At 71.9% G+C, this 57,671-nt stretch carries 36 protein-coding genes (1 of these 36 only partly in view); 20 read left to right on the top strand and 16 right to left on the bottom strand.

What is annotated here, in order from left to right:
• Nucleotides 1-226, bottom strand: partial view of a hypothetical protein gene (locus CAP_RS09585; protein ID WP_044238831.1) — the 5' portion only. It extends 413 nt beyond the left edge of the window; only the first 226 of its 639 coding nucleotides appear in the window; it begins with the start codon at nucleotides 224-226; its stop codon lies off the left edge, out of view.
• Nucleotides 227-314: 88 nt separating this feature from the next.
• Here CAP_RS09585 and CAP_RS54915 point away from each other — a divergent pair, with 88 nt between their 5' ends.
• Complete coding sequence (locus CAP_RS54915; RefSeq protein ID WP_052374631.1) at nucleotides 315-5,321, top strand: serine/threonine-protein kinase; 5,007 nt, start codon at nucleotides 315-317, stop codon at nucleotides 5,319-5,321.
• A gap of 6 nt (nucleotides 5,322-5,327) precedes the next feature.
• Here CAP_RS54915 and CAP_RS09575 read toward each other — a convergent pair whose 3' ends face one another.
• A complete protein-coding gene (locus tag CAP_RS09575) occupies nucleotides 5,328-5,891 on the bottom strand; it encodes a hypothetical protein (protein ID WP_156040642.1) in 564 nt (187 codons plus the stop codon).
• 339 nt (nucleotides 5,892-6,230) lie between these two features.
• Here CAP_RS09575 and CAP_RS44120 point away from each other — a divergent pair, with 339 nt between their 5' ends.
• Nucleotides 6,231-7,676 carry a lamin tail domain-containing protein gene (locus tag CAP_RS44120; protein ID WP_052374629.1) on the top strand — a complete coding sequence of 482 codons (1,446 nt, stop codon included), beginning with the start codon at nucleotides 6,231-6,233 and terminating at the stop codon, nucleotides 7,674-7,676.
• Nucleotides 7,677-7,822: 146 nt separating this feature from the next.
• Nucleotides 7,823-8,557, top strand: a complete 735-nt coding sequence (locus tag CAP_RS09565; protein ID WP_044238825.1) for a ferredoxin--NADP reductase — start codon at nucleotides 7,823-7,825, stop codon at nucleotides 8,555-8,557.
• Between the two features lie 46 nt (nucleotides 8,558-8,603).
• Here the strand turns inward: CAP_RS09565 and CAP_RS09560 are convergent, their stop codons facing one another.
• The 3 genes from CAP_RS09560 to CAP_RS44115 all read right to left on the bottom strand — a co-directional run bounded on the left by CAP_RS09560 (nucleotide 8,604) and on the right by CAP_RS44115 (nucleotide 19,697).
• Entirely contained in the window at nucleotides 8,604-12,881 is a 4,278-nt protein-coding gene (locus tag CAP_RS09560) for a VWA domain-containing protein (protein WP_044238820.1), read from the bottom strand.
• Nucleotides 12,878-17,467: a VIT domain-containing protein gene (locus CAP_RS09555; protein ID WP_044238817.1), complete on the bottom strand. Its 4,590-nt coding sequence runs from the start codon at nucleotides 17,465-17,467 to the stop codon at nucleotides 12,878-12,880. Before CAP_RS09555 ends, CAP_RS09560 begins: the two co-directional genes overlap by 4 nt.
• Before the next feature lie 199 nt (nucleotides 17,468-17,666).
• Entirely contained in the window at nucleotides 17,667-19,697 is a 2,031-nt protein-coding gene (locus tag CAP_RS44115; protein ID WP_052374621.1) for an OmpA family protein, read from the bottom strand.
• Between the two features lie 984 nt (nucleotides 19,698-20,681).
• On the opposite strand from CAP_RS44115, the gene CAP_RS09545 reads away from it, so the two are divergent.
• The 3 genes from CAP_RS09545 to alaS all read left to right on the top strand — a co-directional run bounded on the left by CAP_RS09545 (nucleotide 20,682) and on the right by alaS (nucleotide 26,317).
• A complete protein-coding gene (locus tag CAP_RS09545; RefSeq protein WP_231511258.1) occupies nucleotides 20,682-22,550 on the top strand; it encodes a TIGR04551 family protein in 1,869 nt (622 codons plus the stop codon).
• A gap of 58 nt (nucleotides 22,551-22,608) precedes the next feature.
• A complete protein-coding gene (locus CAP_RS09540; RefSeq protein ID WP_044238811.1) occupies nucleotides 22,609-23,427 on the top strand; it encodes a HEAT repeat domain-containing protein in 819 nt (272 codons plus the stop codon).
• A gap of 121 nt (nucleotides 23,428-23,548) precedes the next feature.
• Complete coding sequence (gene alaS / locus CAP_RS09535; RefSeq protein ID WP_044238808.1) at nucleotides 23,549-26,317, top strand: alanine--tRNA ligase; 2,769 nt, start codon at nucleotides 23,549-23,551, stop codon at nucleotides 26,315-26,317.
• Nucleotides 26,318-26,321: 4 nt separating this feature from the next.
• Here alaS and CAP_RS09530 read toward each other — a convergent pair whose 3' ends face one another.
• A complete protein-coding gene (locus tag CAP_RS09530) occupies nucleotides 26,322-26,729 on the bottom strand; it encodes a hypothetical protein (protein ID WP_231511256.1) in 408 nt (135 codons plus the stop codon).
• A gap of 323 nt (nucleotides 26,730-27,052) precedes the next feature.
• Here CAP_RS09530 and CAP_RS09525 point away from each other — a divergent pair, with 323 nt between their 5' ends.
• Both CAP_RS09525 and CAP_RS09520 read left to right on the top strand, forming a co-directional pair.
• Nucleotides 27,053-29,059 (top strand): HTH domain-containing protein, encoded by a 2,007-nt coding sequence (locus tag CAP_RS09525; RefSeq protein ID WP_044238806.1) that lies wholly within the window; start codon nucleotides 27,053-27,055, stop codon nucleotides 29,057-29,059.
• Nucleotides 29,060-29,221: 162 nt separating this feature from the next.
• Nucleotides 29,222-30,112 carry a LolA family protein gene (locus tag CAP_RS09520; RefSeq protein ID WP_044238804.1) on the top strand — a complete coding sequence of 297 codons (891 nt, stop codon included), beginning with the start codon at nucleotides 29,222-29,224 and terminating at the stop codon, nucleotides 30,110-30,112.
• Here CAP_RS09520 and CAP_RS09515 read toward each other — a convergent pair whose 3' ends face one another.
• Nucleotides 30,113-31,252, bottom strand: a complete 1,140-nt coding sequence (locus CAP_RS09515; protein WP_044239013.1) for a CgeB family protein — start codon at nucleotides 31,250-31,252, stop codon at nucleotides 30,113-30,115. It abuts the gene before it with no gap.
• 615 nt (nucleotides 31,253-31,867) lie between these two features.
• Between CAP_RS09515 and mazG the strand changes: the two genes are divergently transcribed.
• On the top strand, nucleotides 31,868-32,791 hold the full coding sequence (gene mazG, locus CAP_RS09510) for a nucleoside triphosphate pyrophosphohydrolase (RefSeq protein ID WP_081864726.1): 924 nt from the start codon (nucleotides 31,868-31,870) through the stop codon (nucleotides 32,789-32,791).
• Nucleotides 32,792-32,820: 29 nt separating this feature from the next.
• On the top strand, nucleotides 32,821-33,609 hold the full coding sequence (locus CAP_RS09505; RefSeq protein ID WP_044239009.1) for an enoyl-CoA hydratase: 789 nt from the start codon (nucleotides 32,821-32,823) through the stop codon (nucleotides 33,607-33,609).
• A gap of 47 nt (nucleotides 33,610-33,656) precedes the next feature.
• Here CAP_RS09505 and CAP_RS09500 read toward each other — a convergent pair whose 3' ends face one another.
• A complete protein-coding gene (locus CAP_RS09500; RefSeq protein WP_044239007.1) occupies nucleotides 33,657-34,505 on the bottom strand; it encodes an endonuclease/exonuclease/phosphatase family protein in 849 nt (282 codons plus the stop codon).
• 76 nt (nucleotides 34,506-34,581) lie between these two features.
• Between CAP_RS09500 and CAP_RS09495 the strand changes: the two genes are divergently transcribed.
• From CAP_RS09495 to CAP_RS09485, 3 genes are read left to right on the top strand one after another with little or no spacing between them, the layout of a single operon-like run.
• Nucleotides 34,582-34,983 (top strand): hypothetical protein, encoded by a 402-nt coding sequence (locus CAP_RS09495; protein ID WP_044238801.1) that lies wholly within the window; start codon nucleotides 34,582-34,584, stop codon nucleotides 34,981-34,983.
• A 40-nt stretch (nucleotides 34,984-35,023) separates the two neighbouring features.
• Nucleotides 35,024-36,022: a GDP-mannose 4,6-dehydratase gene (locus CAP_RS09490; protein ID WP_044239005.1), complete on the top strand. Its 999-nt coding sequence runs from the start codon at nucleotides 35,024-35,026 to the stop codon at nucleotides 36,020-36,022.
• Between the two features lie 16 nt (nucleotides 36,023-36,038).
• Nucleotides 36,039-37,202, top strand: coding sequence for a DegT/DnrJ/EryC1/StrS family aminotransferase (locus CAP_RS09485; RefSeq protein ID WP_044239001.1), 1,164 nt, complete (start codon nucleotides 36,039-36,041; stop codon nucleotides 37,200-37,202).
• 163 nt (nucleotides 37,203-37,365) lie between these two features.
• Here the strand turns inward: CAP_RS09485 and CAP_RS09480 are convergent, their stop codons facing one another.
• On the bottom strand, nucleotides 37,366-38,076 hold the full coding sequence (locus CAP_RS09480) for a nucleotidyltransferase family protein (protein WP_044238798.1): 711 nt from the start codon (nucleotides 38,074-38,076) through the stop codon (nucleotides 37,366-37,368).
• 263 nt (nucleotides 38,077-38,339) lie between these two features.
• Between CAP_RS09480 and CAP_RS09475 the strand changes: the two genes are divergently transcribed.
• Both CAP_RS09475 and CAP_RS09470 read left to right on the top strand, forming a co-directional pair.
• A complete protein-coding gene (locus CAP_RS09475) occupies nucleotides 38,340-38,654 on the top strand; it encodes a hypothetical protein (protein ID WP_063748662.1) in 315 nt (104 codons plus the stop codon).
• Between the two features lie 321 nt (nucleotides 38,655-38,975).
• Nucleotides 38,976-39,347 carry a hypothetical protein gene (locus CAP_RS09470; RefSeq protein ID WP_231511253.1) on the top strand — a complete coding sequence of 124 codons (372 nt, stop codon included), beginning with the start codon at nucleotides 38,976-38,978 and terminating at the stop codon, nucleotides 39,345-39,347.
• Nucleotides 39,348-39,455: 108 nt separating this feature from the next.
• Here the strand turns inward: CAP_RS09470 and modA are convergent, their stop codons facing one another.
• Nucleotides 39,456-40,256, bottom strand: a complete 801-nt coding sequence (gene modA / locus CAP_RS09465; protein ID WP_081864716.1) for a molybdate ABC transporter substrate-binding protein — start codon at nucleotides 40,254-40,256, stop codon at nucleotides 39,456-39,458.
• A 101-nt stretch (nucleotides 40,257-40,357) separates the two neighbouring features.
• Complete coding sequence (locus CAP_RS09460) at nucleotides 40,358-40,978, bottom strand: tetratricopeptide repeat protein (protein ID WP_052374614.1); 621 nt, start codon at nucleotides 40,976-40,978, stop codon at nucleotides 40,358-40,360.
• Nucleotides 40,979-41,158: 180 nt separating this feature from the next.
• Here CAP_RS09460 and CAP_RS09455 point away from each other — a divergent pair, with 180 nt between their 5' ends.
• Nucleotides 41,159-41,596 carry a tellurite resistance TerB family protein gene (locus CAP_RS09455; protein WP_197041095.1) on the top strand — a complete coding sequence of 146 codons (438 nt, stop codon included), beginning with the start codon at nucleotides 41,159-41,161 and terminating at the stop codon, nucleotides 41,594-41,596.
• 219 nt (nucleotides 41,597-41,815) lie between these two features.
• Entirely contained in the window at nucleotides 41,816-42,673 is an 858-nt protein-coding gene (locus CAP_RS09450) for a serine/threonine-protein kinase (RefSeq protein ID WP_044238794.1), read from the top strand.
• Nucleotides 42,674-42,782: 109 nt separating this feature from the next.
• On the opposite strand, the gene CAP_RS44110 is transcribed toward CAP_RS09450, so the two are convergent.
• Entirely contained in the window at nucleotides 42,783-43,343 is a 561-nt protein-coding gene (locus CAP_RS44110) for an FKBP-type peptidyl-prolyl cis-trans isomerase (RefSeq protein ID WP_052374612.1), read from the bottom strand.
• Between the two features lie 73 nt (nucleotides 43,344-43,416).
• On the opposite strand from CAP_RS44110, the gene CAP_RS09440 reads away from it, so the two are divergent.
• Nucleotides 43,417-45,201, top strand: a complete 1,785-nt coding sequence (locus CAP_RS09440; protein ID WP_044238792.1) for a hypothetical protein — start codon at nucleotides 43,417-43,419, stop codon at nucleotides 45,199-45,201.
• Nucleotides 45,202-45,974: 773 nt separating this feature from the next.
• Here CAP_RS09440 and CAP_RS09435 read toward each other — a convergent pair.
• A complete protein-coding gene (locus CAP_RS09435) occupies nucleotides 45,975-46,676 on the bottom strand; it encodes a hypothetical protein (protein ID WP_044238789.1) in 702 nt (233 codons plus the stop codon).
• A 204-nt stretch (nucleotides 46,677-46,880) separates the two neighbouring features.
• Nucleotides 46,881-48,332 carry a GAF domain-containing sensor histidine kinase gene (locus tag CAP_RS44105; RefSeq protein WP_052374609.1) on the bottom strand — a complete coding sequence of 484 codons (1,452 nt, stop codon included), beginning with the start codon at nucleotides 48,330-48,332 and terminating at the stop codon, nucleotides 46,881-46,883.
• A 196-nt stretch (nucleotides 48,333-48,528) separates the two neighbouring features.
• On the opposite strand from CAP_RS44105, the gene CAP_RS09425 reads away from it, so the two are divergent.
• A complete protein-coding gene (locus CAP_RS09425; RefSeq protein WP_156040640.1) occupies nucleotides 48,529-49,485 on the top strand; it encodes a hypothetical protein in 957 nt (318 codons plus the stop codon).
• A gap of 7 nt (nucleotides 49,486-49,492) precedes the next feature.
• Nucleotides 49,493-50,485 carry a hypothetical protein gene (locus tag CAP_RS09420; protein ID WP_044238785.1) on the top strand — a complete coding sequence of 331 codons (993 nt, stop codon included), beginning with the start codon at nucleotides 49,493-49,495 and terminating at the stop codon, nucleotides 50,483-50,485.
• 71 nt (nucleotides 50,486-50,556) lie between these two features.
• On the opposite strand, the gene CAP_RS52135 is transcribed toward CAP_RS09420, so the two are convergent.
• Entirely contained in the window at nucleotides 50,557-50,694 is a 138-nt protein-coding gene (locus CAP_RS52135) for a hypothetical protein (RefSeq protein ID WP_197041094.1), read from the bottom strand.
• 106 nt (nucleotides 50,695-50,800) lie between these two features.
• On the bottom strand, nucleotides 50,801-57,622 hold the full coding sequence (locus tag CAP_RS53475) for a DUF4215 domain-containing protein (protein ID WP_231511251.1): 6,822 nt from the start codon (nucleotides 57,620-57,622) through the stop codon (nucleotides 50,801-50,803).
• Between the last annotated feature and the right edge of the window lie 49 nt (nucleotides 57,623-57,671).

The following is a 57,671-nucleotide window of genomic DNA, read 5'->3' as shown; positions in this document are numbered from 1 at the left end:
GAGGGTGCCCCGAGGTGCCGGCGATGTCGTACGTCTTGCCAACGCAGGCCTGGACGTCGGCAGGGCTGACCACGAAGACGTGGCCATGGTTGTTGCCGACGCGGGCGACGACGCGCTCCACGGTATCCTTGGGGGGCTCGCAAACATCCTGGGCGAGGGCGATGCGCGGGAGCAGGGGGACGGCAGCGAGGGAAGCCCCGAGGTGCAAGAGGGTGCGGCGGTGCATGACGCGCCGATGCTAGCGGAGTTGGGTGGGGTGAGGACGAGGTAGCAAACCCGGAGACGGGGCGCCGATGCTAGCGTGGCGCCTTCCCATGGGGCTCCCCCAGGATCCCACCCTCGACGACCCGCTCCAGGACCCGACGCTTGTCGATCCTTCAGGCGGTGGGGCCGCCGCTGCCGCGTCAGGTAACGCGCTGCGTGAGCACGCGGCAGGAGACGTGCTCGACAGGCGTTACCGGCTCTGTGCGCGGCTCGGTCGGGGGGGCTTCGGGGACGTGTGGCGCGCAGAGGAGCTGCTGCCGGACGGGGCGCCCTTCCGCGAGGTGGCGCTGAAGCTGCTCGTCGCAGAGCTGACCGATGCGGCGCACTGGATGAAGGAGGCAAAGCTGCTCGCCTCGTTCAGGCATCCGTCGCTGGTGACGGTCTACGCGGCAGGGATCCTCCAGGACCAGACGGTCAGCGCCGCAGGGAGCACCACGGCGAGCACGGCGGGGAGCGGGGCCGGGAGCGCCGCGAGAGGGGAGGGAGGGGGGAGAGGTGGGGCCGTGGGCGTCGCGGGAGGCTCGCCGTCGCAAGCGCCGCCCGCGCCGGGGAAGCCGCTGCCGTTCGTGGCGATGGAGCTGCTCGAAGGCTGCACGCTGGCCGAGGAGCTGAGGCAGCGCCGGAGCATTCCGTGGCGGCGGGTCCTGGGGTGGGCGCGGGAGGTGGCGGCGGCGCTGGACGTCATCCACGCGCGGGGGGTGGTGCACCTGGATCTGAAGCCGGCGAACCTGTTCCTGGGGCGGGACGGGATGGTGAAGGTGCTCGACTTCGGGATCTCGCGGCAGGCAGGGGCGCCCCCGGTGCGGCCGCTGGCGCGTCCCGCGTCGGCCGAGGCTTCCCCGCCCGATCCCGAGGACAGCATGCCCACGGCCGCGCTGGCGCCGGGGCGCACGGCGTTCGCGGCGACGCACCCTGCGAACCTGGGCGTGCTCCGCGCGTCGCTCGGGGGGCGGGCTTCCGGAGCCCACGCAGGGGGGAGGACGGTGCGCGCGGTGGTGGGCACGCCGGGCTTCATCGCTCCGGAGGTGATCGCCCTCGCCGATCCGAGCGCGGCGACGGACGCGTACGCGCTCGCGGTGTGCGTGGTGCAGCTCGCGACGGGGGGGTTGCCGTACGCGGTGCCGGAGGAGCCCCTCGACTGGTCCGATCCGTCGAGCGTGAGCGCGTGGTGGTCGGCGCTGCGCGAGGCGACGCTGCGAGGGACGCTGCGCGATCTGGCGGCCGATCCGGCGCGCTTGCCGCAGGGGCTGCTCCAGCTCCTGACGCGGCTCCTCGGGCCGGATCCGGCGGCGCGCGGGGTGACGCCAGGGAAGCTGTGCGCGCTGCTCGACGAGGTGTGGGAGCGGCCCTACGGGGTGACCGATCCGCCCTATCCAGGCCTGGCGCCGCTCGGGACCACGGCCGAGGGGATGCTGTTCGGGCGCGAGGACGATCTCGGGCGGCTCGGGCGGGAGCTGGCGTTCGAGCCGGCGGTGGTGCTGGTGGGGGCGCGCGGGGTGGGCAAGACGTCCCTGGCCTGCGCGGGGCTCGCGCCGTCGCTGGGGCGGCAGCACGCGGACCAGAAGGACGACTGGGCAGCGGCGGTGGTGCACCCCGGTGAGGATCCGGATGGGGCGCTCGCGGCGGCGCTGGGGGCGGTGTCGCCGGAGCTCGCGGTGATGGACGACGAGGGGCTGCTGCAGTGGTGCGCGCTCTCGCCGGTGGGCGTGGCGCTGGTGGTGGATCCGCTCGACGATCTGGCCCGCTCTTCTTCGCCGGGGGGCGCGCACACCGGGCGGCTCGCGGCGCTGTGCGCGCGCCTGGGGGGCGGGGAGCGGATGCCAGGGTTGCGGCTGGTGGGCACGCTCGGGGAGGACCGCGCCCCCGCGCTGCTGGAGGGGCCGCTCGGGGAGCCGCTGCGCGGGGCGCTGCGCTACGTGGGGCCGCCTGCCGCGTCGGCCGTGCGTGAGCTGGTGGAGATGCCAGCGCGCCTGTCGGGGTCGGAGCTGCGCGGGGTGGAGCCCGTGGTGGGGGAGGTGCAGCGCGAGCTGCGGGGCAGCGCGGGGGCGATGCCGTTCGTGGCGCTGGCGCTGTCGGCGTTCTGGGGGGCGCGGCGGACGGCAGGGGCGCAGGTGGTGCTGGGCGGCGAGGCGTGGAAGCGGCTCGGTGGGGTGCGGGGGGCGCTGGCGCGGCACGCGGACCGGACGTTCGCGTCGCTCGCGGAGCCTGCTCGGGTCGTGGCCGAGGAAGTGCTGCTCCGCCTCGGCGCGGCCGATGGGTCGCCGCTGCGCTGGATGGAGCAGGAGCTGGTCGAGGCGGTGTCCGAGGAAGTGGGGGCGGGGAGCGTCCGCGGCCATGGAGCAGGCGGCTCCCGTGAGGGCGGGGGGAGCGGTGAGGGCAGCGTCGGGGCGGGCAGCGGGAGTGACGCTGGCGGCGGTGGCGGGGCAGGGGAGGGCACGGCGCGGGTCTTGAGCGTGCTCGATGCGCTGGAGGAGGCGCTGCTCCTGCGGCGTCGGGGTGGCGCCGTGGAGGTGACACACCCGGGCTTGCTCACCGACTGGCCCGCGCTGCGCGCGCTGCGCGATCGGCACATGCAGCGGCTCCTCATGCTGGAGCGGCTGCGCGAGGCGGCCGAGGCGTGGGAGCGGTCGGGCCACAGCCGTGATCTGCTGCTGCGCGGCGATGTGCTGCGCCAGGTGCCCGCGCGCGGGATCTCGGGGACCGTGGGGCAGCTCGTGCGGGCGAGCCGGCGTAGCTTCCGGCTCCGGACGGCGCGGCGGATCGGGCTCGCGGTGGTGGTCGCGGTGCTGCTCGCAGGCGCGGTGGGCGCGGAAGGGGTGGTCGCCGAGCGGCAGGCCGAGGCGGACGCGGCGCGGCGTGCGGCCGAGGCGCGCGCGGATCTGGCCGAGATCCTGGACCGGTCGCGGCGCACGGACGATCCCTATGCGCGGGTGGCCTACGCGGCCGAGGCGGTGTCGCGCGGGGCGACCGATCCGATGCTGCCCCTGGAGGTGGCGAGCGCCGCCGGGCGGCTGCCGCGGGCGCAGTTCCTGACGTCCGATCCGGTCAGCGGGCCGGCGCTGCCCTGGGACGATCGGTGGGTGGTCGGAGCCGGTCCCTCCGGGACGCTGTTCGTGGGCGATCTGCAGCCACCCGGCCCGGTGCCGGTGGAGGAGGCGGCGGTCGACGAGGTGCTGGAGGGCGTGGCGTCGGAGCTGCTGCCGGCGCCCCGGGTGTACTCGCTGCGGGTGCACGAGGCGCCCATCGTGGAGCGCGTCCCGTTCGCGTTCGACACGGCGGTGGTGACGCGCGACGCGTCGGGGGAGGTGCGGGTGATCCGGCTGCGGGCGAGCCACGCCCCTGCACTCGCGGCGATCGCGCCAGTGCGATGCAGCGGGGCGCTGCGCGCGGCAGAGATGGCGCCCGTCATCGCCTGCTCGACCGAGGAGGGGATCGCGCGGTGGGATCTGCGGCGGGGCACGGGCGAGCCGGCCGTGGATCGGCATCCGTTCCGGGGGGTGGTGCTCGATGTGTCGCCCGACGGGTCGCGGGTGGCGGCGGCGATCGGGAGGCGGGTGCTGCTCTGGGAGCCGCGGCGCGCGGGCGGGGTAGGGCCTCTGGGCAACGCGATGGAGCTCGCGCTGGGCGGTCCGGTGATGCTGGGGCGATGGAGCCCGCGGGACGCGGTGGTGGCGCTGGTGGAGCCCGGGCAGGTGGGGGTGTACGCCTTCCAGCCCGGAGGCGAAGGGCGGTTGATCGTGCGGGCCACCGGTATCCAGCCGGTGTCGGGGCGCTGGGATGAGGGAGGTCTGGACTTCGGGCTGTGCAGCGCGGGCGGTGACGCTGCGTGGTACTACCTGCGCCGGGGGAAGCGCGCGCCCGAGGACAGGGCGCCCTCGGGGTCGCCCTGCGTGGCGCCGGGCTCGTGGAAGGCCGAGGCGCTGCACGCGGAGCGCGAGGCACCGGAGCTGTCGGACCTGGAGATCGGGCCGCACCCCGTGGCCGGTGGGTTCCGTCTGCCCGATGGGCGGGTGCTGAGCCGGGACCTGGTGCTGTTCACGCCAGGGGGCGCTGCGGCAGCGCGCAAGCTGCGGTTCCAGGGCCGCGATGAGGGGCGCGAGGGGGCGTCCGCAGGGGTCGCGCTGCAGCGGTCGGCAGTCGCCGTGCTCCGGGACGAGGAGCTGGTCGCGTGGCAGGTGGGGACGGAGGTGTCGCTCCACGATGCGCGGAGCGGGCAGCGGATCCTGACCCACGAGGGGCGGCTGCTCCGGCGCTGTGACGATGGGCGCATCGCGGGTCTCCGGGTGGACGAGGGCACCTCTGGGTGGGCCTTCTTCGACGTGCGCACCGGCGCCGTCTTCGCGCAGGTGAAGCGGGTTCCTGGCCTCGTCCTCGGGCTCACGGGGACGTGTCGGACGCTGCTCACGCAGGCGCTGGACGGTGCGCTGGTGGCGACGCCGCTCGGTGCCGAGGGGGCCGCGCCGCGGGCTCTCGGGTCGCTCGCTGGCTACGTGTTCGATGTCGAGCCGAGCCCGGAGCGGGGCGAGGTGGGCGCAGGCCTTCTCCTCGCCGTGAGCTCGGGCGCGGTGGTGCGCGTGGACGATGCGACGGGCGAGGTGAAGGTGCTGGCCCACGCGATCCCCTACGCGACGGCGATCGGCGATGGTCCCGAGGCCGGCGACGTGGCGTACGCCGACAGTACGGGGGTGGTGCTGGTGCAGGCCTCGGGCGCGATCGCGCGCGTGCTGGAGGCGTCGTGGGGCGCGGCCTGGGAGGACCTCCACGTGTCGCCGGGAGATCGCACCATGGTGCTCTCGTCGGCGGAGCGGGTGGCGCTGCTCGATCTGGCGCGCGGGGAGCTGCTCGGCGCGATCGATGCGGAGGGGCACGAGCGGCTCGTGCCCTGGGACGAGGAGGGGGCCCTGCTGGCGTGGTCGTTCGATCGCGCCGGCGAGGCCGAGGGGCTGGTGGTGCCGCGCGGCCCCGCCCTGGTGCGCGAGGTCGCGCGCGCGGTGTCGAACCTGGGGGTGGAGCAGAAGCGGCTCGTTCCGCGGCCCTCGCGCGCGTCGCGGCCTTGAGCGGCGTCAGTCGACGGAGGGCACCGTGGCGTTGACCGGCGTGGTCTGACCGCGGGCTCCCGCCGGGACCCGGAAGGCGAGGCCAGCGAGCTCGCGGCGCATGCACTCGGCGGCCTCCTCGTGGCGCGGGTCCGCCGCCGTGGCCTCGATGCGGGTGGGGATGAGGGAGCCTCCCTCGTCGAGGTCGAACGAGAGCGCGACGCTGTCCGGCGGGAGGATGGCGCCGTCGGGGCCGCGGCACCGCTGCACCAGGGTCCAGTAGATCTGCGCCCGCGCGGCCTTCTCGATGGCGGGCGAGGACATGCTGCCGGCGAGCGTCACGTCTCCCAGGACCACGCGGGAGCGCGGTGGGCTCTGGTGAGCCACGTTGAGCGCGGGCTCGTCGGCGCCAGGCGTGGGGGTGGGCGTGCCGATGCGGGTGCGGCCTCCGTCGTCCGTGGGGGCGGGTAGCTTGCGCGGCGCAGCGGCGAGGATCTCCTCCAGCGCGGCGGTGCTCGGTGGACCGAGGAGGGGGGGCCCTCCGCCTGACGTGCGTGGCGTGAGAGAGACGGCAGCCTTCCCGGGGGGCATGCTTTCCGGGGTCGTATCCGGAGTTGGCGGCGCGGCCTGCGCGGGAGCGGAGGCCGTCGTGGTCGGGAGGGTCTCCGTGGGCGCGCGCGTGTTGCAGGATGCGACGCATCCAGCGAGAAAGGCGAGCAGGACCGTGGCGCGGCGCACGGCCTGAGCGTCGATCGAAACCGGGCCCCGCGCAATCCCCGCGCGGGTGAGGAAAGCCCATTCACGCGCGCGCGACGTTCGTGCATAGGGGGCGCCGCTTTGCGGGTCCGTCACCAGCAGGGGAGCTTGCGCGGCGTCACGCGCGGCGCCCCGCCCAACGCCCACTCCTCACGCCTTCGCACGAGGTCGATCATGAAGCGGTTCACGTCAGCGCTCGCGCTCGTCACGGCCTTCGCCTGTCCCACGGTCGCCATGGCCGCGGGCCAGAAGCTCTTGATCACGGAGCTCGTCGCGTCGCCCAGCGAGGCGGAGTTCATCGAGATCTACAACCCGGGTCAGACGCCGGTGAACCTCACCAACTACTACGTCGCCGACTACGACGCGTACTACCGCGCGGTGAACGGCGTCGCGCCGAGCAACGCCTCGGACTTCGTGCTCCGGTTCCCCTCGGGGGCCACCATCGCGCCAGGGCAGTACCAGACCATCGCGCTCCGGGGCGCCGAGTGCCTGCGCACCGCGTGCGGCGCGGCGGCCGGCAGCATGTTCACGGGCTTCGGCGTGTACCCCACCTACGAGGTGAACCAGACCAACCCCGCGTACAGCAGCGCGAGCGTGCCCGACATGATCGTGCCTTTCACGAACGCCTACCAGGCCAACGCTGGGCTGACCAACGGCGGCGAGCCCGTGGTGCTGTTCTACTGGGACGGCATGAGCGACCTCGTCTCGGACGCGGACTACGTGTACTTCGGGCCCGGCTCCAGCGGCAACGTGGCCGTCAACAAGACCAACATGTCCATCGACGGCCCTGATGCGGGCACCACCACGTCGACCTACCTGCCCGAGACCGCCGACGCCGCGGCGAGGCACGCGCCCCTGCACGAGGGGACCACGCTCCGCATCTCGTGCCGCATCGATTTCATGGAGACGGGGCAGGTCATGACCGGGAGCAACGGCGTGATGGGCGCCGACGAGACCAGCGAGAACTGGTCCATGACCTGGGACGATTGCGCGACGGCCACCCCGAACGACGGCGACAGGGATGGCGATGGCGTGCGCGACAGCATGGACAACTGCCCGATGATCGCGAACCCCCTCCAGGAGGACGCCGACAACGATGGCATCGGCGACGCCTGCCCCAACGGCAGCGGCACGGGCGGTGGAGGTGCCGGCGGCAACGGTGGCGCCGGGGGCATGGGCGGTGGCGGCAACGGCGGCAACGGCGGCAACGGCGGCAACGGCGGCACGCCAGGCACGGGTGGCATGTCGGGCACCGGAGGCGCTGGAGGGAGCGGTGGCGTCGGTGGCGCGGGTGGCGCGGGTGGCGCGCCCGGCACCGGGGGCAGCGGCGGCGCGGGTGGCGCAGCGGTCGGCGGCAGCGGCGGCACGGGCGGAGATGACGGTGAAGGCGGTGAAGGCGGTGCCGATGGTGACGGTGGTGCCGGGGGTGACAGCTCGTCGACCACGAGCTCCGGGGGCGGTAGCACCCTGAACCCGGGCGGCTCCGGCAACTCCTGCGGCTGCGCGGTTGCGGGCGATACGCGCGGTGGACGCGCAGAGTCCGCGGCGATGCTGCTGCTGGCCGGCGTGCTCTCCCTGAGCCGTCGCCGTGGGCGTGCGGGGTCTCGCCGCTCGGCCTGAGCCGGCGCACCGCGCGATCCAGCCCGCTCGCGGAGGCGGCGGGCATCTGCCCCACGCGACACCCCAGGGGGGCGTGTCGGAACAGGCGCAACAGGCGTCTTGCCTTGCGCGGTCCGGCGCCTACATTCCGCCCCTGGAGTGACGTGATGCCCTCTGCTGCGCCGTTCGATACCCGCCTGGTCGCCACCCGCAAGCTCAGCCCAGGAGTGCGCGAGATGATCTTCGAGCGGGTCGACGGGGCGCCGTTCCTGTTCGACGCCGGTCAGTGGGTGAACCTGGTGCTGCCGCTGCCGGAAGGCGACGTGCGGCGGGCCTACTCGATCGCGTCTGCGCCCTCCAGCACACCTCGCTTCGAGCTGGCGGTGACGCGGGTGTCGGGCGGGCCAGGCTCGGAGTACCTGCACGGGCTGGAGGTGGGCGCCGCGGTGCACGCCATCGGGCCCCACGGGCTCTTCACCCGGGCGCCCCTCGACCCTGCGCCTGCGCTGTTCATCGCGACCGGGACGGGCATCACCCCGCTCCGGAGCATGCTGCATGCGGCGCTGCAGGCGGGCTCCGAGGCGCCGATGTGGATCCTGTTCGGGGCCCGCTTCGAGGAGGACATTCTCTACCGGCAGGAGTTCACCGAGCTGTCCCGGGGCTCGGACCGGATCCGCTACGACGTGACGCTGTCCCAGGGCGCTGCGTCGTGGTCAGGGCGGCGTGGCTACGTGCAAGAGCACGTGCCAGGGCTGCTCGAAGAGCTGTCGGCGAGGAGCCCTGGCGCCCCGCCGCATCTCTACATCTGCGGGCTGGAGCGGATGGTCAGCGCGGTGCGGCAGCTCGCCCGCGGCACGCTCGGCGTGGACCGGAAGCGGGTGCACGTGGAGCGCTACGACTGAGCTCAGGGCCCTGCCGGGCCCCGCCGTGTGCATGAGGGGCTGTGGCTCAAGGGCGCGGCGCTTCCCAGCGCTCGGAGGTCCAGCGGAGATCCACCGGGTCTCCGTTCACGGGGAGATCCACCTCGGTGGACACGAGGCCCGGTGCCGTGCCGGGGGCGCGGGGGACCAGGGCGTCGACGCGCACCCGCACCGGGGGGGCAGGAGGCAGATCCTTCGCGCGCCGCAGCCGCACCGTGGTCTCGGCGGTCTCGCCAGGCTCGATGCGCAGCGAGGCGAGGCCGATCGTGGGCGCTGTGAGATCGGCGGGCTCCTCCTTGCGGGCCGCGCCTGTTCCCCGGAGGAGTTCGGCCTTCACGGGCGCGGTGCCCGACGGTGCGCGCACCAGCACTAGCGTGGCCGCGGGCGGGAAGGGGAGTTCCAGGGCGGCCCGGGCGAGGCGCGCGCCGTCTTCGGGCGGGGTCCCGGCGCGGCCGCGCGCCTCGGCGATGAGCACCTGCGCGACGCGGCCAGAGAGGTCGCCGAGTTCGGCGTTCCCGGTGCGTCCGCCGGTCTGGGCCACGCGCGAGAGCATGCGCAGCGCGACGTCGAGGCGCCCGGCGCCAGCGTGCGCGAGGCCGAGGCGGAGCAGCGCCGCAGGGTCACCGGGCGCGAGCTCTTCGAGGGTGGCGTAGGCCGCGGTGGCCTCGTTGAACCAGCCCTCGTTGCGCAGGCGATCGCCGAGGAAGGCGCGCGCCCACGGGTCGCGGGGAGCGCGCTCGCTGAGCTCACCGAAGGCGCGGCGCGCCTCGGTCTCGTGGCCGACGCGGCGGAGGGCCGAGGCGCCCTCGGCGAGGAGCGTGGCCTCGGCGAAGGGATCGCGCCGGAGCCGGCGGACCTCCTCGGTGAGTTCGTCCTTCTTGCCGAGCGCTTCGAGGAGGCGGAGCAGCCGGAGCCTGAGGCGCGCGTCGTGGGGCGCGAGCTGCAGGAAGCGACGCACCACGGCGAGGCGGCCGTCGTCGCCGCGGGCGGCGTCGTAGCTCTTCTGGAAGGCCTTCGCGGGGTAGGTCTCGTCGCGGATGAGCGCGGCGCGGAGCCTGCGGAGATCTTCGGGGCTCCGCGCCCTGCGCGCGGCCTCGCGCCGGACGAGGGTCGCGGCGTCGGCGTCGCCGGCGCGGTCGAGCTCACGCGCCGTCCCGACGTGGTAGTCGACGTCCTCGCGCTGGTTGAGGATCAGCTCCAGGAGCGCGCGGCGGTCGGACCAGGTGGGGAGCTCACACGCCTGCCGCGCGGTGAGGTAGACCTCGGCCGCGGTCTGGGCGGCACCCTCGTAGGCGGGGTACTTGCGGAGGGTGCGGGTGATCCGCTCCTGCCAGACCCCGCGCCGGAGGGGCAAGGGGATGGTCGAGGTGGGTGAGCAGCGGCGGCCGCGCAGGGTGGCGCGCGGCTCGGGGAGGGAGAGGACGATGTTGACCGAGATGGTCTCGCGCAGGCCGCTCGCGGGGAACGAGAGTCCGGCGATCACCACCTCCACGCAGCGCAGGAGGGCCTCGTCGTTGGAGGCGCCGGAGCCGCGCACGGCGATGTCCTCGGCGCGTCCCTCGCCGTCGATCTTGAGGGACGCGGTGAGGTTGCCCGAGAGATCGGGGCGCAGGGCCGCGCGTGAGTCGCGGCAGGCGCGCACGGCGCTGCTGGCCTCGGTGAGGGTCCGTCGCGCTGCGGTCGCGACGGCCGCCTTGTAGGTGTCGTCGCCGGCGTCGGCGTCGTCCGTGTCCGAGGGGTCGAGCGCGTCGAGGACGTCGGTGAGCGCCCCCGCGGCGCCTCGCGGGGTGGCGAGCGCCGCAGAGAGGCCAGCGGCCTCGGGATCGGAGGCGAGGTCGAGGATGCGCGACCGGAGGGGGGTGGGGACGTGGGTGCGCACGTTCGAGGCGGTGGAAGGGCCGCCGCCGGTGACGAGCGCCGTCCACGGGGTGAGCAGGCCGGCGCGGAGCGCGACGTCGGTCGCTGCCTCGCGGCCCCGGTTGCGGAGCGCGATCTCCTCGACCCGCGCCGCGGCCCAGCGGCGGCGGATGTCGTCTTCGCGGCGCGCCGGCAGGAGGGTGACGTTGCGCCGCTCCTCGTGCGCGCCGGCCGCGTCGCGCCAGCGCAGGGTGATCTGCTGCGGAGGCGCGACGCGGGTGCGGCCCACGGCGACGACGGTGTCCCCGTGGGGGATGGCGCGGGCGACCCGGGGGTACACGCGCTCGACATCGGGGCCGAGGTCGATCTCGACGCCGGCTGCCGCGGGGCGGAGCGCCTCGGCGAGGAGGGCCACCGAGACCTCGGGGGCGTCGGCGGCGTCGGCCATCTCGAGGAGCGGCCCGGTGCCGTGGGTCAGGGCTGCCAGCGCGGCGCGGTTCGCGAGCGGTCCCACGGCCACGGCGCCGAGGCGAGGCGCGCCTCCGGGGCGGCGGCTCAGGCGCGCGGCGATCTCGTCGGCGCTGTCGTCGCCCACGGTGGGCCAGCCGTCGCCGAGGTAGATGACCATCGCGGCGGGCGCGTCGGCAGGGAGGGCGTCGGCCGCCGCTTCGAGGGCGCGGCCGAGATCGGTGGCGCCACCCGGCGTGAGCGCGGCGAGGGCCTCGGTGATCGCCTTGCGCCTCTCGGGGTCGGCGGGGCCGAGGGCTGCAGGGCCGACCGGGCGCGCGTCGGCGTCGGCGGCGATCACGACCACCCTGTCGCGCGCCGACATGCCGCCCACGATGGCGGAGGCGAGCGCGCGCTCGGCGTCGAGCAGCGCAGGGTCGATGCTGGACGAGGTGTCGAGGAGGAGCGCCAGGGTGACGCCCTCGCGGCTCGCGGGGGCGGCGAGCGTCTCGGGCAGCTCGGTGCGTATGAGCAAGGTGTCGCCAGCCTCGTCGTCGGGCTCACCCGAGGCGACGTAGAGGCGTGCCGGCGCTTCCCACGGCGCGAGCTCGACCTCCACCACCAGGTCCGCCGTGGGCCGGAAGTCGGGCCGGCGCAGCTCGACGATGGGGCTGCTCGTGGCGACGGCGCTCTCGGGCGAGGCGGCGCCGCTCAGGGCGCCCGCGCTGGCCGCAAAGCCGGCGCCGACGGAGCGAGGGCGCGAGGGAGAGGCGTCGATGCGCGCGGAGAACTCGCCGATCTGTGGCGGCGTCGCCTCACCGGCGAGGGGGTAGCGGTACTGCACCACCGAGGTCGTCGAGCCCTCGCGGCGCACCGGGGAGAGCCACTCGACGTACCGCACGATCACGGTGACCGTCGCCCCGGGCTGGATGTTCGGGAGGGCGCCGCGCACCCAGCCGTCGCCTGCCCACTCCAGCATCTCGGAGCGCGCGACGGGGGTCTCCTTCCCCCGCTCCGCGAGCGACGGGAAGCCCTCGCTGAGGTACTCGCCGCGCAGGGAGGCGAAGCCGCTCACGATGGCGCCGGGCGGGAGCGCCATGCGGAAGTCGCCGATGACCTCCTCGCTGCCGCCGTTGAAGAAGGTGGAGCGCGCTTCGGTCTCGGCCAGCTCGCCGGTGATGGTGGCGCGGATGTCGTGGGCGCGGAGGGTGAGGGGGGCGCCGATCTCGCCGTCGACGCCGGGGCGGCCCCACAGCTCTCCGACAGCGCGGCGGGGAGCGCCGCGGGCGCCCCAGGGGGCGGAGAGGCCGCCGGTCCAGTCGTCGAAGCCGCGCTCCGGGCCGATCTCGATCTTCTCGCCGCTCACCACGGCGGTCTCGCCCGAGCGCAGGGGCTCTTCGCCCTTGGCCGAGCGCAGGGTCAGCTCGGCGCGCGGGGCATACACGCGGGCGGAGGCGGGATCGGTGCGCCCTCGCTCCACGGCGGCATCGGCGTCCGAGAGGAGCGCGGTGACGCCGCCGAGGACGATCTCGGCGCGGCCGCCCGGGGCTCCTTGCACGAAGACGCGCCCGCGCGCGAGGTCGATGCCGGCGCCCGTGAGGGTGAGCCGGGTGTCGCGATCGATCACGGCGGTCGTGCCGTCGTCGAGGCGCAGGCGCGCGCTGCCGTCGGCGTCGGTCTCGATCACGTCGCCCGGGTGGAGCCGGGTGAGCCGCCGGATCTCGGCGCCACCGACGGTGACCCCGGCGTGAACGGCGGAGAGGTCGGCCGTGGTGGGCGCGAGCGGGCGGCCCTCCGGTTGAGGTCGACCCGCGCGGCCGATGAGGACCACGGTGGCGACCACGATGAGGAGCGAGGCCACGATGGCGAAGAGCCGCGGCCCCGAGAAGAACGGTTCCGGGGGCGGAGGGCGCGGGTCGTCTCCACCTTGCGGCGAGGGGCCTTCGACCCACTCGGCCACGTCGTAGCGCTCGCTGCGCGTCACCTGAAGCCTGCGGCTCACGGCGTCACCTCCTGCACCGATCGTCCCGAGATGGTGAAGCGGCGCGTGGCAGCGCCGTCACGCGTGAACCGCACCGGGATCCGCGCGATCACCTCGTCGTCTTCCGCCTCGTTGAACACCACGGTCAGCACGGCCTCGGCTCCGAGCCTCGCCGCGTGCTCCACGGCATCGGGCTCCAGCCGCACCTCCACGGTGAGCTGGTCGCGCTCGGGCAAGATCGCCTGAGCGATGCCGAGCGTCACGTCACCCTCCGGGGCGGGCATCGGCGCGCCGAGCGCGTTCGTCCAGAGGGTCGGGTGCAGGTCGGGGTGGGCCCAGGTCAGCGTCGCCCGGGTGCCGCGCACCCGTTCACCGCCCTCCCCGGCGCGCACCCGCCGCACCCGCGCGGCGAGCAGGTCGCGCTCGTCCTTGCGACCACCTTCCTGGGCTGCGAGCCGCCCCCAGGCGAGGTAGGTGGCGGCGAGAGCCCGGGCGGTGAGCGCGGGACTCTCGGCCACGTCGGGCGCTCCCGCGGCGCCACCCGCCTCCGTCCAGCGCACGGCTTCTTCGAGCTTGCCCATGCCCTGCGAGGCGGCCGCCCGCAGGAGCGACACGCTCGGGTCGTCGGGCGCGAGCCGCGCCAGCGTCTCGTACTGCCGCGCCGCTTCCTCGTACCACCCGTGCGCCCTGAGGAGATCGCCGAGGTGTCGCCGCGCCGCCGGATCGTCCGGCGCGAACTCCACGATCTCCCCGAAGGTGCGCCGCGCCTCGGCCTCGTCGAGCGCGCGCTGCGCCTCGTCCTTGGTGCGCCCCGCGAGGCGCAGGTACAGCTCGCCCACCGCAGTGCGCACCCGGGCGTCTGCGTCGGGCCGCGCGCGCAGGGTCCGCCCGAGCGTCCGTGCGCCCGCGTCGTCGCCCGCGTCCTCGAGCGCGTCGAGGAGCCGCAGCGCGAGCGCCAAGTCGTCCGGCCACACCTGCACGAACTCCCGCAGCTTCGCGACCTTCGCCGCCGGCGTTTTCGCCTCGGTGAGCGCCTTGCCGAGCAGCCCCGGATCGATGGTGCGCAAGCCCAGGGCCTGGTGCAGCTCCCGCATCTCGGCCGGGGTACGCACCCGCGCCAGGATGCCCCGGTAGAGCAGATCCGCGGCGCCGAGGTCGCGGAACATGACCCGCCAGAGCGAGACCCGGCCCGTGGTGTTCGGCATCATGTCGAGCATCAGCGTCAAAAGGCGCGCACGCTCGCGGAAGGTGGGCGCCTCGCAGTCGGCGAGCGCGCGTCGGTAGACGGAAGCTACCGCGTGCGCGCTCCCCGCCACGCGGCCGAGGCGCTCGCGCCACAGCCCGGCGCGCTCTTCGAGGGGCGCCGTGGCAGCGGCGCTGCACCGGATCGCGACGTGCGGGAGTCCGTCGATCGTGAGCTTGATCTGAGGCCTGGTGGCCATGTTGCTGCTGACTTCGAGATCCAGGACGCTGCGGCGCTGCTTGGCCACCTCTCCGGCCTTGGAGCCGCCGGGGCCACCGAGCCTGCCGCTGCTGCTGCCGTGGCCGATGCCGCCGATGCTTCCAAGGCCGATACCTTCTCCTCGGCCTCCCCCTCCTTCTCCGACGCCGCTGAGGCCGAGGCCGGAGCCGGAGCCGAAGCCGTCTCCGATCTCCGAGCCCCACATGTTCCCGCGTGCCGAGAAATCGCCACCGCTCGTGTCTCCGTCAGCCCTCGTCTCGTCGAGCGCCCCGAGCGTGCCGAAGGTCTGCGCCACCATGTTGGCCTGGTCGGGCGCGGGTTTCTGCTCCGGCTGGGCCAGGGGATCTGCGGGATGGGACGGGATGTCTGCAGCCTTTTCGGCGCTGCCCGATGATGTCGACCCCGTGCCCGGAGGCATGAACGCCGCTCCTCCACCTCGGGTAGCGGGGCGAGGCGGCGCGGGGGAGGGTGCGGCGAGCGTCGCCGTGGGCGCGCTGGCCATCGCCGACGGCGCAGCAGCGACGGGCGCGGCGGGCTCGGCGGGGGGAGCGACGGCGACCGGGGCTGCCTGCGCGGCAGGCGCTTCCTCCATGGCCTCACCCTTGGCCCGGGTCCCCGTCCCACCCTCCAGGTTGTCGGCGCTGCTCGGCATGGCCTCGGCGGACGCCGTGGCGGTGTCGTCCTTGCTCCTGGCGAGCCAGCCGGCGTTCTTCTTCGGCTTCTCCTTGGCGGCTTCCTGCGCGCGACGCAGCGCGAACTCGTTCTGCTCGCTCGCGGTCATCTCGTTGCGCGTGGGCACGTAGAGCGAGGTGACCGGGGTGATGATCCCGTAGCGGGAGCCCAGATCGACCAGCGCCGCGCGACCCACCCCCTCGTCGAGGAGCTGGGCGAGCCGGCCCTCTGCCCAGCGCCGGCGCAGATCGCCCTGGTCCTCGGTAGCCTTGATCTTGAGGGGCATCGTCCTCGTCTCGCCGTCCACGCCCGTGAGGGTGATCTTGCTCGGGGCCTTGCGCCCCGAGAGCCGCCCCACGACCACCGCGCCTTCGTCGGTGACGAGCGCGCCGAGATCCCTCGGGAAGACGCGCTCCACCTCGGGCCCCAGGTCCACCCGCACCCCGAGCCACGCGGGCCGCTCGGCGTGCTCCAGGAGGCGGAGCGCTCCGCGCGCTGCAGCGCTGGCGTCGCCGACCCGCTCGGCGAACGCGCCGCGGGCGAGCCCCTGGAGGATGGCCATGTCCGCCCCGTCACCCACGCCGAGGCTGAAGATGCGGGCCGGGCGGGGCAACTTGGCGAGGCGCTCGCGCAGATCCGGCAAGGTGCGCTCACCGACCGTCGGGTTGCCGTCACCGATGTAGATCACCGCGCCGCGGCGCGTCGGATCGAGGGAGGCCGCCGCTGCGGCGAGCATGGCGCCGAGATCGGTGGCGCCGCCGCGCTCCACCGAGGAGAGCGCGGAGAGGAGCTCCTGGCGGCGCTCCGGGGACACGGACGCGAGTCCGCCTCCTGCGACAGGCCGGAGCGCCGAGTCGCCCGCCCAGAGGGCCATGCGATCGTCCTTGCCGAGGTGCGCGAGGAGCGCAGCCACGGCGGCGCGCCCGATCGCCAGCGAGCCCGTGTCCGTCGCGGCGGAGGCGTCGAGCACCACCGCGAGATCGATCCCTCCCTCCGGGACGCGCACGTCCGAGGCGCGCACGGGGACGAGCACGTAGTCGGCCTCGCCGTGGACGCGGCGCTGGGCCTCGGCGCGCTCCTCGGGGGGCAGCGTCGGGAGATCGACCGTGTGGCGCGCGCTCACACCGTCCGGAGAGGCGGCGCCCTCATCGAAGAGCTCCACCGCGAGATCCGCGCGCGGCGTCAGGTCCTGCGCCCGCACCACCAGGGTGTCCTGCTCGCGTGAGCCCTGCATCCCCACCCGGATCTCCTTGGCGCCTGCGCGGGAGAGATCGATGCGGGCGACGAGCTCCTCGATGACCGGCAAGGACCCCTCCGCGCCCTCGGCGGCCATGGGGTACACGTACATCCGCCGCTCGCCCTTGGCGCCGGTGCGGCCCAGCCACTCCGCGTAGCGCACCACCACCCGCCGCGACTCGCCAGGCCCGATCGGGTAGAGCCGCGCGCGGTACACGCCAGGCGCGTCCCATTCGAGCAGGGCCGGGTCTTCCTTGGAGCCGGCGTACACGTTGGCCTGGTACTGCGCGGCGGCAGCTTGCTTCTCCTTGACGCGGCCCCACACAGTCACGCCGTCGCGGTCGACGCCGAAGCGGTGAAGCGTGGCGTGCTCGGGGGTCCGGAAGCGGTACACGCCCTCCACGGTCTGCGAGCTGGGGTTGAAGAAGATCTCGTCGACCTCGGTGACCGCGAAGTCCCCGTCGATGGTGACCCGCACTTCGAGGCGCTGGATCGCGAGCGGGAAGCGGGGCGCGCCTTGCTCCGAGGGTGGACGCGCGCCCACCGTCCCGACGCCATACGGTGCTGGCTCGGCAGCGCGATCGGTGGTGGCGAGCCCACCCGTCCAGTCGTCCCAGATGAGCGCCGCCGCCGTCTCCGCCTTGGCGTCGGGGGCCTTGCCGCGCAGGGTGAGCCGCTCGCCTGCGGTGGCCCGCGCGGCCCCTCCGCCTTGCGTCCTGACCTCGCCGGCGAGCACGTAGATCTCGGTCGCATCGGCCTGCTTTCCGCCGGGGCTCCCGCCGGACGCCGAGACCTGACCGACGTCGATGCTCGCGCGCACGTGGGCGAGCTGCAGCGGCCCGGAGGGAGTGACGATGCGCTCGACCGTGCCGGCTGGCGTGTCGATGAAGGCACGCCCCTTGTCGAGGGTCACGCCGTCGGCGCGCAAGGTGAGGTCCGCCGGGCCGCGCACGAGGAGCGTGGCGCCTCCGTCACGACGGAGCCACGCGAGCCCCTCGTCCGCGACGTGGATCTTCTCGCCGTCCACCAGCCGCTCTCGCGGGTAGGGGGCGCGTGGCGCTTCGTCGGGCATCTGGACGGTGACGCCGCGGCGCACCGTCCGGAGCTCGGCCCACGTCTGGGTCTTGGGAAGGAGCGGTCGCTCTCCAGGGCTGCACCCGACGGCAATGGCCGCGAGCACGAGAAGCATGACGGCCACGGCGCGCGCAGAGCGCACGCAGGCACGGGTCGACGGCATCGAAAATCCTCCGCGCGTGCAAGACGAGGACGGAGGGAAGAAGTTCTCCCCCCGCGGAGAGGCTACCAAGATCCGGCAAGACAGCGTGGACTGCCCGGGGGTTCCTGGTCCGGCGAGATGCGGAGGCCGCCGCGTGGGGGGTGGTGCTTACGGAAGGGACTCCAGCAGGGGAGGAGCCCTGCAGGGAGAGTGGCGGGGATCAGCCGCCGGGCGGCGCTGCCACGGGTGCGGGGGCGGGCGTGGCCGCAGGCGCGAGGTCACCCGCCTCCGGGGTCTTCGTCGGCGACTTCAGGATGTTGAACTCCACGCGCCGGTTCTTCTGCCGCCCGCCGTTGGTCTTGTTGTCGGCAATCGGCTTGTCCGGCCCGTAGCCCTTGGCCACCAGCCGACCGGCGTCGATCCCCTTGCTCACCAGGTACGTGACCACGGCCTGGGCCCGATTCTGGGAGAGGGTCCGGTTCAGGTCAGCGCCACCCACGTCGTCGGTGTGGCCCGCCACCTCGAGCTTGAAGATCTCGGGGTGCACCTTCAGCACGCTCACCACCGCATCGAGCACCGTGAAGCTCGTGTTGCCCTGGATGGCGTCGCTGTTCGGCTTGAACTCGACCCGCTGCAGGATCTTGATGTCGTCCGCGCCGATCTGAACCAGGCTCGGGCCGCGATCGGGGCACCCGTCCTCGTCCTGGATCCCGTTGAAGTTCTCCGGCTTGTCCGGGCACTGATCCTTGTCGTCCGCGATGCCGTCCTTGTCGCGATCGGGCGTCTCGTCGGGGCACCCGTCCTCGTCCTTGAACCCGTTCTTCACCTCGGGCTGGTCGATGCACTCGTCCTGCTCGTCGGGGATGCCGTCCTGATCGTTGTCCGGATCTGGGCAGCCATCGGTGTCGTCGAAGCCGTCCGTGTCCTCCGGCGCGTCGGGGCACTTGTCGACCGGATCGGGGACGCCGTCCTCGTCCTTGTCCGGGCAGCCGTGGAACTCCTTGGTCCGCACCTTGCCGGCCTGGTCGGGGCACTTGTCGTTCTCGTCGGGGATGCCGTCCTTGTCGCGGTCCGGCACGTCGTCAGGGCAGCCATCCGTGTCGGCGAGGCCGTTGATGACCTCCGCCTGGAGCGGGCACTTGTCGCTCACGTCCGGGATCCCGTCGCGATCGTTGTCGTCCTCGGGACACCCGTCGTCGTCCTCGAACCCATCCTTGTCCTCGGGCTGCGAGGGGCAGTCGTCGTTCTTGTCGTCGATCCCGTCGCCGTCCTCGTCGCCCGGCTCGCTCACGAACGCGATGCCACCGAGCGCGCGGAACGCCGGCACGCCCACCCCCTGGAGGATCCCGGCTCCACCGCCTGCGGTGAGCACCAGGCCCATGCTGAGCGGCTGCACCTGGATGGCGCCATCGACCTCCAGCGAGTTCGTCCCCGTCTGGCCCGAGTTCGAGAACTTGAAGCCCGTCGCGCCGTAGCCCTCGGCGATCACGCGGAACACCTCGCTCACCTTGTAGCCGAGACCCACGCCGTACCGCAGCTCGACCGGGCCGATCTCCGTGGTGCCGAGCCGCTGCGTGGCGGGCAGGATGACGGCCCGCACGTTGGCGCCGAAGCTCAGCGGCCCCGCTGCGCCGTCGAAGATCGCGCGCACGCCGATCCGGACCGGGGCGGAGTTGCCGACGTAGCTGTTCTCCGCGGTGAGTCGGCCGAGCGGCGCGCTCAGGTCGAGCGCGGCACCGATCACCACCGGGTCTTGCGGCTGTCCATAGACCCGCACCTTGCCTTCGAGTGTGGGATCACCGACCGCGAACGCGCCGAGGCCATCCTGTGCGGCCGTCCCCGTCTCCGGGTTGAAGCCCGAGCCGTTCACGTAGGCGAGCGGCACACGGAGACCGATCTGCAGGAACTTGAGAGGGGTCACCGAGCCCATCAGGTTCCACGTGAACATGTCGGAGACCACCGCCACGTCTTCCGTCGCGGGGTTCGGCTGGGAGCACTCCTCCTCGGAGATGCAGCTCCGCACCACGAAAGGGCGGTTGGCGTAGTCGAACATCACGCCTGCGGACCACCCGACCGCGGCTTCCATGCGCGCGCCTTCGACGCTCAGGTAGTTCTTGGATCCCGGCGCGGGCTCGAACCGCTGGACCGAAAACTCCCCCTCGGCCGCTGGTTGCGCGAATGAAACATCGGGGATGAGGTGCACCACGGCGGACACGACCGACAGCAGAGACAGCGCTCTCAGCGTCTTCATCGATCCTCTTTGATCACGATCGTCATTCTTCACTCCCACACGGCGGCCATACCTGGGGCGCTGGTCGACGGAGGCGTGTCACGTGAGCGGGCACAGTATCCGGCGCAGCGTAATCTGGAATCTTCCCGGATCTGTGGGTCATTTCCAAGCGCTCTCGTCGGCGCTCCTTCGACGATGCGGCCTTCGCGCGGCCTGCCGGGATATGGCGGGCGCATCTCCTCCGTCCTTCCTGGGCGAGTACGCCGCGTGGCTCCCTCCCAGGGCGACCGAGACAGCCGCTGAATCGGTCGCCCTCCTCTCTCCTTACTTCGCTTCCCCGCCCCGCCCATTCCTGCAGGCCCCTCGCCGGCAGCATGAGGTCCACAGGGAGGCCGCCCCATGGGGTCAGGCACTCGAAGCCAGGCCCGCCTCGTCTCTCGCGCTCCGCACGTCAGGCCATGTGGGGGCGTTGCCTGCTTGTGGGGCGCCGGGCTCGCCGGGGGCCATGGCTGCCGGGTAGGCCGAGGGTGGGCCGAGCGGCGCCTTGACCACACAGGCCGGGCGTGAGACACCGCCCCCCCGATGCGTCTCTCGTCGCGGTTTCCGGGAATGTCGTGCAGATCGAGCCTCTCCGCCCTTGGCCTGGGTCTCGCCTCCGCGCTGTCGCTCGCTGCCGTGAGCGCGTCTGCTCAACCTCGACCCGCTCCGCCCCCGCAGCCTACCCCCGCTCGGGCCGCGCCTGCTCAAGCCGCGCCTGGTCAAGCCGCGCCAGCGCAGCCCCCGGCTGCTCAAGCCGCGCCCGGCCAGACCGCACCCGGCCAGGCCGCGCCCGGGCAGCCCGCCCCTGCTCAAGCCGCGCCCGGGCAGCCCGCCCCTGCTCAGGCCGCGCCTGGACAGCCGGCCCCCGGCCAGGCCGCACCGGCTCCCGGTGATGCGGCACCGGCGGCCCCCCCGCCCCAGCCTGGCGATCTCGCCGAGCCGGGAGGTGAAGAGGATGTGCCGCTCATGCCCTCGCAACCTGCCGCGCCGCGGGGTCAGCCCGTGGCCACACCGGCAGCCGTGGCCACGGCGCCCGTCGCGACGACCCGCAAGGCTGGCTCTCCCGACATCGGGGCGCGCCCCAGCGACGTCTATGCCGAGGACTGGTGGTCGCATGCGCGCCCCACGTTCGAGGTTCACGGGCTCTTCCGGGTGCGCGCGGAGCTGTTCCACCAGTTTGCGCTCGGTCGACGCGAGGCCCCTGGCTCCGCCCTCCTCTGGGAGCAGCCGCCCGACACCTCGTACGTCGACGTGAACGGCATCCCGCACGCCGTGAGGCTGTGCGGGGACGATCCGCTCGTGGCGAACCAGGAGCCTTGCGAGAACAACACCCACTCCGGCGCGAACATGCGCTTCAGGCTCAACCCCGAGCTGCACATCAGCGACAACGTGCGCGTGCTGTCGCAGATCGATCTGCTCGACAACATCGTCCTCGGCTCCACGCCCGAGGGCTACGCGAACCGCCCCGCCGGGGCCGGATACCAGGTGGTGGCACGCGGCGGCTACTCGCCCGCGGGGGCCTTCGCGAACACCCAGTGGGCGCCCGTCTCCGGAGTCAATTCCCTCTCGGACTCGGTGATGGTGAAGCGGGTCTGGGGCGAGTACCTCACGCCGGTCGGCCTGCTCCGCTTCGGGCGCATGCCCCAGCACTGGGGCCTCGGCATGCTCTGGAACAGCGGCGACGGCCACGACTCCGACTGGCAGACCACCGTCGATCGCCTGATGCTCGTCACCGGCATCAAGAAGTACGACATCTACTTCTCGGCGGCGTGGGACTTCGCCAACGAGGGGGCGATCAGCGCCTCGCCCTACCAGCAGCAGGGCCAGGCCTACGACCTCTCTGCAGAGGACGACGTCGACCAGTTCGTCTTCACCGCGGTGCGCCGCAAGAACCCCGAGCTGCAGAAGCTCGAGCTGGCGCGCGGCAACATGGTGCTGAACGGCGGCGTGCACTTCACCTACCGCAACCAGACCATCGCCAACGACATCAGCACCACGCCTGACGCCGCCGCCGGAGCTTCGCTCGGCCAGACCCCCGCCCAGCTCCGGGACGGGTGGACGCGCCGGGGCGTCGAGATGTTCATCCCGGATCTCTGGTTCCAGTTCCTCTACAAGAAGTTCCGCTTCGAGGCCGAGGCCGCGGCGGTGCTGGGCTCCATGGAGAACACGGCCGTCTCGGGCTCGGACTACGAGAACCTCCTGGTCCAGGACGACAACGGCTGGGGCATCCGCCAGTTCGGCATCACCACCCAGGCAGAGCTCCGCGCCTTCGAGGACCGGCTGCGCGTGCAGTTCAACTTCGGCTACGCCAGCGGTGACGACGACGTCGCCGGCTTCTCGTCGCGGCAAGGCGGCGGGATCCAGCCGCAGCTCACCGCAGACCGGACCTACTCCACCTTCAGCTTCCACCCCGATTACCGCGTGGATCTGATCCTCTGGCGCAACATCCTGCAGAGGGTCCAGGGGGCGTACTACTTCCGCCCCTCGGTCGAGTACGATTTCGCCCGCGACAAGAACGGCCAGCGCCTCGGCGGCGGCGCGGCGGCCATCTGGAGCCGCGCGGCGGAGTTCGCGCAGACCCCGGGACACGCGCGGGATCTCGGCATCGAGCTGAACGCGACGCTCTACTATCAGGCGCGCGACGGGGCGCTCAACGACGACCCGAACCAGATGGGTGGCTTCTACACCATGATGCAGTACGGTGTGATGTTTCCGCTCGGAGGCCTCGGCTATCTGCCGGGGCAGGTCTCCAATTACGGGCAGATCACGGGATCCACCGATCTCGATACGTCGACGGCGCAGACGGTGCGCTGGTACCTCGGTATCCTCTTCTGATCTTCTGACGCCGGCACACCCGTCGCCACTGCGGCCGGTGTCCTGGGAGGGCCTGCCGATGCTCCGCCGCCTGCTCACCGCCGTCACCTTGGTTGCGACGCTGCTCGGCCCCATCGCCCAGACCACGGCGCAGGACAACACGGGCGCTCTCAAGGACCTCGCGACGGCGACCGACAGCCGGCAGCGGGTCGCTGCAGCGCTCGTGCTCGGCAAAGCGACGAACCCCGGAGCGCGCCCCGCTCTCGAGAAAGCCCTCCAGGACAAGGACCCTTCGGTGCGCGCTGCCGCTGCCGCGGCTCTTGGCACCCGGGGCGAGCAAGCCTCGCTCCCCGCCCTCCGGGCCGCGCTGAGCAAGGAAGAGGTCGTCAACGTCCGCACCCAGCTCGACGCCACCGTCCAGCGCCTCGCCAGCAAGGCCCCCGTGCGGTTCCTGGTCTCCCTCGGCAAGGTCGAGAACCGCTCGGGCGTGAAGGACGCGGGTGTGAACGACATCCTCCGCGGCGAGACCCGCGCGAAGGCTGCCCTCATCCCGGGCGTGGAGGTCCTCTCCGAAGGGGTGGATCCCGTGGCTGCGGGCCAGAGCCGCAAGCTGCCTTCGATCACCCTCGACGCTGCCATCACCCACCTCGCGAACGGGCAACAGGGCGGCGACGTCTCCTACGCGGCCAAGGTGGAGTTCCTGCTCCGCAAGCAGCCGGAGCAAGCGCTCAAGGGATCTCTGAGCGGATCGGCCCGAGCGCTTGCAGAAGCCCGCTCGGTCCGTGGTCCTGCGCAGATCGCCCAGCTCCAGCGCGACGCCGTGTCGGGCGCTGTCGAGAGCGCCTTCCGGGGAGCGACCTCCGCGCTGGAGTCCGCCGCAGGTCTGAGCAAGCGGTAGGGAGCTGCGCGGCTGGCGGGCGCAGCTCGCCAGCGCATCCGTCAGCCGTACCCGTCAGCCGTACCCACCAGCGCGCCGCGGTTCTTCGCGGACCGGGGACGTGCTAGACCGCCGTGCCCTTATGTCACCTTCTCAGCCCAACGACTCGGCCCAGATCCGCCGTACGTTCCTGGACTTCTTCGCCCAGCGTGGCCACGAGGTCGTCCCCAGCGCGCCGCTCGTTCCCCAGAACGACCCCACCCTGATGTTCGTGAACGCGGGGATGGTGCAGTTCAAGGACGTGTTCACCGGCAAGGACCGGCGGCCCTACACGCGCGCAGCCTCCAGCCAGAAATGCATCCGCATCAGCGGCAAGCACAACGATCTCGAGAACGTCGGCGTCACCGCCCGGCACCAGACGTTCTTCGAGATGCTGGGGAACTTCAGCTTCGGCGATTACTTCAAGGAAGAGGCCATCGTCTATGCCTGGGATCTGCTGACCAAGGTCTACGGCGTCTCCCCCTCGCGGCTGATTGTCACCGTCTACAACGGTGAGGGAGGCTTCCCGAAGGACGACGAGGCGGCTGCCATCTGGCGCAAGGTGACCGGCTTCGGCGAGGACCGCATCCGCGCCCTCGGCCTCGCGGACAACTTCTGGACCATGGGGGACACCGGGCCCTGCGGCCCGTGCTCCGAGATCCACTACTTCCACGGCGGCGAGCCCGACCCCTCGCGCTTCGGCGAGGAGCCGCGCATCGACGGGAGCGGGTGGACCGAGATCTGGAACAACGTGTTCATGCAGTACGACCGCGCCGAGAAGGACGGCCCCGTCGTCCCCCTCCCGGCCGCGAGCGTGGACACCGGCATGGGCCTCGAACGCATCGCCAGCGTGCTCCAGGGGGTGACCTCGAACTACGACACCGACCTGCTCCGGGGCCTCGTGGACAGGGCCGCGGAGCTCAGCGGCAAGCGCTACACGGGCTCCACCTCCGCCGACGACGTCTCGATGCGGGTCATCGCCGATCACGCCCGCACCTCTGCCTTCCTCATCGCCGAGGGCGTGATGCCCGAGCGCCAGAAGCGCGAGTACGTGCTCCGCCGGGTGATGCGCCGCGCCATCCGCCACGGCCATCGCCTGGGCATCGAGCGCCCCTTCCTCCACGAGGTGGCGCTGGAGGTGGTGCGCCGGATGGGCGACGTCTATCCCGAGCTCAAGGACCGCCGCGAGCTCATCGCCCGCGTCACCGAGGACGAGGAGGTGCGGTTCCGCGCCACCCTCAAGCGAGGCATGAAGATCCTCGACGACCGCTTCGGCGAGATGCGCAGCCAGGGCAAGACGACGCTCCCGGCCGAGGCCGCCGCCGACCTGTACACCACCTATGGCTTCCCGCTCGACCTGACCGAGGTCATCAGCGCCGAGCAGAAGTTCGGCGTCGACGTCGCCGGCGCCGAGGCGATCATTCACGGCGCCGAGGGCGTCGAGGGGCCAATCAACCCGGAAGCCGCCCTCGACCCCGCCTTCCGCGAGGCGCGCGCCCTCTTGAAGGAGCCCGTGGTCTTCACGGGGTACGAGGAGGAGGCCGGTGACAGCGAGGTCGTGGCCCTCATCCAGGTGGAAGGACAGCTCGACCACGCCGAAGGCCAGCCCGACCGCACGAGAGCGCGTCCCAAGCGCACGCTCGTCCAGCGCGCCGAGGCGGGCACGCGCGTGGAGATCGTGGTCTCCCGGACGCCCTTCTACGCCGAGAGCGGCGGACAGGTGGGCGACGCCGGCAAGATCTCGGCAGCGGGTCTCCGCGTCGAGGTGAAGGACACCCAGAAGCCGCTCTTGGGCCTGGTCGTGCACGAGGGCGTGGTGCGCGAAGGCGCCATCGAGGTCGGCCAGAAGGTGCACCTCGAGGTGGACCACGCGGCCCGCACCGCCACGCGGCGCAACCACTCCGCCACCCACGTGCTGCACTGGGCACTCCGCAAGGTGCTCGGTGAGCACGCCCAGCAGAAGGGATCGCGCGTCGGCCCCGATACGCTGCGCTTCGACTTCGCCCACAACAAGCCGGTCACGGCGAAGGAGATCGAGCAGATCGAGGACCTGGTGAACGCCAAGATCCTCACCAACGAGACGGTGCAGACCGAGGTGCTCTCCATGGACGAGGCGAAGAAGCGCGGCGCCATGGCCATCTTCGAGGAGAAGTACGGCGACACCGTGCGCATGCTCTCCATGTCGTCCGAGGTCGTGGAGCTGTGCGGAGGGACGCACGCGAAGGCCCTCGGCGACATCGGCCTCTTCAAGATCGTCGGTGAGGCCGGCGTCGCCGCGGGCGTGAGGCGCCTCTTCGCGGAGACGGGCCTGAATGCGCTCACCCACGTGCGCAAGCTCGAAGGAGACATCGGCCGCGCGCGCCAGGCAGCCAGAGCGACGGGCGGCGATCTCGCCACCAAGATCGAGAAGCTCGTCGCGCACGAGCGTGAGCTCGAGAAGAAGGTCTCCGATCTCGAGCGCCGGCTCGCCGAAGGTGGCGGCCCGGGGCAGGGGAGTGGCGGCGGCATCGACGGCCTCCTGGAAGGCGCCCGGGACATCGGAGGCACCAAGGTGCTCGCGCGGCGGGTGGCCGACGGCACGAGCGGCGCTGCCCTCCGGGAGATCGCCGAGAAGCTCCGCGACAAGCTCGGCGAGCGGTCCGCGGTGCTCCTGGGCTCGGTGGTCGGCGACAAGGCACAGCTCGCGCTGATGGTCTCCAAGGCGGCCACCGACCGCCTCAAGGCTGGCGAGATCATCCGCCCCGTGGCGAAGCTCGTCGGTGGCTCCGGTGGCGGGCGCCCCGACATGGCGCAGGCAGGTGGCACGGAGGTGGGTCAGCTCGACGCCGCCATCGCCGCGGCCTACGCGGAGTTCGAGCGCGCCCTGGGCTGAGGGGTCAGCCTGGCCCCTCTCGGCCTCCCCGTCCGCCCTCCTGCCCATCGTCGTCCCCACGGTGGCGAGCGCGCACCGGGGGCAACGGCTGTGGTGCCCTCGGGGCCGCTGCAGCCTGCCTCCGCGCCGCGCTCCCCTGTACCGCGTGCGCCCCGATCGTCGCGCGCACGATGGGGGGCAAGAACAACGCCTCCAGGTCCACCTGCGACAGCGCCGCGGCCACGGTGGCGATCCGATCGGGCAGCGCAGCGCCCGCGTCCACGAGGATCACCTGCCGACCCCGCAGCGTGCACAGCCCCCCCCGTGGCCTGCGCATGTCGGACAGGTTCGGGTCGAAGTGCTCCATGCGCACCTTGATGCCCGTCCGTGCGGCCGTTCGGGTGAGCTCATCGAAGAGCCGCGAGAGCTCCACCCACCCAGCGTATCGTCTCTGCGTCTCCCGCGCCTCCTGCGTCTGCCGCCTGCACGATTCGTCTGCACCGCGCAGCTCAGACCCTTCCCCTCACACCTTGGCCACCCACTTTCATTGACGGGGTAGGATGAGCGTGTTAGGAGCCGGCATAGGTCCGCGCGTTCGGCCGAGTGGGAGCGACTGTGCGCTTCCCGGCTGCGGTGGGGAAATCCCGCGAGTTCCGTTCTGGCATGGGCCTTGGCCCGTCAGCTACGGGCGGAGTGGCCGCGCGGGGGGCACCGAGGAGCGCACCGTCATTCGGAGCGCTCAAGGGACGAAGATAGATGACATTCACGGATGCAGCCGCCGAGGTTCTTCGCCTTGTCGGAAGACCGCTTCACTACAAAGAGATCACCGACATCGCGATCGAGAAGAACCTCCTCAGCCACGTGGGCAAGAGCCCCGAGGTGACCATGGGGGCGCGCCTCGCGGCGATGCTGAAGAAAGAATCACCCGACAATCCTCTGGTTCGCGTCAAGCCGGGCGTCTTCGCCCTCCGGGACTGGGACGAGCGGACCATCCGGACGGGGCTGGAGAAGAAGGGCAAGAAGGCTGGGAAGGTCGAGGAGGCCTCGAAGCCCCTCAGCGACGTGGACGCAGAGCCGGAAGTGAGCGGCGACGCGGAACTGGAGAGCGAGCCGGAAGAGGCCGACGAGGCCGACGAGGCTGTCGAAGCCGTCGAGGCCGTCGAGGCCGAGGGACACCCGGCGGTCCCCGCTGACGACGAGACCGACGAGGTGCTCGTCGCATCCAGCGCCGATGAGGCTGACCAGGCAGATGTCGGCGACAAGGCCGAGGAAGGCCTCCCCGCCGACAGGCCCAGCGCGCACCGTGCCGCTGCCGTGCCGGCGCCCTCTCCCTCGCGCTCGTCGCTCTCCTACAGCGAGGAAGACGAGGACGCCGAGCCCCCGGGCCCGGACGACGCGATGCGCGCCGAGGCGGTCGCGGGCGCAGCGGAGATCTTCGACGAGGAAGACGACGACGATCAGCCCATCCTCGGCGGCGACGATCGGGGCGCCGCGGGCGGGGAGCAGGGAGAGGGTCGTCGTCGTCGTCGCCGCCGCCGCCGCGGTCGCAGCGGTGTCGAGGCGGGACCTGCGGGCAATGGCGGTGGCCTGCCGGCGTACACGGCGACCCCCGTCGAGGCGCGCCCGACGGAAGCACGCTCCAGCGAGGGCCGTGGCCCCGGCGAGGGCCGTAGCTCCGAGGGACGCGGCGAGGGCCGTAGCTCCGAGGGACGCGGCGAAGGGCGCGGCGAAGGGCGCGGCGAAGGGCGCGGCGAAGGGCGCGGCTTCGAAGCTCGGAGCTTCGAGGGTCGTGGTAGCGAAGGCCGTGGCTTCGAGGGTCGTGGTAGCGAAGGCCGTGGCTTCGAGAGCCGCGGCGAAGGCCGTGGCTTCGAGGGTCGCAACAGCGGCCGTGAGTCTGCGGTGACGATGGAACCCGCCTTCCGCCCCCAGGTCATCGAGCTGACCGGTGGTGATGGCCACGCCCTCGACGACCTTGCAGGCCGCGACCTCGCGGAAGCCGTGGCGTCGCTCCTCGGAACGTTCGACCGCAACGCTGGTGCCGTCTCGCTGCGGCAGATCGCGGAGATCGCGCAGCGCCGCGGCAAGCTCCAGGGAGACGCCCAGCTCATTCAGTCCCAGATCGCCGCGGCCGTGCGCGCGGACAACGCGCGTCGCACCGCTGCCGGCAACCGGCCTCGCTTCCGCTTCACCGCGGGCCGCATCGCCCTCACCGACTGGGTCCTCTCCGGCGAGCTCGTGCGGCTCGAGCAGGAGGCCATCGCCGCCGTCGAGCGCTACCGCGAAGCCGCGCGTCGGGCCTTCATCCGCAAGCTCTCCGAGCTCCCCGGCCACGCCTTCGTGGAGGTTTGCCTCCTCGCCCTGGAGCGCGTGGGCGTGAGCCAGATCCGCGCGATCCGTCGCGCTGGTGCTCCCGGGAGCGAGGCCCACTTCTCCGGCGTCCTCCGCCCCCTCGGCGGCGACGAGATGCGCATCGCCCTCATCATCCGGCGCGACGGCCGCGAGATCGGCCGCGAGAAGGTCACCGAGCTGCGTGGCGCCCTCCACCATTACGGCTCCGCCATCGCGGGCTGGCTCCTCACCGCGGGCCAGACCCTCTCGGGCGCCCGCGAGGAGGCCGCCGCTCCGGGCACCGCCCCGATCGCCCTCTACGACGGCGTCGCCATCGCGCGCCTCTGCGAGGAGAACGACGTCGCCGTCGTGCGAGCCCGCCTGCCGATCGCCATCCCCGACGTCGATCTGCTCGAAGCCCTCCGCGCTTCCTGAGCTGCACCTACCCGCCCATCGGGGACGCCCATCGAGGACACCCATCGGGGACGCTCATCTGGGACGTCCATCGCGAACCACAACGTGCCCGTCAGCGTCCTCGCCCTGCCCATCTGCTTCGCCGGTTGACGTCACCGGCGATCCTTGCCAGCGTCCTGCCGCATGCGTGAACGCGCGATCTGTTGCGCTGCGACCCTCCTCGCCGCGTTCATCACCGGCTGCACCTCCGTCAGCCCACCCCGCTCGCAGTTCCCCACGGGCGACGCGCTCCTCGACCGGATGGAGGCCTCTGCCGCGTGCGTCAACGGCGTCCAGGGGACCGCGAAGATCGATCACTTCTCGCCACACGGACGCATCCGCGGCGAGGTGTACATCCTCGCCGTCAACCCCGACCGGGTCCGCTTCGACATCGTCAGCCCCTTCGGCGCCAACCTCTACACCCTCACCTCGAACGGCTCCGTCTTCCAGCTCCTCGACGTGAAGGAGAAGCAGTTCCTCCACGGCCCGGCGAGCGCCTGCAACCTCGCCCGCCTCACCCAGGTCCCCGTCCCGGGCCACGCCCTCGTCTCGCTCCTCCGCGGCGAAGCGCCGGTCCTCGTGCACACCCCCGCCGAGACCTCTCTCCGCTGGGATGGCGACGGCTTCTACCGCCTCTCTCTGGGCAGCACCCGCGACGCCAGCGAGGAGATCCACCTCGGCGTTCACCCCGACGATTTCGACAAGCCCTGGGCACAGCAGCGCATCCGCGTCCTCGACGTCCGGGTGACCCAGCGCGGCGTCGACCTCTATCACGCCGAGTTGAGCAACCATCGCCCCATCGCGACCGCCCCGCCTCGCGAAGATCCCGATGGCATCGATCCCCCCGTGCCTCCGATTGGCGGCGCGTGCCGGGCCGAGATCCCCCACTCCATCCGCATGCGCGCCCCTCACACCGAGGACGACGTGATCTTCCAGTACAAGGACGCCAAGTGGAACCCGCCGATCATCGCCGGCAGCTTCCGGCAGCCCGTCCCGGGTGGTGTATCCCGACGCTTCGTTGAATGTCGTGACTGATCAGCCTTCCGGGTGCAGCGCCACCTGCGCCTCCCGGCCCACCTTCAGGCGCTGCCGGCTCCCCTCGTCCAGCAGCTCCAGCGTGTACTTCTCGAGCGTCTCCGCCCGGTGCGACGACGTGTGCTCCGCGAAGATGCGCTGACGCGCCCTCTGCGCGATCGCCAGCCGCTCCGAGTCGAACGTCTCCCGCACCCTGCGCACCACGTCGTCGGTCGAGCGCACGAGCAGGATCTCCCGGCCCGGCTGGAAGAACGCCTCCAGCCCGGGCCATGGATCCGTCAGGATGGGCGTCCCGCACGCCGCCGCCTCGAACAACCTCACGCCGGGAGACCATCCGGATTCGACCATGTCCCCCCGGGTCACGTTCAGCGTGAACCGCTGCGCATTGTAGAACGCCCGGTGCTTCTCTGGCGTCAGGTGCTCGAGCTGGTGCACGTTCTCGGGCCACGCAATCGACGCCGGGTACTGCGACCCCGCCACCGCGAACCGCCCCCTGCGAAATCGCCGCGCCGGTTCGAGCAGCAACCGCTCCAGCACCTGCTGCTTCTCCTCCGTGTACGTCCCCAGATACCCCAGATCCCACCGCGGCTCTGCCGGCTCCGGGTGGTACATCTCCGGATCGACCCCGCAATACAGCGGCCGCGCCCGCTGCGCGCCGTACTTGCGCTCCAGGAGCGACAGGGTGGGCCCCCCTGTGAAGGACAGGTAGAGATCGTACCGCCCGATGAGCTGTGGCGTCAGGCCGGAGTGGTCGCCGAGCGCCAGCTTGCGCAGGGTCACCGGGGTATCCAGGTCATAGAAAGCCGCCCTTCCCCGGGCCTCTTCCGTGACCCACGCCCCGACGAGCGCCCCCTCGGGCACACCGGACCCCACCACCACCAGCGCCGCCTCGCGCACCGCCTGCGCGTACCGATCGCGCAGCTCGTCAAGGCTCCTGTACAGCCCTACCTCTGCATACGGAGGCCGCCGCAGATCCCGGTGCTGCTCGTGGCAAGGGAGATCCCGCTCCAGGAACAGCAGGCTGTGCCCTCGCGCCCGCAGGCCCCGGAGGAGCGCCCGGTAAGCCGAGGCATGGCCATTCCCCCAGGACGAGGTGAGGGAGAGTCCGAGAAAGACATAGCGGAGGCTCTTTGTGCTCATGATCTCGCGCAATCGGTCGAAGGTTGAGGTTTGGTACGGGAACCGCGCTTCGACGTGGCGGTCCGGCTCGGGCCCGGTGGAAGGGCGCCGAGGTGCCAATGTGCGCGGCTTTCGTTCACCAGAACGTGCCGCTCCTTCGTGACGCGCTGCCGACGGAAGGCGGGGCAGCGTGCGCGCGTCACCGTGGTGATGAGACCCCTCCAGGGCGTCGCCGTGAGATGCGGCCACGACCTGCGCAGGTCGATTAACATGTCGATAATCTCCACGCAATCTCGGGCAGCCCCGGCGCTTCATTCATTCGTCGTCATCCGCGCCGCTCCCGGAACTCGTCATACAGAAATGCCCGACGTCTCACCCTGACGACGCGTAAATCAGTCCACGCACGCTCTCCGCGCCGCGCATTGCTGCTGGACACACGGAGATGCCGGGCCCCCTGCGGGTATCTAGCGCATTCGTGAGGCGAGGCGACAAATTGCGCCGCCAAGTTGCAACGCAATCTGGTCGCAGTGGTACGTCGCAAACGACGTGCTGTCACATTGCCGACATTCACCTTCAGCTTGCCGTCCACGCCTCGACGATTCCCCTCCCGGCCGGGTTCGCAGTATGTACTCGGCGATGGCGCGCCCTTTCGACCCGGTCATGCCCCCGCCCCTCGACCAGCAGTCGGGCTCCACCTTTCCCCGCCTTGTCGAGCTGATGCAGCGGCTCCTCGCGCCCGACGGGTGCCCCTGGGATCGCGAGCAGTCCTTCGCCACCCTCCGTCGCTACGTCCTCGAAGAGGCCTGCGAGGTCATCGACGCCATCGACGGGGGCAATCGCCGCGAGCTGTGCGGCGAACTCGGCGACCTGATGCTCCAGATCGTGTTCCAGGCGGAGCTGGCCCGCGCCGAGGGCGCGTTCGGCCCTGACGACGTGGTCGCCGCCATCTGCGACAAACTCGTCCGTCGCCACCCCCACGTCTTCGCCGATGCTTCCGTGGACGGCGTGGACGACGTCCTGCAGAACTGGGAGCGCATCAAGGCGGCAGAGCGCAAGACATCCGGCCACGGTGGCGTCCTCTCCGGCGTCCCCCGCAGCCTCCCTGCCCTCACCCGCGCCCAGCGCATCGGCGAGAAGGTGGCCCGGGTCGGCTTCGACTGGCCCGACCAGCGCGGCTCCCGCGCCAAGGTCGAAGAAGAGCTGCGCGAACTCGACGAGGCGCTCGCGAGTGGCGACGCCGACAGCGCCGAGGCCGAGCTCGGTGACGTCCTCTTCGCCCTCGTGAACCTCGCCCGCCACGCCGGCATCGACGCCGAAGCCGCGCTCGGCCGCACCATCGGCAAGTTCACCCGCCGCTTCGAGCACGTCGAGCAGCGCGTCGTGACCCAGCACGGCGGCTGGCCCGGCGGCAAAGACCCGCTCTCCCTCCCGGAGCTCGACGGCTACTGGGAAGAAGCCAAGCGCGTCGAAGCGGGCGTCGAGGCGCGCGTAGAACCAGGAGAGCCCGTAGCTCCCGGAGCCCCTGCCGAGGGCACGCAAGCGGACCCGCAGGCCCCTTGATCCATGGTATGAAGCGCGAGGAGAACACCATGTCGGAAGAGGTCCTGATCGTCTCCCGTGACGGCGCAGTCGCGACGCTCACCATGAACCGTCCCCGCGCCAAGAACGCGCTCAACAAGGCGCTCCTGGAGGCGCTCGCGACCCAGCTCCGCGCGGTCGCCGACGACCCCGAGGTGCGCGCCGTCATCCTCACCGGCGCCGGTGGCGCCTTCTGTGCCGGCGCCGACCTCAAGTCTGCGTTCGTCGACAACCCCAACGTCCTCGACGAGATCGACGTCACCCTCGGCGTCTACCACAGCCTGATCCGCGCCATCGCCTACGCCCCCAAGCCCGTCATCGCCGCGGTCGACGGCCCTTCCGTGGGTTTCGGCTGCGACCTCGCCCTCGCCTGCGACCTGCGCATCGTCTCCACCGAGGCCTACTTCCAGGAGAAGTTCGTCAAGATCGGCCTCATGCCCGACGGCGGCGGCACCTTCTGGCTCCCGCGCCTCGTCGGCCTCGCCCGCGCCATGGAGATCATGATGCTCGGCGAGACCATCCCCGCGGCGCGCGCCCTGGAGTACGGCATCGTCAACCGCGTCGTGGCTCCCCCCGAGCTCGGCGCCACCGCCCTGCACCTCGCCAGGACCCTCGCCAGCGGCCCCCCGCTCGCGCTGGCCGGCATGAAGCGCGCGACCCGCGATGCCCTCGGCGGTGGCCTCGAAGCCGCGCTCAACGCCGAGAAGGAAGGTCAGCTCCGCTGCCTGCGCTCCAACGACTGCATGGAAGGCGTCGCCGCCTGGGTTCAGAAGCGCGAACCCTCCTTCCAGGGCCGCTGAGGCGCTCCCCCGGAGGTCGCTGAGGCGCTCCCCAGCCTGCCCTCACCTCAGCCGGCGGCCTCGCTCCCCACCGACAGCTCGGCGTACACCCCGAAGTGGTCCGACGCCGTGACCCCCGCGTGGATGTCCTGGAACGCCAGCCGCGCCACCAGCGGCTTCCCTCGCCCCAGCCGATCGGGCCCCCGCACCAGCACGTAGTCGATCCGCCGCGGGTGCTCGTGGTGCGGCCCCGCGAACGTGTTCCGCGTCTCGTCGTACGTGTACCCCGGCCCGTGCCCGGCGATCTCGTACGCGTCCGAGAAGAACGTGCTCCGACCCCCGAGCGACTGCAGCCCCTTCAGGAACCGCACCTCCGCCGACTCCGGCTGCGCGTTGAGATCCCCCATCAGGATCGGCGGATACCCCGCCTCCCGCTCCGGCGCCTCGGCGATCGTGGGCGCATCCACCGGCCCTTCTCGGTGGACGATCTCCGCGATCGCCTGCACCTGCTGCTCCCGCACCGCCCCGTGGTGGAACCTCCAGTTCAGGTGCGTCACGAACACCGGGAGGCGCCCCCAGGGCGACGCGATCTCCGCGAGCAAGAGCGAGCGCGGCTCATCGCGCTCCCCCGTCGGCAGCGGGAACACCTCTTCCCGCACCATCGGCCACCGCGACAGCACCGCGTTGCCGAACGCCTCGCCGCTCCGCCCCGTGCTGGCCTTCCCGAACGCCACGGTGTACCCGAGCTCCTCGGCGATCTCGTGCGCCTGCGACCGCTCCCCGCCCGACAGCACCTCCTGGAGCCCCACCACATCCGGGGCGAGCTCGCGCAACCCCGCGCGGATGAGATGCAGCCGCTCTTCCCAGGGCCCTTGCCGATTCCAGATGTTCAGCGTCAGCACGCGCAGACGATCCATGAACACGGGCTACGCCAGGTGCGCTCCCGGATCCAGCCCGTGGTAGGAAGGGGGACCTGATCACGGAGGATCCCGGATGACCGCATTCACACGTCCCCTCGCTCACCTCTCCGCCCTCGCCCTCGCCCTCGCGGCGCTCGCGCTCCTCGCCGGCTGCGAGAACAAGATGGAGCCCAAGGAGTGCGACAAGCTCCGCGGCGAGGCCTTCGAGATCCTGAACAAGGCCCACCACTGCAACGCCGACGCCGACTGCCGCCAGAGCGAGTGGCCCGGATGTGCCAAGCCCCTCAGCAACGCCGACCACGACAAGATCAAACCCCTCGCCGACAAGTTCCAGGGCGGCAAGTGCGAGGAGCCCAAGGTCGACTGCAAGGCGCCCCCCGAGGTCTACTGCAAGCAGGGCCTCTGCGTGCACCGCGAGAAAGGCACTCCCGAGGACGAGGGCCGGGTGCCGAGCGACCAGATCAAGATCGAGTAGCCGCTTGACGCCCGCCGGCCCAGGCGTCACGCACGCCGCGGTGAGCGACAGCTTCTATGCAGGTCGCCGCGTCGTCGTCACCGGCGCTGGCGGGTTCATCGGCAGTCACCTCGTCGAGGCGCTCGTCGCCGCCGGCGCCCGGGTCAAAGCGCTTGTACGCTACACCTCGGGCTCTCGCCGCGGGCACCTCGATCGCCTCTCCCCCGAGGTGCTCCGCGCGATCGAGGTCTCCCTCGGCAACGTCGAGGACGCCGCCTGCGTCCGCGCCCTCGTGAAGGGCTCCGACGTCGTCTTCCACCTCGCCGCCCTCATCGGCATCCCCTACTCGTACGTCGCCCCCCACCAGTACGTCGCCACCAACGTGCAGGGCACGCTCAACGTCCTCGAAGCGGCCCGCGAGCATGGCGCCCGCGTCGTCCACACCTCCACGAGCGAGACCTACGGCTCCGCGCGCTACACCCCCATCGACGAGGCCCACCCGCTCACCGGCCAGTCCCCCTACTCCGCCACCAAGATCGGCGCCGACAAGCTCGCCGAGAGCTACCACCTCTCCTTCGGCCTCGAGGTCGCCACCATCCGCCCCTTCAACACCTACGGCCCCCGCCAGTCCTCCCGCGCCGTCATCCCCACCGTCATGGCGCAGCTCGCCACCGGCAAGCCCACCCTCCGCATCGGCAGCCTCACCCCGATCCGCGACCTCAACTACGTCGCCGACACCGTCGCCGGCTTCCTCGCCGTGGGCTCCCATCCCCGCGCCATCGGCCAGACCCTCAACGTGGGCAGCGGCCGCGCCGTCTCCATCGGCGATCTCGTCGAGATCATCTTCCAGGTCACCGGCCGCCGCGCCGATCTCGTCACCGACGACGCCCGCGTCCGCCCTGATGCCAGCGAGGTCATGGTCCTCCTCGCGGACAACCGCCGCGCCGCCGATCTCGTGGGCTACGCGCCCAAGGTCTCGCTCGAACAGGGCCTCGCCCGCACCTACGCCTTCATCGAGCAGCACCTCGCCGACTACCGCCCCGAGGAATATTCAATCTGAGTCTCACGGTGTGATCATGTGGAAAGTACCCCTCAGCGACCTGACCTTCGGCCCCGAGGAGCGTGAAGCCGCCCAGCGCGTCCTCGACTCTGGCTGGCTCACCATGGGCGACCGCACCCTGGAGTTCGAGCGCCGCTTCGGGGAGGCCCTCGGCACGCCGCGCGTCCTCGCCGTCGCCAACTGCACCGTCGCCCTCCACCTCGCCTACGTCGCCCTCGGCATCGGACCTGGCGACGAGGTGATCTGCCCGAGCCTCACCTTCGTCGCCACCGCCAACGCCGCCCTCCTCACGGGCGCCAGCGTGGTCCTCGCCGACGTCCTCGGCGCGCACGACCTCTCCCTCGACCCCGCCGACGTCGCCCGCAAGATCACCCCGAAGACCCGCGCCATCGCCGTCGTCCACTACGCCGGCTACCCCTGCGACATGGATGCCATCCGCGCCATCGCGGCCGAGCACAAGCTCGCCATCGTCGAGGACGCGGCCCACGCCCCGCTCGCCACCTGGCGCGGTGAGAAGCTCGGCACCCTCGGCGACATCGGCTGCTTCAGCTTCTTCTCCAACAAGAACCTCGCCGTGGGCGAGGGGGGCGCCGTCTCCTCCCGGGACGACGCCCTGCACACCCGCATGCGCCTGCTCCGCTCCCACGGCATGACCACCCTCACCCTCGACCGCCACCGAGGGCATGCCTTCTCCTACGACGTCGTCGAGGCGGGCATGAACTACCGCATCGACGAGCTCCGCAGCGCCATCGGCGTCGTGCAGCTCGGGCGCCTCGCCGAGGGCAACCAGCGCCGCCGCGCCCTCACCGCCCGCTACCACGAGAAGCTCGCCGGCATCCCCGGCCTCGTCCTCCCGTACCGCGACTTCTACGCGCGCGACGTGGGCGAGAGCGCCCACCACCTCATGCCGGTCCTCCTCCCCGAGGGCCTCTCCCGCAAGCCCGTCATGGAGCAGATGAAGGCCCGCGGCATCCAGACCAGCGTCCACTACCCCCCGATTCACCTCTTCTCCCACCACGGCTCGTCCGACCTCGTGCGCCGCGACGGCCTCGAACGCACCGACGCCCTCGCCCCCCGCGAGCTCACCCTCCCCCTCTACCCGCGCATGCAGGACGAGGACGTCGACCTCGTCTGCGCGTCCCTTGAAGCTTCCCTCCGCGACGCCGCCTCCCCGACCTGACGTCGCGCTCCGCTCGCGCTCGCGCTCCGCTCGCGCTCCGCTCGCGCTCGCGCTCCGCTCGCGCTCCGCTCGCGCTCCGCTCGCGCTCGCGCTCGCGCTCGCGCGCGCAAGCTGCGGGGTGCGGGGCGGCCGCAACCCCCCCCTCGGTCTGCGCGCCTGCGCGTCACTCCGGCAGGTAGCGCTCCCGGTGCTGCTCGAACTCGCTCTGCGCGTCGGCGAAGTCGTCATTTCGCCCGATATCGAGCCAGTGCCCGCGGAACGGGAACGTCGCCACGGGCGCCTTCGCCCCGAGCAGGGCGCCCATCAGCTCGTCGAACCCGAACGGCCTCCCTTCCGGGATGAACTGCAGCACCTCGCGGCCCATCGCGTAGATGCCCATGCTCACCCAGAACGTGTACGTCGGCTTCTCCCGGAACCCCACCACCTGCCCCCCGTCGTCGAGATCGAGCACCCCCAGATCGACCCGCGACGTCCGCTCGCACACCGCCACCGTGAGCGGCGCTTCCGAGCGCTCCCCGGCCGCGTAGAGCGCCTTGAAATCGAGATCGCAGAGGATGTCCCCGTTCATCACCAGGAAGCGCTCCGGCAGCTCGTTCGCGTAGGCCCGCAGCGGCCCCACCGTCCCGAGGGGCTCCTCTTCCCGCCGGTAAGCGATCTTCAACCCATAACGATCCCCGGCACCGATCACCCCCTCGATGAGCGCCGCCTGGTGCCCGACGCACATCAGCACTTCCGTGACGCCCGCCCTCGCGAGCTGACGCAACAGGATCTCGACGACCGTGTGATCGCCGATGGGCATGAGCGGCTTCGGGATCAATGCGGTGTAGGGACGCAGACGGGATCCTTTCCCACCTGCGAGCAGAACGGCCTTCATGGAGGAGTGCCTCGTGTTGATTCGTCGCGTTGATTCGTCGCACGATACCGGGAAATCGCTGTCCCGCGCTCCCCGTACCGCTTCATTGACCCATTCCCCCGCGCGACCTATACCAGGGTTCATTCCGTGATTGCCCGGTTCGTCGCTGGTATGGCGCCAGTCGGTGTGCCGGGCGGGAGTAGGTCATGCGCAGCCATGGTGCAGAGGGGACGAGGGCGCGGCGTTCACGTCGCGCGATCTATCGAGGCAGCGGGACCCTGGCCATGTGCGGGTCGGGGCCTCATCCGGGCGGCGCGCTGTTCAAGAGCCTGTGTCGCCTCGCCGATCGTTTTCGTGCCTGCCCCGACGACGTCGAGGCCGCGCGGATCGGCAGCATCCTCTCTCTCCTCGCCATGCACGCGTCAAAGCGGAGCGAGGAGGACTTCCGCTACGAGCTCGGCTCGTTTCTGATGGACCTCGCCCTCGAAGACGAGCGGCGCGCCGCCGAGCCTCCCGTGGTCGACGTGGTGCTTGCGCCATGCAGCACCGCCTCCACACCCCGCCCCGTTCCGTATGCGCGCGCGCATCTCGCGCGATGACCTCATCCAGCCATGCCCATTTCCGGGCGCGGCGTGGTCGAATCCGACCACAGCGCGACGCGCACCCCCCTCGGAAGCCGCGCAAAAGTTGAGTTTCCTGGATGGCACGAGACATGCCCACAGGGGACGCCGGCAATGTTGCCGGTAACGTCGCCGGGCATACGCACCGGCAAGTCCGCCGGGGGGGGATCCGCCGGCGAACGTACCGGCACGCGTGCCGGCTGGCGCGCTGGCGGACGCGCCAGCAAACGCGCTGACAAGGTGAATGCCGTCGCGCCTGACGTGCTGACGCCGCCAGCAACATCGCCGTAAAGTCCTCCTATGACCAGCACACGTGACCTCCCCACCCGACCTGCCGGGCGTCGGCGAAGGCCCACCACGAGCCCTGTCGTGCTGCTCGTCAGCGCCAGCGAAGCCCTCACCGAGCGCTGCCGTCGCATCCTCTTCGTCGAAGGCCCCGAACTCGTCGACTGCGACATGGTGTCCTTGCGCGGCACCGCCGCCTGGCTCATGCCCCTCGCGATCATCATGACCGAGGACGTGCGCACCTTCGATCCCGAGGGCTTCGTCGAGCTGTCCCGTCGCGTCGGTGCCGAGCTCGTCGTCCTCCCCTCCGAGGACGTCCCCGATCCCACCCTCGCCGCGATGATCACCACCGCCCTCGACATCGCCCAGCGCGCCCGCGCCCGCTGACCGCGCCCCTCACCAGCGCGCCCGCGCCCGCTGACCACGCCCCTCACCAGCTTCCCGAACCCGCTGACCGCGCCCCTCACCAGCGCGCCCGCGCCCGCTGACTGCGCGTCAGGGCGGCCCGAACCCGAACGCCGCGAGCGTCTGCTGCCCCGCCGCTGACCCGCAGTGCTCCAGGAACGCGCCCGCCTCCGGGGCGCCCTGAGCCCGGCTCACGGTCGCTGCCACCACCTCCACCCGCGGCAGCACGGCCCGGCTCACCTCGTCGAGCACGACCACCCCTTCCACGCTCCGCACCTCCGAGCGGTACACGAACGCCGCGGCCACCTCGCCCCGCTTCGCGTACGCCAGCACCGCCGCCACGTCTCCTCCGTACACCAGCCGCTCTCTGAGCCCCTCCCACGTCCCGAGCTTCTGCAGCGCCTCCTTCGCGTACTGCCCCGCCGGCACCGTCTCCGGCTCTCCGAGCGCGATGCGCTCTCCCGGAGGCAGCGACCCTAGCGTCGTCAGCGTCACCGGCTTCCCGCCTGCGGGACCGATGAGCACCAGCGTGTTCGTCGCCAGCACCCGCCGCGTCGCCCCGTCCGACAACCCGCGCGCGATCAGCGCATCCACGGGCGCCGCGCTGGCGAACACCACCCCGTCGAGCGGCGCCCCTCCTTCCACCTGCTTCTGGAGGCTCCCCGACGCGCCGTAGGTCGCCTTGATCGTCACCCCCGGGTGCTCACGCTCGTACGCCTTCACCAGCTCCGGCATCGCCTGGCGCAGGCTCGCTGCCACCCCCAGCGTCACCTCGCGCTTCGCCTCCTCGCGCTTGCAAGCTCCACCGCCCACGACCGAGAGCACCGCCGCGACCAGCGCCATCACGACGCCTGGCCACCTCGCCCCCGCGTGTCTCCCCGCGTCCTTCATGCTCCTGCTTGCCTTTCGCGCTCCCGCGCTCCCGCGCTCCCGCGCTCCCGCGCTCCCGCGCTCCCGCGCTCCCGCGCTCCCGCGCTCCCGCGCTCTTGCGCTCACTCCCGTGGCGGCAGCACCTCGCCGGTGTGGCTCGCCAGCAGGCACCCCTCGTCCAGGCCCAGCTTGCAGGCCTTCGTGTACAGCTCCAGCGCCTTGTCCTGATCCCGCGGCACACCTTCTCCATGCGCGTGCAGGTGGCCCAGCTCCACGCATGCCGGCGCGTTCCCCAGGGCGCAGACCCGCCGGAAGAGCTGCGCGGCGAAGACCGCGTCGGCGCCGACGCCGCGGCCTTCCAGGTACGCCCGCCCCGTCGCGAGGCACCCGAGGTTCGCCCCCGCCTCACAGGAGCGCCGGTACGCGACCGTCTCCTCCTCGGCGCCCTGGAGCAGGCCCGCGTGGTACGCGTCCCCGAGCAGCAGGCAGCCGCGCGCGCTATCCACCGAGCATGCCTCGCGGAACAGACCCGTCGCGCGCTCGGTGTCGATGGAGACCACGTCACCGCGCAGGTACATCGCCCCGAGCGTCACGCAGTCCTCCACGTGGTGCGCGGCGCATCCGTCCGTACAGCCCACGAGGTCCGTGGCCTCGCAGGGCAGGTGGAAGGGCAGGGAAGGTGGTGCTTCGGGCTCGGCAGGGGTCGCCACCCGCGCCTCGGCGGCGACCGTCGCCTGCGGCACGCTCCCGCCGCGGTTTCCTCCCTCTGCGCGCTGCGCTGCGCACCCCAGGAGCGCAGTCCAAGCCGTCGCCGCCAAGACACAGGGAAAGGCCCGCATGGGGTCAGTTATGACACACCCCCGGCGCCTGCCCAGGGGTCCATGTCCCTGGTCCCGCGCTCATGCCCGGTGTACACGCGAGAGATGTCCGCATCGATGCCCCCGTCCATGCCCCCCTCGCTGCGCGCGTTCGGCGAGCCCCGGCTCCAGGCGATGGTCGAGCTGATGTACCTCGCCGCCTCGGCCGACGGCGATTTCAGCAAGGAGGAGCGCGCCCACTTCCTCAGCAGCGTCGAGTCGCTCACCGACCGCCAGATCTCCGGGTCGAGCCTCGATCGCCTCGTCGCGCGCTTCGAGGCCGATCTGCGCAAGGACGGCCGCGACGTGCGCCTCGCCTCCATCCGGGAGCGCCTGGAGTCCATCGCCCTGCGCAAGGTGGGCCTCTCCCTCGTGGTGGCGGTCATCGTCGCCGATGGGATCATCCGGACCACCGAGCGTGAGGCTCTCCTGGAGATGGCCGACGCTCTTGAGATCTCCCGCGACGAAGCCGCGGACCTCGTCGCGCAGCACGCGCCGACCTGACCGCGCACCGCGCGACCCCCGCGCCAGGCCTCCCGGGTGGCCATGGGCCCGGCGCTGCAGCGTGCACTACGCGCCGCAGCGCACGCGGGATCGCGGTGCCGCGCAGCCCTGAGGCCCGCGCCGCGGCCCGGCGGCACGCGACTTCCCCCCGCGCCGGCTGGAGGGAGTGACGACGACCGCCCGCGCTGCGCGATTTGGGGTTAGCATGGGAGGACTCCCGTGAGCTGGTCGACCACCGGTTCGTTCCTCATCCCGTTTCCCATCCCGGGGGCGCACCTCACGTCCTCGCGTGGCACGTACGTGGTCGGGCAGCTCATCGGCGATGGGCAGTACGGCTCCGTCTACGAGTGCGTCGGCCCCTTCGACCAGCCCTACGCCCTCAAGATGCTGCGTCCGGCCAACAAGCCGTACCACGTGGTGAAGGAAGAGTGGTCGCGGGAGATGCACCGCCTCGACAGCTTCCGGCACCCGAACATCGTCTACATCCACGACGCCTTCGAGGAGAACTACCTCTTCTACCTGGCCCTCGAGCGCTGCGACACCAGCCTGCGCGCGCTGCTCGGTCATCCCCTCCAGCCCGCGCTGCTCGTCGAGCTGTCGCGCCAGCTCCTGATGACGCTGCAGTACCTGCACGACAACGGCCTCGTGCACGCCGATCTGCACGCCGGCAACGTGCTCATCTCGCAGCTCGATCGCGCCCCCATCGTCAAGCTCACCGACTTCGGCGTGGCCCAGCAGCTCGACGGCAACCGCCGCTGGTACCGCCCCCAGGTGGCCAACCCCAAGATCCTGGTGCCGGAGCTGGTGACCGCCGGGTACACCACCGCGCAGAGCGACCTCTACCAGCTCGGCCTCCTGATGTTCCAGATGCACACCGGCCAGAACGCGATCGACGTGAACGTCCCCTACGAGGAAGTCGCCCGGCAGATCGCGGAGGGCACGCCGCGCCAGAAGGCGGAGGCCCTCGGCACCGGCATCGGCAACATCATCGCCAAGCTCCTCCGCCGCCGCGACACCTACCGCTACCTCTCCGCCCGCGACGCCTGGGAGGACATGCGCCAGCTCCGCTGGCTGTGACCGCAGGCCGCCGAGCGTCTCCTGACGCCCCCTATCGCCCCTGGGCGCCGCCTGGTCAGAGAGCGCCGCCGCCCCCTGGTCAGAGAGCGCCGCGATCACGGCGCCGCGATCACTCGGAGGCTTTGCTGGCGGCGGGCTTCTTCGGGGTGGGGGCGGGCTTCTTGCCGGCCTTGGCCGAACCGCTCGGGGCGGGCGCGGCTTCCTCGCCGATCCCGATCAGCTCCACGTCGAACAGCAGCGTCGCCTTGGGGGGGATCTTCGGCGGGCTCCCGGCGTCGCCGTAGCCGAGGCGCGAGGGGATGGTGAGCTTGCGCTTGCCGCCCACCTTCATGCCGGCGATGCCTTCCTCCCAGCCCTTGATCACCTCGCTCTTGCCGATCGTGAACTTGAGCGGATCGCGACCCACCGACGAGTCGAACTGCGCGTTGTTCTTCTTCAGGCGGCCCGTGTAGTGCACGCGCACCAGGTCGCCCTCCTTCGCCTCGGCCCCGGCGCCGACGACGACGTCTTCCTTCTCGAGCGTGGCCGGCTCGGGCACCTCGACCACCGATCGCGGGATCACCGGCCGGCTCGGATCCGGCTCGGGCTCGGGGACCTTCCGGTCGCAGCCGGCGAGGGGGAGCAGCATGGCGGCACACGCCGCGAGGCGGGCAAGCGCGAGGATCTTCATGCCCCCCCGTCTTTAAGCGGCCCTGCGGGGCCGATCAAGGGCCTGCGCCTGATGTAGGGTACGCGGCAGCAGGATGCTGCCCCTTCCTCCGCGCACGCACGGCGTTCCGATCCAGGGCGTGCAGTTCACGGCCCTCGCCATCGCCGAGGCCCGCGCCAACGCGGTGGGGGCCGTGCGGTTCACGTGCGGCGAGCAACGGCTCCACATCGACCTCCTGCTCGTGGCCTGGCATGGCGCCTCGGGGTTCGCGCCTGGCGCCGTGGTGGAGAGCCTCGGCGTCGAGGTCCCGTACCCCGCGATCCGCGCCCTGTTCCGGCGGGGTCGCGCCCTGTGCCTGGCGCTCGATCCAGAGGCGTGCGCGCCCTACAACCGCTTCACCCTGACCCGCTTCACCGAGGCGCCGGTGGACACCCTGGCCCGCGCCTACCAGGCCCGCCAGCGCGCGCACGTCGCGAGCCTCGCCGCGCCGCTGCCGCTCGGCGTCGTCACCGCGCTCGCCGCGCCCGCAGACCTCGTGAGCGGCCCCCTCGGCGTCGCCTCGCTCGCCGCGGTCGTCGCGGCCGTCGCCTGGTTCGCGCTGCGGGTGCTGGTCCGCGCCCTCACCTGGGGAGGCCCGAACTCGGATCGCCGACGCGACGCCCTGGAGGCCGAACTCTCACGCCGCATGGGCTTCTTCGCCGCGCCTCCCGTGGGCGTGCACCCCCGGACCGTCGCAGGGCCCCCGCCGTCGCCACCGCCGTTCACTCCGGGGACCTCGAACGTGCGCCCCCCGCCGCTGCCGCCGCCGTTCGCTCCGGGGGCCTCGAACCTCCCTCCTGCGCCACCGCCGCCGCCGCCGCCTGGCGTCGCCGACGAGGGGATCTTCGCGCGCCCGCGCGCCCTCGTCCCGGTCGCGATCGTGGCGGTCTTCGTGGTGGCGACGCTCGCCTTCGTGCAGCGCTTCGCCACGCCCCGCGCGCCGACGCCGCTCGCCACCATCGACCGGGTGGGGCCCACTGCGCTCGCGCGGGCCCGCCGCTGGTCCGACCTCGATCCGGCGGCGCTCGCGCCCATCGAGCCTTCGCTTCCGCGCTGCCTGTGCGAGCGCGCCGACTCGCTCCTCTGGCGCGACGGCGTGCCGCACCTGAGCCTCTTCTTCGGGAGCGGGCCCGACGACACGAGCGGCGCCGTCGCGCCCGACGAGGACGGCGAGTACGCCTTCGATCTCGCCGTGGTCAACAACGGCGCGGAGCCGCTCCGCGACGTGCGGGTGCTCCTCACCTTCGCCCGCCGCGACGCGGGCAACCGACGCACCGGCATCACCGAGCGCGGTCTCTTCTACGAGGGCCTCCTGCGCCCGGCCCGCGCCGTGAAGTGGCACGTGGAGGCGCCCGGCACGGAGATCAAGGTGGAGCCCGGCGTCGTGGGCCCTCTCCCTGGCGAAGCGGCCCCGCCGGAAGCCTACGTGGAGCTGACCCGTGCCCGCTCCCGCGCGGTCCGGATCCACGCGGCCAAGATGCTCGCCTACCACCGCGACCCGCGCGCCCCCGACGCGCTCGGCGAACTCGGGGGCGGGTCGAACGCCCAGGAAGAAGAGACCCTCGACCGCATCCGCCGGGCAGCAGCGCCCGTCATCCCCTGCGGCGCCACCCAGCGCGGTGACCGACTCGGGGTGTGCGTGTTCAACGCGAGCGCGATGTCCTACACCGGGGCCGTCCTGCGGGAGGTGCGAGAGGGCGGAGACGCGGGCGTACGCGAGTGGAAGATCGACGCCACCCTGCCCGTGCACGAGGGCCTGAAGCTCGATCTTCCCCTGGAGGGTGAGCTGCCCCCGGACATGGTGGTCGAACCGGGTCGGGTCGCGCCTCCCCCGCGGTGAGCGGCGCGGGAGGAAGCCGCTTCCGGGGAGGTGCGGCGTGGAAGGGGGTACGTCGGTGTCCGCTTCCGGGGAGGTGCGGCGTGGAAGGGGGTACGTCGGTTTCCTCCTGCCTCATTCCCGCTGCGGGAGAGCGTGGGCCGGCGTCCGCCGACGTGCACGTTCCCGCGGTGGAAGCGGTAAGGCGGCGCTCTCCCACCTGTTCCGGCGGTGGAAAGGGTGCGGTCGGTGCCCCCCGCGCCTGCTCCCGCGGTGGAAAGGGTGCGGTCGGCGACCGACGTTCCCTCTCCGGTGGTGGAAAGGGTGCGGTCGGCCTTCTCCTCCGTACCGGATTCCCGGGGAAACACGTCCGTCGGTCGGCACCTCCCGCACCTGTTCCCGCGATGGAACGGGTGGGGGACGCCGACTGCACCTGTTCCCGCGGTGGGGAGGAGGCGGAGGCGTCCGCCCGCACCTGTCCCCGCGGGGGAGCGGTCGTGTTGGCAACCGACGACACCTCTGCCACGTGTGAGGCAGGCTGACTGAGAAACCGCCGGGTTGAAAACGGCGGCGGCGGGAAGGGAAACGGCCATCGAGGTGCCCAGGTCCGCGGCGCAGACCGCGCTGTCGGCGAGATGGGCAGACGGATCCAGGTCTGGAGGAGGGGCTTCGGGATCCGGAGGAGGGGCTTCGGGACCGGGTGGCCCGCGGGCCTCAGAAGGCAGGAGCGTGTTCACCGCGCGGTCGGTCTGTCAGGATGCGCGATGCAGCGTGTCCGTTGTCCACGCGCGCAGCGGTCAGTTGCCGCGGCAGATGTTGTAGCCGGTGGGGAGGAGCGAGCTCGCCGCGCAGTTCGGCCTCGCGTTGGGGCAGTTCGCGTTGGCGGGGTCGCAGAGCATGTAGAGGCTGCCGTTCTCATCGGAGGGCTCGCAGTCGTCCTCGGCCGTGCAGACGACCTGCGAGTAGTAGCCGTTGTTGCCTCCGAGCGAGACCCGGGTCGCGCAGCACACCGTGTCGGCCGGACAGTGAGAGGGGAGCTGACACTCGATGCGGGTGCGGCGGCCGTCGAAGCCCGTGGCGCCCGTGTTGCAGGTCTGCGGATCTGCGGGGCCATCGATGCACGCGCCCTGGTTACCGCCGTCGTTCCAGCAGCAGGCGCTGTCGTCGCCCTGGGGGCAGGTGTCGCCGGCGCAGTCGAGGGTGCCGCCGCCCGAGGTGGTCGTGGTCGTGGTCGTCGTCGTCGTCGTGCCTGCGCCGCCCGTGCCGCCTTCGCCGCCACCCGAGGTGGTGGTGGGCGTGCCGCTGTTGGTGGTCGAGGTGGTGGTCGGGTCGATGGTGCCCGAGCTGGTCGCGCCGCCGTTTCCGCCCTCGCCGCCCGGGGTCTGGCCTCCGGAGAACATGCCCTCCGTGAAGTCGCTGATGCTGCAGCCGACGGCGGTGGTGGCGGCGACGAGGAGCCCCGGAAGGAGCCAGCGCGAAGCGAACGAAGCGTGTTCCATGTGTGCAAGCGCTCCCGACGGGCTCGGGGGGTCATGGCCACGGCCCCGCGTTGCGCAGGTGCCGGACGCGGGGCCCTCGCGCCGTCTGGCGGCATGATACACGGGGAGCGGTGAGCCGGCGACACTCCCCGGCGCAGAGCGCGCGTGCGTGAGGTAGGGGTGGGCGATGGGGGCGCGATCGGGAGCGCGGGTGCGATGCGCGGGTCAGCCCGTCTTGGGACGTTCGGAGCGGCGCTCGACGCCCGCCCACGCCGGTGGGGTGAGCGGCAGGTCCACGGTGAACGTGGCGCCCTGACCAGGGCGGCTGTCGACGCGGATGGTGCCGCCATGGGCGGCGACGATCTTGCGCACGATCCACAGGCCCATGCCGAGGCCCGCGTACTGACGGGCGGAGACGGCGCGCTCGAAGCGCTCGAAGATGCGCGCCTGGTCCTCCAGGGCGATGCCGATGCCGTGATCGCGCACCTGCAGGCGCGCGCCGGCAGGGCTCGCCGTCAGCTCGACCTCGATGGCCTTGCCGCTGCCGTACTTCATGGCGTTGGAGAGGAGGTTGACGATCACCTGGTCGAGCCGGGAGCGATCCCAGTTGCCGGAGATCTGCTCGGCGGCCACCACGCTGAGCCGACACCGGGCCTGCGCGAGCTGGCCCTCGATGCGGCTGAAGATTTCCCGGACGAGCTGGGCGAGGTCGAAGGGCTCGATGCGCAGCTTGAGGCGCCCGGCGCCGATCTGCGAGACGTCGAGGAGGTCGTCGACGAGGCGGGTCAGTCGGGCCACCTGGCGCGCGGCGACCTCGATCTTGGCGGCGATGCGCTCCAGAGACTGGCGCTCCATGGGGCGCGCGGCCATGCCCCGCTCGGAAGGGACGCCGGAGATGCCATGAACGCCAGGAGCACCGGGAGCACCATGAGCACCAGGAGCACCAGGAGCACCATGAGCACCGGGAGCACCAGGACCACCAGGACCACCGGGAGCGCCAGGGCCGTCGGGGCCGGCGGCGCGGGCGGTGAGGCGCCGCATGCTGTGCACCTGGATCTGCAGGGCGGTGAGCGGGGCGCGCAGCTCGTGGGAGGCGACGGTGAGGAAGATGTCTCTGGAGCGGATGGCCGCCTGCGAGTCGGCGTAGAGCCGCGCGTTGTCGAGGGCGAGGGCGACGCGGCGCCCGAGGTCCTCGACGAGGGCGAGGTCGCCGGAGCCGAACGTCCGGCGAGACTCCAGGGAGTAGAGCCAGAGCAGGCCGATGAAGCGGTTCCGCGCGCGCATGGGGACCACCATCCCGGAGGTCGGCGCGAGCTGCTGCAGGATGGCGCGGCCATCACCGCGGGCACCGGCGTAGGTGGCGCCCTCGCCGAAGCTCGTGAGCAGACCGCCGCGGCCCACTTCGAGGAGGGAGAGCAGGCCCTCGCTGGCGCTGAGCTCGGGTGAGCCGAGGCCCTTGAGGTGCGCGGCGAGCTCCAGCTTGCCGGGATCGGCGAACACCACGCTGGCGCGCTCCACCGTCTCGTCGGAGGCCACCACGTCGATCACGCAGCCATCCGCGAGATGCGGGACAAGGATCTGCGGCACGTTGGCGAGCGTCGTTTCGTAGTCGATGGAGCTCGCGAGCCGCTCACTGGCCTCCAGCAAGATCTGGAGCCGCTCCTCCGGGCTGTGCACGCCCGGGAGCCTATCCTGCTCTGCGTCCGTACGGGAGGGGGAGCGTGGACAGGGGCGGAATGAGCGGGGCGGCGGGGTACGCGGGGCGCGTGGTCGAGGGCGCCGCGGCCGTGCTGGAGGCTTTCCGCAGGGGCCTGTCCCCGCTAGCATGCGCCCCGTTCCGTCCTCTCCCGACCCGTGACCCAGGAGCCCCGCCATGGCTGTGACCCCCCTTCGTGTGCTCTCCGTCCTCGCTCTCCTCGGTGCGGTGGCCTGCAGCGCCGAGAGCTCGCGCAACGAGTTCTCGTCGGGCAGCGGCAGCGGCGGTGACGGGGCGGGCAACACGGGCCCGGGCAGCGGCGGCGCGGGGGGTGATCTCTTCGGGAGCACCGCGTCGGGCACCGGGACCAACACCGGATCTGGCGACAACTGCAGCGAGGCCGCGAAGCTTGTGTACGTGCTCTCGGACGAGAACGAGCTTTACAGCTTCAAGCCGGACACCAAGCAGTTCACGTTCATCGGCTACATCGACTGCCCGACGGCACTGTCGCCGAACTCGATGGCGGTCGACCGCAACGCGGTGGCCTGGGTCAACTACGTCGACGGCTTCGACTCCCAGGGCGCGCTCTTCCGGGTGAGCACCGAGGACGCCTCGTGCGAGCCGACGCCCGCGGCCACGCTGCCCTCCGGCTGGGAGCGCCTCGGCATGGGCTTCTCGACCGACGTGGCGGGCGGCGAGGAGGAGACGCTCTACGTGGCCGCGACGGCCAGCTCCGCCGGCCTGGCGCGGATCGACACGAACACGGGCACGCTCTCGCCCATCGGCCCGTTCAGCGGCTCCCTCGCCGGCCAGAGCGCCGAGCTGACCGGCACCGGCGACGGCACGCTCTTCGGCTTCTTCACCACGAGCCCGGTGCAGGTGGCGCAGATCGACAAGACCACCGGCGCGACCTCGAACTCCGCTGCGCTGTCGACGGTACCGGTGCCGAGCGCCTGGGCGTTCTCGTTCTGGGGCGGCGACTTCTACCTGTACACGGCCAGCCTCGGGACCTCGAACGTGAACCGCTACCGGCCTTCGGACGGGAGCGTGGACACGGCGTACATGACCTCCATCGGCTTCCGGATCGTGGGCGCCGGGGTGTCGACCTGCGCGCCGGTGGCACCGCCCCAGTGATCGGCGGGTGAGCCAGGCACCCCTCGCCCCGCCCCAGGCGTCGTCGACGGCGCTGCGCGCGCCTCACGCGTCCCACCGAGGCGCCATCTGCGTGGACTGCCGCACGCTGCTCCCGGCTGGCGAGCGGTGCGACGGTGGTCCCATGCACCGGGTGACCTCGCTGGACAGCGTGGAGGGCCGGGGCAAGCTCCTCGACGAGGTGTGGGGCCCTCCGTCGGCGCGGCGGCGCGCGCGGCAGCTCGCCAGGGCAGGCGGCGGCGGCGTGGGGGTGGGCTCGGTGCTGGAGGGATGCACGAGCTGCGGCGGGTGCGATGTGCCCGACGGAGAGGCGCTGATCGTCGTGGCGGTGATCGCGCTCATCGGGGCGGTGTGCATGGCGCTCTACTGGGTGGTCATGAAGATCGTGGAGGCGATCCGGGCCCACCAGAACCGGCCCAAGCCCCACGGGGGGCTGCTCCGTCCGGCCTCGGTGGGGAGGCGGGTGGGGCCGGCCGGGGTGATCACCCGGGTGCTGCCCGATCCGCAGGCCGCGCCGGGGGTGGGGCCGCGGCTGCTCGAGGCGCCCGCGAGCGGGGTGGGGTGCGCCGCATACGCGGTGGACCTGAGCTGCAAGCGCTTCCTGCGCGCGGGGTTGATGCTGCACACCGCCGAGAGCGCGGGCTTCGAGGTGCGCCTCGACGACGGGTCGGTGGCGCACGTTCCGGCGGGGAGGATCCGCCTGGAAGGACCGATGGAGCGGAGGAGCCGCGGATCGGCGCCGGCCGTGGCGCGGTACGTGGAGGAGCTGGCGCCGAGGAACCCGGAGCCCGACGACGACGCGCTGTTCCCGTACGACACGGTGCAGGAGCTGGTGCTCCAGCCCGGGGATCGGGTGCGGCTGTTCGGGGAGTTCGAGCGCATCGTCGACGCGGGCGCGGCCGGGAGCTACCGGGGAGGGGCGCAGGCGATCCTGATGCCGGTCGGGGTGCCAGCGCTCCGGCGGGAGCCGAAGGGGGAGTAGGGGAAGGGAGCGGCGCCCTCACACCTGGGAGAGGGCACCGCGCTGGGGGAGAGGAGCAGGCGGGGCGCGGCTCAGGGCATGCGGAGCGCGGCGGCAAGCTGGTAGGTGACGTACGCCGGGTCGATCCTGGCGCACTTGCCGAGGCCACCCTGATCCTGGGCCTGCGACGACCACGCTCGGTGCAGGCGCGAAGGGGCACGGCGGCGCAAGGGGATGCGCCCGGAGCCGGGAGCAGGGCCGGTGCGGTGATGGGGAGGGCGGCGCCCGCAGCTCAGGGAGCGGGGCGCCGCGCGGAGAGGGAGGGGATGAGCGTGGTCAGGGGGCGCGGACGGTGACGGCCAGGCGGTAGTCGAACTGGCCGTTCGGTCCGGTCTGCGTGCTCGAGGTCGAGGAGGCGCGGACCTGCAGGTAATAGATGCCTGCGGTCAGGTTGTGCGCTCCGGTGTTGGTCCCGGTGCTGCCGGTGCCATCGAGGCGTGAGCAGTTGCCGCGGCCCGCGTTGTCATCGTCCACGAGCTGGGCCCCGGAGGGGCTGTACAGCGTCAGCCGGCTGTCGACTCCGTTGGACTCGCAGGTCTCGGCGCCGCCCTCGATGACCTCGGCGAGGATCGACATGCCGTTCAAGGGCACGACGACCGCGAAGAAGTCGGAGTCGGTCTGCACCTGGTGGCCGCCGAGGGCGAACACGTTGGAGTCGTAGATGTGGTTCGCCGTGGCCTGGGTCTCGTTCGGCTCGGTCTCGACGCCCAGGTCCGCCTGGACGTGTACCTCGAGCTGGTAGGCCGCGATGGTGGTCGTGGTGCTGGCCGCCGCGACCTGCGCGTAATAGACGCCCGCTGGCAGGTTCACGATGAGCGCCGAGCAGGAGTTGATGCCCGTCGTGGTGTCCGCGTAGAGCTCCACGCCGGTCGCGCTGTAGATGCGCAGCGCGGTGGACAGGCCGGTTGTCGGGCAGGTGATCCCGGCGCCGTCGAAGGTCTCGAAGCGCACCGTGGACGGGGCGGCGAGTTCGACGCGGTAGCGATCCACATCGGCCGCCGGGGTGATGGCGCCGGAGACGCGGCCGCTGTGGGTGAAGACCACCGGGGTCGCGTCGAGCGCGCGGGCGTCGGCGTCGACCGAGGTGTTGTTGGGCTCGACCTCGGGCCTGCCGCACGTGGTGGGGTAGGTGCCCGCGCAGAAGAACCCGGCCTCGACGGTGCAGGTGGCGCTGCAGCCGTCGCCGGCGGTGACGTTGGCGTCGTCGCAGGCCTCTCCCGCCTCCTGGAAGCCGTCGCCGCAGGCGGGGGTGATGGTGCAGTCGGCCTGGCAGCCGTCACCGTTCACGAGGTTGCCGTCGTCGCAGACCTCGTAGGGTTCGAGGACGCCGTTGCCGCAGAGCGCGGTGAACTGGATGCGCATGTTGTACGCGGGGACGAGGGCGTTGTTCTCATACTCCTCGACCCGGATGAAGTAGGTGCCCGGCGCGAGCCTGCGTACTGCCGCGTCGGTGGACGGGGTGATCTTGGAGCAGGTGCTGAGGCCGTCATCGTCGTCCTCGATGATCACCGTGGTGCAGTTCGGTCCGCGAAGCTGGATCAGCGTGTCCAGGGAGACGCACTCCCCCGGCACGGTCCCGCTGAAGGTCTCGATGTCGACCGTGGCGGTGGCCGGGACGACGAAGGAGTAGAAGTCCTGGTCGCCGATGGGGGTGATCGCGCTACGGACGTCCACGATCGGCGCGGGCGTGAGGGGCCCGGTGACCGTACCGCAGGCGTTGTTGGGCTCCGTCTCGAGCGTGAAGGGGACGCATACGTAGGGGGTGCCGCCGCAGGTGTAGCCCGTCTCGATGGTGCAGGTGGCGGAGCAGCCGTCGCCCGACTGGAGGTCGCCATCGTCGCAAGCCTCGCCCGCCTCGACGATGCCGTTGCCGCATATCGGGGTGATGGTGCAATCGGCCTGGCAGCCGTCACCGTTCACGAGGTTGCCGTCGTCGCAGGTCTCGTAGGGCTCGACGGCGCCGTTGCCGCAGAGCGCCGTGAACCTGACCCGCATGTTGTAGGCGGGGATGGTGGCGTTGTTGCCGTACTCCTCGACCCGGATGAAGTAGGTGCCTGGCGCGAGCTTGCGCGCGGCAGCGACGCTCGTCGGGTTGATCTTGGAGCAGTTGCCGATGCCGCCCTGGTCCTGGGTGACGAGGACGGTGGTGCAGTCCGGGCCCCGGAGCTGGATCTGGGTGTCGATCGAGGCGCACGCCCCCGGCACGGTCCCGCTGAAGGTCTCGATGTCGACCGTGGCGGTGGCCGGGACGACGAAGGAGTAGAAGTCCAGGTCGGTGCCCGGGGTGATCGCGCCGTTGATGTCCACGAACGGGTTGGGCGTGTAGGGCCCGCTGACCGTGCCGCAGGCGTTGTTGGGCTCCGTCTCGAGAGTGGACGGGATGCAGGTGTACGGCGTGCCGCCGCAGGCGTAACCCGTCTCGATGGCGCAGATCGCGGAGCAGCCGTCGCCGGAGGCGTTGTTCCCGTCGTCGCAGCCTTCGCCTGCATCGAGGGCGCCATTGCCGCAGCCCGGGGTCAGGGTGCAGTCGGCCTGGCAGCCGTCACCGTTCACGAGGTTGCCGTCGTCGCAGGCCTCGTAGGGCTCGACGGCGCCGTTGCCGCAGAGCGCGGTGAACTGGACGCGGAGGTTGTACGCCGGGATGGTGCCGTCGTTGCCGTACTCCTCGACCCGGATGAAGTAGGTGCCTGGCGCGAGCTTGCGCGCGGCAGCGACGCTCGTCGGGTTGATCTTGGAGCAGTTGCCGATGCCGCCCTGGTCCTGGGTGACGAGGACGGTGGTGCAGTCCGGGCCCCGGAGCTGGATCTGGGTGTCGATCGAGGTGCACACCCCTGGCGTGGTGCCGCTGAAGGTCTCGATGTCGACTGTGGCGGTGGCCGGGACGACGAAGGAGTAGAAGTCCTGGTCGCCGCTCGGGGTGATCGCGCCGTTGATGTCCACGATCGGGTCGGGCAGGTAGGGCCCGCTGACCGTGCCGCAGGCGTTGTTGGGCTCCGTTTCGTGCTCGACCGGGATGCAGGCGTACGGCGTGCCGCCGCAGGCGTAGCCCGTCTCGATGGTGCAGGTGGCGGCGCAGCCATCTCCGGCGTTGACGTTGCCATCGTCGCAAGCCTCGCCCACCTCGATGACACCGTTGCCGCACACCGGGGTCAGGGTGCAGTCGGCCTGGCAGCCGTCACCGCTGACGAGGTTGCCGTCGTCGCAGGCCTCGTAGGGCTCGACGGCGCCGTTGCCGCAGAGCGCGGTGAACTGGACGCGGAGGTTGTACGCCGGGATGGCGTCGTTGTTGAGGTAGTCCGCGACCCGCACGTAGTACGTACCTGGCGCGAGCTTGCGCGCGGCGGTGACGCTCGTCGGGTTGATCTTGGAGCAGTTGCCGATGCCGCCCTGGTCCTGTTCGACCAGGATGGTGGTGCAGTCCTGCCCGCGGAGCTGGATCACCGTGTCGATGCCGGTGCACACCCCTGACGTGGTGCCGCTGAAGGTCTCGATGTCGACCGTGGCGGTGGCGGGGACGACGAAGGAGTAGAAGTCCAGGTCGCCGATGGGGGTGATGGCGCCGACCGCGCTGGCGGTGGGGTTCGGGGTGAGCGGGCCGCTCACCTGACCGCAGGCGTTGTTGGGCTCGATGTCGGGAGTACCGAGCACGCATACGCTCGGGGTACCGATGCAGGCATAGCCAGGCTCGCGGGTGCAGGCGGCGGCGCAGCCGTCACCGGCGTTGACGTTGCCGTCGTCGCACTGCTCACCCGTCTCGACGATGCCGTTGCCGCAGACCCCGGTGGGGGTGCAGTCAGACTGGCAGCCGTCGCCGTTGACGAGGTTGCCGTCGTCGCAGGCCTCGTAGGGCTCCAGGGTGCCGTTGCCGCAGAGCGCGGTGAACTGGACGCGGAGGTTGTACGCCGGGATGGCGTCGTTGTTGAGGTAGTCCGCGACCCGCACGTAGTACGTACCTGGCGCGAGCTTGCGCGCGGCGGTGACGCTCGTCGGGTTGATCTTGGAGCAGTTGCCGATGCCGCCCTGGTCCTGTTCGACCAGGATGGTGGTGCAGTCCTGCCCGCGGAGCTGGATCACCGTGTCGATGCCGGTGCACGCCCCTGACGTGGTGCCGCTGAAGGTCTCGATGTCGACCGTGGCGGTGGCGGGGACGACGAAGGAGTAGAAGTCCAGGTCGCCGATGGGGGTGATGGCGCCGACCGCGCTGGCGGTGGGGTTCGGGGTGAGCGGGCCGCTCACCTGACCGCAGGCGTTGTTGGGCTCGATGTCGGCGGTGCCGGGCACGCACACGCTGGGCGAGCCGAGGCAGGCGTAGCCGGGCTCGATGGCGCAGGCAGCGGCGCAGCCGTCGCCGGCGTTGAGGTTGCCGTCGTCGCACTGCTCACCCGTCTCGACGATGCCGTTGCCGCACGCGGGGGTCGGAGAGCAGTCGGCCTGGCAGCCGTCGCCGTTGACGAGGTTGCCGTCGTCGCAGGCCTCGTAGGGCTCGACGGTGCCGTTGCCGCAGAGCGAGGTGAAGCGGACCTGCAGGTTGTAGGCGGGGATGGTGCCGTCGTTGAGGTAGTCCGCGACCCGCACGTAGTACGTGCCTGGCGCGAGCTTGCGCGCGGCGGCGACGCTCGCCGGGTTGATCCGGGAGCAGTTGCCGACCCCGCCCTGGTCCTGGGTGACGAGGATGGTGTTGCAGTCCGGGCCCCGGAGCTGGATCACGGTGTCGATCGCGGCGCAGGCGCCCGGGGTGACGCCGCTGAAGGTCTCGATGTCGACCGTGGCGGTGGCGGGGACGACGAAGGAGTAGAAGTCCAGGTCGCCGATGGGCGTGATCGCCCCGATGATGCTCGCGTTCGGGGCGGGGTTGAGCGGACCGCTGACCGTGCCGCAGGCGTTGTTGGGCTCGGTCTCGCCCGTGCCCATCACGCACACGCTCGGCGTGCCGGCGCAGAAGTACCCGGTCTCGATGGCGCAGGCGCCGGAGCAGCCGTCACCCGAGGCGGTGTTGCCGTCGTCGCAGACCTCCGTCCCTTCGAGGAGGCCGTTGCCGCAGCCCGGGGTGATGGTGCAGTCGGCCTGGCAGCCGTCGCCGTCGACGAGGTTGCCGTCGTCGCAGACCTCGTAGGTTTCGAGGGCGCCGTTGCCGCAGAGCGAGGGGAAGCGGATCCGCAGGCTGTACTGCGGGATGTTGAGGTTGTTGCCGTACTCCTCGACGCGGACGTAGTACGTGCCTGGTGCGAGCCGGCGCGCCTGCACGTCGGTGGCCGGAGCGATCTTGGAGCAAGGAGAGATGCCGCCGTCGTCGTCGCTGACGAGCACGGTGGTGCAGTCCGGGCCGCGCAGCTCGATTACGGTGTCGTTGCCCGTCGCGCAGGCCTCGCCGTCGAGGCTGGTGAAGGTGTCGATCTCCACGCTCGCCATCGCCGGGACGACGAACGGGAAGTAGTCCTGGTCGCCGATGGGGTTGATCTCCGCGGCGATGCGGGTGCTGGGGTTCGGGGTGAGCGGGGGGTTCGTCGCGCCGCAAGCGTTGTTGGGCTCCGTCTCGGGGCGGTAGCAGACGCTCGGCGTCGCGGGGGTGCAGACGAACCCGGGCTCTACCTGGCAGGCGCTGCTGCAGCCGTCGCCGCTGCCGGGGTTGCCGTCGTCGCATCCCTCGACGCCGGTCTGGATCACGCTGTCACCGCAGGTCGCGATCCGGCAGGTGCCCAGGCAAGCATCGGTGTCGTCGTCGTTGCCGTCGTCGCACTCCTCGTTGCCGTCGAGGAGGCCGTTGCCGCAGCTCGCGGGAGCGGTGCAGAGGATCAGCGACCAGGCATTGAACGTGCCTTCCAGCGCGCTCGCGTCGTCGTAGGCCTGCAGCGCCCAGTAGCCCGAGGGGTTGGTACCCGCCAGCGGGGCCAGGCTGCCCTCGGGGCGGAAGCACCCGGTGTAGGGGGCGGCGCCGCTGGTCACGGCCGTGGCGCAGGCGGTGTCGAAGAGGGTGGCGGTGTAGTTGTCGTTGCTCGACCCGTTGTCGCTCGACAGGTCGAAGACGGTCCCCGAGGGCGGGATGAGGGAGATGTCGAGATCCGCGTCGTACGTGTGGAGCATGTCGATCCACACGGCCGCCTTGATGATCCCGGGGATGTTCTCGACCGCCACCGTGCTCGTGGTCTTCTGGAGATCCTTGATGGGCAGCGGCAGGTCGCGCGAGGGCACCACGTACAGGGCCTGGTCGGGACCGCAGCCGAGGAAGCTCGCGCTGCAGCCCGCGGCGCAGTCGGTGTCGGCGCAGTCGATGAAGCCGTCGCCGTCGCCATCGATGCCGTCGTTGCAGTTCAGCTCGATGGCGGCATGGCACACGCTCGGCGTGCCCGTGCAGGTGTAGTTATGCTGCACGTTGCAGCTCGCGCTGCAGCCGTCGCCACTCACCGTGTTGCCGTCGTCGCAGACCTCCAGGCCAGCGCGGATGCCGTTGCCGCACGCGGTCTCCGTGCAGTTCGCGTCGCAGCCGTCGCCGTTCACGGCGTTGCCGTCGTCGCACGCCTCGCCGTCCGTCGCGATGCCGTTGCCGCACGCGGTTTCCGTGCAGTTCGCGTCGCAGCCGTCGCCGTCCGTGAGGTTGCCGTCGTCGCAGACTTCAGGGCCATCCACCACGGCGTCGCCGCACTCGGCGAAGACGCACTGTCCGGAGCCGTCGCACACCACGCCACCAGCGCCGTCGTCGCACCCTGTCCCCGAGGGCTCCGGGGTGTGGACGATGGTGCCGCCGTCGCACTCGTCGAAGGTGCAGTCGTTGGCGTCGTCGGGCAGATCGGTGTCGTCGACCTGGGTGGTTGTTCCGCGGTTGCCGTCGCACACCGCCTGCTGGCAGTCACCCGCCGTCTGGGCGCCGATGACGGTGCCCGCCGGTGCAGGATCGGCGCCACAGACGCCGTCGGTGCAGGCCGCGATCTCGCACGCATTCTGGGGCGTCGGGCACTCGGTGGGCATGGTGCAGGGCATGGGCGGCGAACCGCCCGCGCCGCCCTGGCCGCCCTGGCCGCCCGCGCCACCCTGACCACCCTGAGCGCCGGTTCCCCCTTGGCCGTCACCCCCGGTGCCGCCTTCGCCTCCCGAGCCTGACACGCTCGGGATCAACGATCGGTCCGGACTCGCGATGAACTCACAGCCGGTG

The sequence above is a fragment of the Chondromyces apiculatus DSM 436 genome (genome assembly GCF_000601485.1).
Classification (GTDB): Bacteria; Myxococcota_A; Polyangia; order Polyangiales; family Polyangiaceae; genus Chondromyces; species Chondromyces apiculatus.
Note: the sequence above shows the minus strand (reverse complement) of the source record. Positions and strands in the feature narration are given on the sequence as shown.

Excerpts from the sequence above, each read along its gene's own strand:
- CAP_RS09575 (WP_156040642.1), bottom strand. The coding sequence starts at position 5,891 with ATGCCCCCCGGGAAGGCTGCCGTCTCTCTCACGCCACGCACGTCAGGC.
- CAP_RS09520 (WP_044238804.1), top strand. The coding sequence starts at position 29,222 with ATGCGTGAACGCGCGATCTGTTGCGCTGCGACCCTCCTCGCCGCGTTC.
- CAP_RS09475 (WP_063748662.1), top strand. The coding sequence starts at position 38,340 with ATGTGCGGGTCGGGGCCTCATCCGGGCGGCGCGCTGTTCAAGAGCCTG.
- CAP_RS09440 (WP_044238792.1), top strand. The coding sequence starts at position 43,417 with ATGCTGCCCCTTCCTCCGCGCACGCACGGCGTTCCGATCCAGGGCGTG.
- mazG (WP_081864726.1), top strand. The coding sequence starts at position 31,868 with ATGGCGCGCCCTTTCGACCCGGTCATGCCCCCGCCCCTCGACCAGCAG.
- CAP_RS09555 (WP_044238817.1), bottom strand. The coding sequence starts at position 17,467 with ATGCCGTCGACCCGTGCCTGCGTGCGCTCTGCGCGCGCCGTGGCCGTC.
- CAP_RS09565 (WP_044238825.1), top strand. The coding sequence starts at position 7,823 with ATGCCCTCTGCTGCGCCGTTCGATACCCGCCTGGTCGCCACCCGCAAG.
- CAP_RS09515 (WP_044239013.1), bottom strand. The coding sequence starts at position 31,252 with ATGAGCACAAAGAGCCTCCGCTATGTCTTTCTCGGACTCTCCCTCACC.
- CAP_RS09470 (WP_231511253.1), top strand. The coding sequence starts at position 38,976 with ATGACCAGCACACGTGACCTCCCCACCCGACCTGCCGGGCGTCGGCGA.
- CAP_RS09540 (WP_044238811.1), top strand. The coding sequence starts at position 22,609 with ATGCTCCGCCGCCTGCTCACCGCCGTCACCTTGGTTGCGACGCTGCTC.
- CAP_RS09545 (WP_231511258.1), top strand. The coding sequence starts at position 20,682 with ATGCCCTCGCAACCTGCCGCGCCGCGGGGTCAGCCCGTGGCCACACCG.
- CAP_RS09495 (WP_044238801.1), top strand. The coding sequence starts at position 34,582 with ATGACCGCATTCACACGTCCCCTCGCTCACCTCTCCGCCCTCGCCCTC.
- CAP_RS09425 (WP_156040640.1), top strand. The coding sequence starts at position 48,529 with ATGGCTGTGACCCCCCTTCGTGTGCTCTCCGTCCTCGCTCTCCTCGGT.
- modA (WP_081864716.1), bottom strand. The coding sequence starts at position 40,256 with ATGAAGGACGCGGGGAGACACGCGGGGGCGAGGTGGCCAGGCGTCGTG.
- CAP_RS09505 (WP_044239009.1), top strand. The coding sequence starts at position 32,821 with ATGTCGGAAGAGGTCCTGATCGTCTCCCGTGACGGCGCAGTCGCGACG.
- CAP_RS44120 (WP_052374629.1), top strand. The coding sequence starts at position 6,231 with ATGAAGCGGTTCACGTCAGCGCTCGCGCTCGTCACGGCCTTCGCCTGT.
- CAP_RS09455 (WP_197041095.1), top strand. The coding sequence starts at position 41,159 with ATGTCCGCATCGATGCCCCCGTCCATGCCCCCCTCGCTGCGCGCGTTC.
- CAP_RS54915 (WP_052374631.1), top strand. The coding sequence starts at position 315 with ATGGGGCTCCCCCAGGATCCCACCCTCGACGACCCGCTCCAGGACCCG.
- CAP_RS44115 (WP_052374621.1), bottom strand. The coding sequence starts at position 19,697 with ATGAAGACGCTGAGAGCGCTGTCTCTGCTGTCGGTCGTGTCCGCCGTG.
- CAP_RS09480 (WP_044238798.1), bottom strand. The coding sequence starts at position 38,076 with ATGAAGGCCGTTCTGCTCGCAGGTGGGAAAGGATCCCGTCTGCGTCCC.
- CAP_RS09525 (WP_044238806.1), top strand. The coding sequence starts at position 27,053 with ATGACATTCACGGATGCAGCCGCCGAGGTTCTTCGCCTTGTCGGAAGA.
- CAP_RS44110 (WP_052374612.1), bottom strand. The coding sequence starts at position 43,343 with ATGAAGATCCTCGCGCTTGCCCGCCTCGCGGCGTGTGCCGCCATGCTG.
- alaS (WP_044238808.1), top strand. The coding sequence starts at position 23,549 with ATGTCACCTTCTCAGCCCAACGACTCGGCCCAGATCCGCCGTACGTTC.
- CAP_RS09435 (WP_044238789.1), bottom strand. The coding sequence starts at position 46,676 with ATGGAACACGCTTCGTTCGCTTCGCGCTGGCTCCTTCCGGGGCTCCTC.
- CAP_RS09485 (WP_044239001.1), top strand. The coding sequence starts at position 36,039 with ATGTGGAAAGTACCCCTCAGCGACCTGACCTTCGGCCCCGAGGAGCGT.
- CAP_RS09500 (WP_044239007.1), bottom strand. The coding sequence starts at position 34,505 with ATGGATCGTCTGCGCGTGCTGACGCTGAACATCTGGAATCGGCAAGGG.